The 55,955-nt window shown below is 39.8% G+C and carries 61 protein-coding genes and 1 riboswitch (1 of these 62 only partly in view); of the genes, 47 read left to right on the forward strand and 14 right to left on the reverse strand.

Annotated elements, in window-relative coordinates; all coding sequences use genetic code 11:
- Nucleotides 1–482 (forward strand): Bax inhibitor-1/YccA family protein (locus HMPREF2867_RS03500; RefSeq protein ID WP_070575861.1); only part of this gene is annotated, 482 nt, incomplete at its 5' end.
- Nucleotides 483–518: 36 nt separating this feature from the next.
- Here HMPREF2867_RS03500 and HMPREF2867_RS03505 read toward each other — a convergent pair.
- Nucleotides 519–1,655: a DUF5105 domain-containing protein gene (locus HMPREF2867_RS03505; protein WP_070575863.1), complete on the reverse strand. Its 1,137-nt coding sequence runs from the start codon at nt 1,653–1,655 to the stop codon at nt 519–521.
- A 138-nt stretch (nt 1,656–1,793) separates the two neighbouring features.
- Between HMPREF2867_RS03505 and HMPREF2867_RS03510 the strand changes: the two genes are divergently transcribed.
- On the forward strand, nt 1,794–3,047 hold the full coding sequence (locus tag HMPREF2867_RS03510) for a diaminopimelate decarboxylase (RefSeq protein ID WP_037597403.1): 1,254 nt from the start codon (nt 1,794–1,796) through the stop codon (nt 3,045–3,047).
- A 32-nt stretch (nt 3,048–3,079) separates the two neighbouring features.
- Here the strand turns inward: HMPREF2867_RS03510 and HMPREF2867_RS03515 are convergent, their stop codons facing one another.
- On the reverse strand, nt 3,080–3,622 hold the full coding sequence (locus tag HMPREF2867_RS03515; RefSeq protein ID WP_060972193.1) for a TetR/AcrR family transcriptional regulator: 543 nt from the start codon (nt 3,620–3,622) through the stop codon (nt 3,080–3,082).
- Nucleotides 3,623–3,867: 245 nt separating this feature from the next.
- On the opposite strand from HMPREF2867_RS03515, the gene HMPREF2867_RS03520 reads away from it, so the two are divergent.
- The 10 genes from HMPREF2867_RS03520 to yidD all read left to right on the forward strand — a co-directional run bounded on the left by HMPREF2867_RS03520 (nt 3,868) and on the right by yidD (nt 10,014).
- A complete protein-coding gene (locus HMPREF2867_RS03520) occupies nt 3,868–4,119 on the forward strand; it encodes a YneF family protein (RefSeq protein ID WP_002883695.1) in 252 nt (83 codons plus the stop codon).
- 63 nt (nt 4,120–4,182) lie between these two features.
- On the forward strand, nt 4,183–4,998 hold the full coding sequence (gene racE, locus HMPREF2867_RS03525; protein ID WP_002889898.1) for a glutamate racemase: 816 nt from the start codon (nt 4,183–4,185) through the stop codon (nt 4,996–4,998).
- The gene (locus HMPREF2867_RS03530) at nt 4,991–5,965 is read left to right on the forward strand and encodes a nucleoside-triphosphate diphosphatase (protein WP_070575866.1); all 975 of its coding nucleotides are present in this window, start codon (nt 4,991–4,993) and stop codon (nt 5,963–5,965) included. Before racE ends, HMPREF2867_RS03530 begins: the two co-directional genes overlap by 8 nt.
- Nucleotides 5,947–6,468, forward strand: a complete 522-nt coding sequence (locus HMPREF2867_RS03535) for a metallophosphoesterase (RefSeq protein ID WP_070575869.1) — start codon at nt 5,947–5,949, stop codon at nt 6,466–6,468. The genes HMPREF2867_RS03530 and HMPREF2867_RS03535 overlap by 19 nt, the downstream gene beginning before the upstream one ends.
- Nucleotides 6,465–6,947: a cyclic-di-AMP-binding protein CbpB gene (cbpB, locus tag HMPREF2867_RS03540; protein ID WP_070575872.1), complete on the forward strand. Its 483-nt coding sequence runs from the start codon at nt 6,465–6,467 to the stop codon at nt 6,945–6,947. The genes HMPREF2867_RS03535 and cbpB overlap by 4 nt, the downstream gene beginning before the upstream one ends.
- Nucleotides 6,901–7,662 carry a site-specific tyrosine recombinase XerD gene (gene xerD, locus HMPREF2867_RS03545; protein ID WP_070575874.1) on the forward strand — a complete coding sequence of 254 codons (762 nt, stop codon included), beginning with the start codon at nt 6,901–6,903 and terminating at the stop codon, nt 7,660–7,662. Before cbpB ends, xerD begins: the two co-directional genes overlap by 47 nt.
- Nucleotides 7,662–8,375, forward strand: a complete 714-nt coding sequence (locus HMPREF2867_RS03550) for a segregation/condensation protein A (protein ID WP_064525555.1) — start codon at nt 7,662–7,664, stop codon at nt 8,373–8,375. The genes xerD and HMPREF2867_RS03550 overlap by 1 nt, the downstream gene beginning before the upstream one ends.
- On the forward strand, nt 8,368–8,949 hold the full coding sequence (scpB, locus tag HMPREF2867_RS03555; protein ID WP_060972187.1) for an SMC-Scp complex subunit ScpB: 582 nt from the start codon (nt 8,368–8,370) through the stop codon (nt 8,947–8,949). Before HMPREF2867_RS03550 ends, scpB begins: the two co-directional genes overlap by 8 nt.
- 91 nt (nt 8,950–9,040) lie before the next feature.
- Nucleotides 9,041–9,766 (forward strand): pseudouridine synthase, encoded by a 726-nt coding sequence (locus HMPREF2867_RS03560; protein WP_002883686.1) that lies wholly within the window; start codon nt 9,041–9,043, stop codon nt 9,764–9,766.
- Nucleotides 9,766–10,014 carry a membrane protein insertion efficiency factor YidD gene (gene yidD, locus HMPREF2867_RS10900; RefSeq protein ID WP_002886534.1) on the forward strand — a complete coding sequence of 83 codons (249 nt, stop codon included), beginning with the start codon at nt 9,766–9,768 and terminating at the stop codon, nt 10,012–10,014. Before HMPREF2867_RS03560 ends, yidD begins: the two co-directional genes overlap by 1 nt.
- 22 nt (nt 10,015–10,036) lie before the next feature.
- On the opposite strand, the gene HMPREF2867_RS03565 is transcribed toward yidD, so the two are convergent.
- Nucleotides 10,037–11,476, reverse strand: a complete 1,440-nt coding sequence (locus HMPREF2867_RS03565; protein WP_002889908.1) for a TrkH family potassium uptake protein — start codon at nt 11,474–11,476, stop codon at nt 10,037–10,039.
- 6 nt (nt 11,477–11,482) lie between these two features.
- A complete protein-coding gene (gene trkA, locus HMPREF2867_RS03570) occupies nt 11,483–12,832 on the reverse strand; it encodes a Trk system potassium transporter TrkA (protein ID WP_037598979.1) in 1,350 nt (449 codons plus the stop codon).
- Between the two features lie 277 nt (nt 12,833–13,109).
- Here trkA and HMPREF2867_RS03575 point away from each other — a divergent pair, with 277 nt between their 5' ends.
- From HMPREF2867_RS03575 to HMPREF2867_RS03600, 6 genes are all read left to right on the forward strand, one after another.
- The gene (locus tag HMPREF2867_RS03575; protein WP_002886541.1) at nt 13,110–13,619 is read left to right on the forward strand and encodes a tRNA (cytidine(34)-2'-O)-methyltransferase; all 510 of its coding nucleotides are present in this window, start codon (nt 13,110–13,112) and stop codon (nt 13,617–13,619) included.
- Between the two features lie 106 nt (nt 13,620–13,725).
- A riboswitch (FMN riboswitch) is annotated at nt 13,726–13,848 on the forward strand.
- An 81-nt stretch (nt 13,849–13,929) separates the two neighbouring features.
- Nucleotides 13,930–14,487, forward strand: coding sequence for an ECF transporter S component (locus HMPREF2867_RS03580; protein WP_070575876.1), 558 nt, complete (start codon nt 13,930–13,932; stop codon nt 14,485–14,487).
- Between the two features lie 2 nt (nt 14,488–14,489).
- On the forward strand, nt 14,490–15,140 hold the full coding sequence (locus HMPREF2867_RS03585; protein WP_070575879.1) for a phosphatase PAP2 family protein: 651 nt from the start codon (nt 14,490–14,492) through the stop codon (nt 15,138–15,140).
- 178 nt (nt 15,141–15,318) lie between these two features.
- Nucleotides 15,319–16,218, forward strand: a complete 900-nt coding sequence (locus HMPREF2867_RS03590) for a helix-turn-helix transcriptional regulator (RefSeq protein WP_049545716.1) — start codon at nt 15,319–15,321, stop codon at nt 16,216–16,218.
- Between the two features lie 174 nt (nt 16,219–16,392).
- The gene (locus HMPREF2867_RS03595; protein ID WP_070575881.1) at nt 16,393–18,489 is read left to right on the forward strand and encodes a peptide cleavage/export ABC transporter; all 2,097 of its coding nucleotides are present in this window, start codon (nt 16,393–16,395) and stop codon (nt 18,487–18,489) included.
- Nucleotides 18,490–18,599: 110 nt separating this feature from the next.
- A complete protein-coding gene (locus HMPREF2867_RS03600) occupies nt 18,600–18,932 on the forward strand; it encodes a DUF805 domain-containing protein (RefSeq protein WP_002886546.1) in 333 nt (110 codons plus the stop codon).
- Between the two features lie 51 nt (nt 18,933–18,983).
- Here HMPREF2867_RS03600 and HMPREF2867_RS03605 read toward each other — a convergent pair whose 3' ends face one another.
- The gene (locus tag HMPREF2867_RS03605; RefSeq protein ID WP_256263058.1) at nt 18,984–20,378 is read right to left on the reverse strand and encodes a DUF4153 domain-containing protein; all 1,395 of its coding nucleotides are present in this window, start codon (nt 20,376–20,378) and stop codon (nt 18,984–18,986) included.
- Between the two features lie 404 nt (nt 20,379–20,782).
- On the opposite strand from HMPREF2867_RS03605, the gene HMPREF2867_RS03610 reads away from it, so the two are divergent.
- The 21 genes from HMPREF2867_RS03610 (at nt 20,783) to HMPREF2867_RS03710 (ending at nt 39,649) form a co-directional block, all read left to right on the forward strand.
- The gene (locus HMPREF2867_RS03610; protein ID WP_002886548.1) at nt 20,783–21,298 is read left to right on the forward strand and encodes an AmiS/UreI family transporter; all 516 of its coding nucleotides are present in this window, start codon (nt 20,783–20,785) and stop codon (nt 21,296–21,298) included.
- A gap of 24 nt (nt 21,299–21,322) precedes the next feature.
- Entirely contained in the window at nt 21,323–21,625 is a 303-nt protein-coding gene (locus tag HMPREF2867_RS03615) for an urease subunit gamma (protein WP_002886558.1), read from the forward strand.
- Between the two features lie 11 nt (nt 21,626–21,636).
- Nucleotides 21,637–21,948: an urease subunit beta gene (locus HMPREF2867_RS03620; RefSeq protein WP_002886559.1), complete on the forward strand. Its 312-nt coding sequence runs from the start codon at nt 21,637–21,639 to the stop codon at nt 21,946–21,948.
- Nucleotides 21,949–21,963: 15 nt separating this feature from the next.
- Nucleotides 21,964–23,682, forward strand: a complete 1,719-nt coding sequence (gene ureC, locus HMPREF2867_RS03625) for an urease subunit alpha (RefSeq protein WP_002886560.1) — start codon at nt 21,964–21,966, stop codon at nt 23,680–23,682.
- Between the two features lie 140 nt (nt 23,683–23,822).
- Nucleotides 23,823–24,275, forward strand: a complete 453-nt coding sequence (gene ureE / locus HMPREF2867_RS03630) for an urease accessory protein UreE (RefSeq protein WP_002949549.1) — start codon at nt 23,823–23,825, stop codon at nt 24,273–24,275.
- Nucleotides 24,265–24,978 (forward strand): urease accessory protein UreF, encoded by a 714-nt coding sequence (locus HMPREF2867_RS03635; protein WP_002889927.1) that lies wholly within the window; start codon nt 24,265–24,267, stop codon nt 24,976–24,978. Before ureE ends, HMPREF2867_RS03635 begins: the two co-directional genes overlap by 11 nt.
- A 29-nt stretch (nt 24,979–25,007) precedes the next feature.
- The gene (ureG, locus tag HMPREF2867_RS03640) at nt 25,008–25,622 is read left to right on the forward strand and encodes an urease accessory protein UreG (RefSeq protein ID WP_002889928.1); all 615 of its coding nucleotides are present in this window, start codon (nt 25,008–25,010) and stop codon (nt 25,620–25,622) included.
- Nucleotide 25,623: 1 nt separating this feature from the next.
- Nucleotides 25,624–26,463, forward strand: a complete 840-nt coding sequence (locus tag HMPREF2867_RS03645; protein ID WP_070575889.1) for an urease accessory protein UreD — start codon at nt 25,624–25,626, stop codon at nt 26,461–26,463.
- 3 nt (nt 26,464–26,466) lie between these two features.
- Complete coding sequence (gene cbiM / locus HMPREF2867_RS03650; protein ID WP_013990045.1) at nt 26,467–27,444, forward strand: cobalt transporter CbiM; 978 nt, start codon at nt 26,467–26,469, stop codon at nt 27,442–27,444.
- Nucleotides 27,441–28,220, forward strand: coding sequence for an energy-coupling factor transporter transmembrane component T (locus HMPREF2867_RS03655; protein ID WP_070575892.1), 780 nt, complete (start codon nt 27,441–27,443; stop codon nt 28,218–28,220). The genes cbiM and HMPREF2867_RS03655 overlap by 4 nt, the downstream gene beginning before the upstream one ends.
- Before the next feature lies 1 nt (nt 28,221).
- On the forward strand, nt 28,222–28,938 hold the full coding sequence (locus HMPREF2867_RS03660) for an energy-coupling factor ABC transporter ATP-binding protein (RefSeq protein ID WP_070575895.1): 717 nt from the start codon (nt 28,222–28,224) through the stop codon (nt 28,936–28,938).
- A gap of 165 nt (nt 28,939–29,103) precedes the next feature.
- Nucleotides 29,104–29,952 carry an amino acid ABC transporter substrate-binding protein gene (locus tag HMPREF2867_RS03665; protein ID WP_014633606.1) on the forward strand — a complete coding sequence of 283 codons (849 nt, stop codon included), beginning with the start codon at nt 29,104–29,106 and terminating at the stop codon, nt 29,950–29,952.
- A gap of 159 nt (nt 29,953–30,111) precedes the next feature.
- Nucleotides 30,112–31,014, forward strand: a complete 903-nt coding sequence (locus HMPREF2867_RS03670) for a MetQ/NlpA family ABC transporter substrate-binding protein (protein WP_014633605.1) — start codon at nt 30,112–30,114, stop codon at nt 31,012–31,014.
- Between the two features lie 60 nt (nt 31,015–31,074).
- On the forward strand, nt 31,075–32,448 hold the full coding sequence (locus HMPREF2867_RS03675) for a M20/M25/M40 family metallo-hydrolase (RefSeq protein WP_070575897.1): 1,374 nt from the start codon (nt 31,075–31,077) through the stop codon (nt 32,446–32,448).
- A complete protein-coding gene (locus tag HMPREF2867_RS03680) occupies nt 32,441–33,508 on the forward strand; it encodes a methionine ABC transporter ATP-binding protein (RefSeq protein ID WP_070575899.1) in 1,068 nt (355 codons plus the stop codon). Before HMPREF2867_RS03675 ends, HMPREF2867_RS03680 begins: the two co-directional genes overlap by 8 nt.
- Nucleotides 33,508–34,200: a methionine ABC transporter permease gene (locus HMPREF2867_RS03685; RefSeq protein ID WP_013990052.1), complete on the forward strand. Its 693-nt coding sequence runs from the start codon at nt 33,508–33,510 to the stop codon at nt 34,198–34,200. Before HMPREF2867_RS03680 ends, HMPREF2867_RS03685 begins: the two co-directional genes overlap by 1 nt.
- Before the next feature lie 121 nt (nt 34,201–34,321).
- Entirely contained in the window at nt 34,322–35,530 is a 1,209-nt protein-coding gene (gene sstT / locus HMPREF2867_RS03690) for a serine/threonine transporter SstT (RefSeq protein WP_070575902.1), read from the forward strand.
- 150 nt (nt 35,531–35,680) lie between these two features.
- The gene (locus HMPREF2867_RS03695; RefSeq protein WP_002889951.1) at nt 35,681–36,529 is read left to right on the forward strand and encodes an SAM hydrolase/SAM-dependent halogenase family protein; all 849 of its coding nucleotides are present in this window, start codon (nt 35,681–35,683) and stop codon (nt 36,527–36,529) included.
- Between the two features lie 9 nt (nt 36,530–36,538).
- The gene (locus tag HMPREF2867_RS03700; protein ID WP_002889953.1) at nt 36,539–37,084 is read left to right on the forward strand and encodes an ECF-type riboflavin transporter substrate-binding protein; all 546 of its coding nucleotides are present in this window, start codon (nt 36,539–36,541) and stop codon (nt 37,082–37,084) included.
- A gap of 65 nt (nt 37,085–37,149) precedes the next feature.
- Entirely contained in the window at nt 37,150–38,826 is a 1,677-nt protein-coding gene (locus tag HMPREF2867_RS03705; RefSeq protein WP_070575905.1) for an ABC transporter ATP-binding protein, read from the forward strand.
- Complete coding sequence (locus HMPREF2867_RS03710; RefSeq protein WP_070575908.1) at nt 38,819–39,649, forward strand: energy-coupling factor transporter transmembrane component T family protein; 831 nt, start codon at nt 38,819–38,821, stop codon at nt 39,647–39,649. Before HMPREF2867_RS03705 ends, HMPREF2867_RS03710 begins: the two co-directional genes overlap by 8 nt.
- Nucleotides 39,650–39,738: 89 nt before the next feature.
- On the opposite strand, the gene HMPREF2867_RS03715 is transcribed toward HMPREF2867_RS03710, so the two are convergent.
- The 3 genes from HMPREF2867_RS03715 to rsmG form a co-directional block, all read right to left on the reverse strand.
- The gene (locus tag HMPREF2867_RS03715; RefSeq protein ID WP_070575911.1) at nt 39,739–40,410 is read right to left on the reverse strand and encodes a potassium channel family protein; all 672 of its coding nucleotides are present in this window, start codon (nt 40,408–40,410) and stop codon (nt 39,739–39,741) included.
- Between the two features lie 39 nt (nt 40,411–40,449).
- Nucleotides 40,450–41,814, reverse strand: a complete 1,365-nt coding sequence (locus HMPREF2867_RS03720) for a TrkH family potassium uptake protein (RefSeq protein WP_080611560.1) — start codon at nt 41,812–41,814, stop codon at nt 40,450–40,452.
- A gap of 68 nt (nt 41,815–41,882) precedes the next feature.
- Entirely contained in the window at nt 41,883–42,596 is a 714-nt protein-coding gene (gene rsmG, locus HMPREF2867_RS03725; protein ID WP_048673867.1) for a 16S rRNA (guanine(527)-N(7))-methyltransferase RsmG, read from the reverse strand.
- Nucleotides 42,597–42,894: 298 nt separating this feature from the next.
- On the opposite strand from rsmG, the gene HMPREF2867_RS03730 reads away from it, so the two are divergent.
- The 8 genes from HMPREF2867_RS03730 to HMPREF2867_RS03765 all read left to right on the forward strand — a co-directional run bounded on the left by HMPREF2867_RS03730 (nt 42,895) and on the right by HMPREF2867_RS03765 (nt 50,588).
- Nucleotides 42,895–43,431 (forward strand): DUF177 domain-containing protein, encoded by a 537-nt coding sequence (locus HMPREF2867_RS03730; RefSeq protein ID WP_037600313.1) that lies wholly within the window; start codon nt 42,895–42,897, stop codon nt 43,429–43,431.
- Between the two features lie 154 nt (nt 43,432–43,585).
- A complete protein-coding gene (locus tag HMPREF2867_RS03735; protein ID WP_002883757.1) occupies nt 43,586–44,275 on the forward strand; it encodes a response regulator transcription factor in 690 nt (229 codons plus the stop codon).
- Nucleotides 44,272–45,801 carry a HAMP domain-containing sensor histidine kinase gene (locus HMPREF2867_RS03740; protein ID WP_014633896.1) on the forward strand — a complete coding sequence of 510 codons (1,530 nt, stop codon included), beginning with the start codon at nt 44,272–44,274 and terminating at the stop codon, nt 45,799–45,801. The genes HMPREF2867_RS03735 and HMPREF2867_RS03740 overlap by 4 nt, the downstream gene beginning before the upstream one ends.
- A 121-nt stretch (nt 45,802–45,922) precedes the next feature.
- Nucleotides 45,923–46,402 carry a transcriptional regulator NrdR gene (gene nrdR, locus HMPREF2867_RS03745; protein ID WP_002883820.1) on the forward strand — a complete coding sequence of 160 codons (480 nt, stop codon included), beginning with the start codon at nt 45,923–45,925 and terminating at the stop codon, nt 46,400–46,402.
- Nucleotides 46,399–47,574: a DnaD domain protein gene (locus tag HMPREF2867_RS03750; RefSeq protein ID WP_014633897.1), complete on the forward strand. Its 1,176-nt coding sequence runs from the start codon at nt 46,399–46,401 to the stop codon at nt 47,572–47,574. Before nrdR ends, HMPREF2867_RS03750 begins: the two co-directional genes overlap by 4 nt.
- Before the next feature lie 3 nt (nt 47,575–47,577).
- Nucleotides 47,578–48,480 (forward strand): primosomal protein DnaI, encoded by a 903-nt coding sequence (gene dnaI / locus HMPREF2867_RS03755; RefSeq protein WP_002883792.1) that lies wholly within the window; start codon nt 47,578–47,580, stop codon nt 48,478–48,480.
- 104 nt (nt 48,481–48,584) lie between these two features.
- Nucleotides 48,585–49,895 (forward strand): ribosome biogenesis GTPase Der, encoded by a 1,311-nt coding sequence (der, locus tag HMPREF2867_RS03760; RefSeq protein ID WP_002886596.1) that lies wholly within the window; start codon nt 48,585–48,587, stop codon nt 49,893–49,895.
- A 63-nt stretch (nt 49,896–49,958) separates the two neighbouring features.
- Complete coding sequence (locus HMPREF2867_RS03765) at nt 49,959–50,588, forward strand: ribonuclease P (RefSeq protein ID WP_070575915.1); 630 nt, start codon at nt 49,959–49,961, stop codon at nt 50,586–50,588.
- A gap of 35 nt (nt 50,589–50,623) precedes the next feature.
- Here HMPREF2867_RS03765 and serS read toward each other — a convergent pair whose 3' ends face one another.
- The 6 genes from serS to HMPREF2867_RS03795 form a co-directional block, all read right to left on the reverse strand.
- Nucleotides 50,624–51,901: a serine--tRNA ligase gene (serS, locus tag HMPREF2867_RS03770; protein ID WP_070575918.1), complete on the reverse strand. Its 1,278-nt coding sequence runs from the start codon at nt 51,899–51,901 to the stop codon at nt 50,624–50,626.
- 209 nt (nt 51,902–52,110) lie between these two features.
- Nucleotides 52,111–52,485: a DUF956 family protein gene (locus HMPREF2867_RS03775; protein WP_002889978.1), complete on the reverse strand. Its 375-nt coding sequence runs from the start codon at nt 52,483–52,485 to the stop codon at nt 52,111–52,113.
- Nucleotides 52,486–52,563: 78 nt separating this feature from the next.
- Entirely contained in the window at nt 52,564–53,475 is a 912-nt protein-coding gene (locus HMPREF2867_RS03780; RefSeq protein ID WP_002886601.1) for a PTS system mannose/fructose/sorbose family transporter subunit IID, read from the reverse strand.
- Nucleotides 53,476–53,489: 14 nt separating this feature from the next.
- Nucleotides 53,490–54,305, reverse strand: a complete 816-nt coding sequence (locus HMPREF2867_RS03785; RefSeq protein ID WP_014633901.1) for a PTS mannose/fructose/sorbose transporter subunit IIC — start codon at nt 54,303–54,305, stop codon at nt 53,490–53,492.
- Nucleotides 54,306–54,372: 67 nt separating this feature from the next.
- Nucleotides 54,373–55,365, reverse strand: a complete 993-nt coding sequence (locus tag HMPREF2867_RS03790; protein ID WP_002883770.1) for a PTS sugar transporter subunit IIB — start codon at nt 55,363–55,365, stop codon at nt 54,373–54,375.
- Between the two features lie 265 nt (nt 55,366–55,630).
- A protein-coding gene (locus HMPREF2867_RS03795) for a DUF956 family protein (protein WP_014633902.1) crosses the window boundary here: on the reverse strand, nt 55,631–55,955 show its 3' portion. 62 nt of this gene lie beyond the right edge of the window; the window shows 325 of its 387 coding nt (coding positions 63–387); the start codon falls outside the window, past its right edge; its stop codon occupies nt 55,631–55,633.

Here is a 55,955-nt window from a genome sequence, read left to right on the forward strand (position 1 = left end):
TTTTGGCTAGCGGTGCTGCAAGAAGGAATACACCTGCGGCTCTACCTTTATTTTTGGTTTATTCTGCTCTGAATGGATTTACACTTAGCTTTATCATCGTACAATATACGCAAGCCATTGTTTTCCAAGCTTTCCTTAGCACTGCCATTGTTTTCTTTATCATGGCACTTATCGGAGTGACCATTAAGCGAGATCTATCAGGCATGGCCAAGTTCCTTATGGCAGCCTTGATTGGGATTATTGTGGCTAGCTTGATTAATATTTTCTTTGCAAGTAGCATGATGAGTTTTGTGATTAGTATTGTATCAATTCTTATTTTCTCAGGTTTAATTGCCTACGATAACCAGATGATTAAGAAGGTTTATTATGGTACCAATGGTCAGGTCACAGATGGATGGGCAGTTTCTATGGCACTTAGTCTTTACTTGGATTTCATTAACTTATTCTTGAATATCTTGCGACTCTTTGCTAGACGTAATTAGTAAAAAAATCAGCCAGATGGCTGATTTTTTTAATGTCTAATAGTTCTTTGTGAGTGTTCCTTGCTGACCTGTGTAAGCGTAGAAGAGTGGATAGTAATCCCATTTTCCGACATAGCTATCTTTATCTGGGAAAGCCCACTTGTCGTCTTTTTTGGTAAGCTCGACTGAGTAATTATCAAAGATATTTGTACCTTCAGTCTTTGGTGCTGATGGGTTTACTTCTTTGATTGAATTCGGTAGGTAAGTTTCCATGTAGAATTGTCTTGTCAGTTGGTCGACATTTCCAGCGTTAGCACCATTGCTTTGTAGGTAGTTTTTAAGTTCGTCTGTGAGATTTGGGTGATTAGCACCATAGGCATCGTCTGCAGCTTTCATACTGATAGTTGACATGCTGACATTGAATTCTGCCTTATCTTTAGCGACGATAATGTTGTCAACAGTGTAGCTGCCGCGTTCACGGTTAGCTGTTTGAACCCAACCAAAAACTTTTGGAACTTCATCACCGGTTGGTTTGATGTTATCAGTTGCATCATAGCTGTATTGAAGGCTATCTGAGAAATATTGGTTAAGTTCGCCCTTAGCTTTGTCCAAGTCGTTAGAAACAAATTTGCTGTAGTCTTTGCTTTCGCCACCTAGAAGAACTGCGTTGAAATAAGCATCAACAGCCTTTTTAACATTGGTAGTTGTTTTACCATCGAAGTCTTTTAGGTTAGTAGAAACAGTTTGTCCTTCTGTCTTCTCATCCTTTGATTCAAAATAGAGTTTATAGCTTTCGTCGTTGTTAACTTCGAAAAAGAGCGAGACAGTTTTGTAGTCGTCAGCTTCAAGCTTTCCAAAGTCATCTGTAGCATCCTCTACGTTCTTATTTTTGTTGAAGAGAGTAGGGAGGTCACCCTTGTCGATCTTGCTTGCTGTGACTTTTTTACCATCTTTATCTTTGAGGTAGAATTGTTTAGCAGATGTTTTGAGCTCATTTTCCATATCTTCCGAAGTATTCTCGAGTTTGAATGAGACTTCGACTAGGGTTTGGTCATCCTTGAGCTTGAGGTCGCTTCCTGACATATAGACAATATCGTTAACAGAAAGCTTAGCATCAAGTTTTGGCTTGGCACATGCTGAGAGCGTTAAGATGGCTGCTAGAGCAAGAGCCCCAGAGTAAAGATATTTTTTCATAAATAATCCCCCGTTATTTTATTTAGGTTATAGGTCTATTGTATCATGAAATATGCCTTGAGATTATTAGAAAATTGGGTTTCAAGCCTTTTCTTATGCTATAATAGGATTACTATTGTAAAAAAAATGGAGAATAAAATGACAAAAACACCTTTTATTGCAGCTGATAAACTTGAACAAATCACTGCAGAATTTCCCACACCTTTCCATCTTTACGATGAAAAAGGTATTCGTGAAACAGCACGTGCAGTTAATGCAGCCTTTTCGTGGAATCCGGGTTTTAAAGAATTCTTTGCTGTAAAGGCCACACCTAATCCAGCAATCCTCAAAATTTTGAAAGAAGAAGGGTGTGGTGTCGATTGTGCGACCGATACAGAGCTTGTCATGAGTAAGAAAATTGGTTTTGATAGTAGCGCGATTAGCTTTACATCTAATGATACACGTGCAGAAGAGTTTGTTTACGCGCGTGATATTAATGCGACAATTAACCTTGATGCTTATGAAGATATCTTTTTCTTGGAAGAGGCTGCAGGGCTTCCTGAAACCCTTTCTTTGCGCTTTAACCCAGGAGGTGTCTTCTCTCTTGGTACTGATATCATGGATCATCCTGAAGAATCAAAATTTGGGATGACTAAGGAACAACTCTTCAAAGGTTATGCCTACCTTAAAGAAAAAGGGGTGAAATCATTCGGTTTGCATGCCTTCTTGGCATCAAATACAGTAACGAATGAGTACTATCCAACCTTGGCTGCTCAATTGTTTGAATTGGCGGTAGAAATCAAGAATGAACTTGGAGTTAGTCTTGACTTTATCAATTTATCAGGTGGTGTTGGGGTAGACTATACACCGGCTAATAAGCAAAATGACATTGCTGTTATCGGTGAAGGGGTTCATGCTAAATTTGATGAGATCCTTGTTCCGAATGATCTTGGACATATCAGTATTTACACTGAACTTGGACGTTTCATGACAGCACCTCATGGCCTTGTTGTTACTAAGGTTCTTCATATTAAGGACACTTATCGTCGTTACGTTGGTGTAGATGCTTCTGCGGTTAACTTGCTTCGTCCAGCTATGTATGATGCCTACCACCACATCACGAATATGACTAATCCAGATGGTGACATTCAAGTAGTTGATGTGACAGGTTCTCTTTGTGAAAATAATGATAAGTTTGCTAAGAACCGTGAATTGCCAGAAGCTCGTATTGGAGATACCTTGGTTATCCACGACACAGGTGCACATGGTTTCTCAATGGGTTACAACTATAATGGACGTCTTCGTTCTGCAGAAATTCTCTACCAAGAAGATGGAACGGCTCGTATGATCCGCCGTGCAGAGACGATGAATGATTACTTTGCTACTCTTGATGGTTTTGATTTTGACATTTAACAAAAAATAAGCTAGGCCTTAAAGGACCTAGCTTATTTTACTTTAATGATTACAGCTTCAAGAATGATATCGGCTAACTCCTCAGGGGATTCGACACAGCCTTCTTTGAGCCAGAGTGTTAAAATGGTAACAATAGTGCTAACATAAATTTCCAATGAATATTTGGCAGGAATATGATAGCTTTGTTCCATGAGCTCTGTAACATTTTCGATATCAGAGTTAAGGATGGTCTCGATAATGAATTCACGAATCATCTCATTGATGTTTGGAATGTGTGTCATTAAGGTGAGACAGAGTCTTTGATTTTCCTTAAGATATCCTAGCATTTCAGTAACAACACCCTCTTGGTAGGTCATGTCTTCCTGAAGAATACTTGAAACTTTATCTAAAATCTTTGAGAAGGTTGTTTCAACCAAATCTTCTTTATTTGAATAGTAGTAGTAGAAAGTTGGTCTGCTGAGATTTGCCTTCTTGATGATGTCTGTGATGCTGATTTGTTCGAGTGAACTCTCTTCTAAGAGTTCAATAAATGCGTTGACAATTTTTCGTTCGGAAATAGTTGCTTCCTTGAGCATAAATAAACCCCTTTATATAAACATAATAATAATTCCACAACTTATATAATAACCTATTTTTTTTCTAGAAATCTTACAAGTCCTTTACAGTTGTAAGTGAAAAATACTGAAACTCTCATTTTATCGATATTTTAAACGAAAAAACTTTTTTTCTATACGTTTTTAAGAACCAACGTCTTATTTGTCAGTAGGGTCCATTTTTGCTATAATATAAGGTAAATCAACGTTATAGGAGAATTAAATTTATGAACACCGTCCTTTGGATTATTCTTGTTTTTGTAGCCCTTTTAGGTGGTTTTTATGGAGGCGCATACTTTGCCCGCAAACAAATGGAGAAAGAATTGGCTGAAAATCCTCGTTTGAATGTGGACGCTGTTCGTACCATGATGTCGGCTGCGGGTCAAAAGCCAAATGAAGCAAAAGTGCGTCAAACATATAACCAAATTATCAAACAACAAAAACAAGCACTTGCAGATAGCAAGAAAAAGAAAAAATAATGGTGGGGAGCTGGGACGTGAATCTCAGCTTTTTACATGTAACCTAGGGGATAAGGAGGCAAGATGGATAATCGACCTATAGGATTTTTAGATTCTGGTGTCGGAGGACTGACGGTGGTACGTGAACTTAAACGTCAGTTGCCTCACGAGTCTATTGTTTATATTGGTGACTCTGCTAGGGCGCCGTATGGTCCTAGACCAGCAGAACAAATCAGAGAGTATACCTGGCAGTTGGTTAAATTTCTTCTGACCAAAGATGTAAAAATGATCGTTATTGCTTGTAATACGGCAACAGCAGTAGTTTGGGAGGAAATCAAAGGAGCCTTGGATATCCCAGTGCTAGGTGTGGTTTTGCCTGGTTCTAGTGCTGCCATTAAGTCTAGTCAATCGGGTCATATTGGCGTCATTGGGACTCCTATGACGATTTCCTCTAACATCTATGAACAAAAAATTAAGCATCTGGCACCACAAATGAATGTCTTGAGTTTATCTTGTCCTCGCTTTGCCCCTATTGTTGAATCCAATGAAATTAACTCAAGTGTGGCTAAAAAGATTGTTTATGAGAGCATGGCACCTTTAGTCGGTAAGGTAGATACCTTGGTTTTAGGTTGCACCCATTACCCACTTTTACGTCCTATCATCCAGAATGTTATGGGGCCAAGTGTCAAGCTAATTGATAGCGGAGCTGAAACGGTTCGTGATGTTTCCGTTTTGCTCAATTATTTTGAAATTAATCGTAGCCGTGAAGTCGAAGACAAGACGGAAGAATATTACACCACAGCTAGTGTGCTTGGTTTTAAAGAAATCGCAGAACAATGGCTGGGTGAAGAAGTTGCTGTCCAACATGTCGATTTGGACAAGGAGTTAGAAAATGACTAAATCAATTTTAGAATATAAAGACGAACAAGACTGGTATTTGGCTAGTTTTGGAAGCTACAATCACTTGACTTGTTTTGGTGGTGATGAGGCCTATGAACAATTTGTTGACCTTTTCCAAGCCTTGACTAACGTTTTGGCTGTTAGTGGTTTCCAGCTACATATTGCTAAACATTCTTCAGACCTTCGCTTGGTATCCTTTATTTTGGATTGCTTGAAAGAGGAAACTGGTCGTGACTTAGCTGTTACGCAACATCAAGGGGCCTTGGTAGTTAGTGAAGGAGATAAGCTTGTCTATGTTTATGTGCCTAGAGAAGGTGTCACCTTGAGTGATTTCTTTGGTTCTGATAACAAATCAGATTTTGGTGATGTCCTATTGATTGCGACCCGCAATGAAGGAAAAACTAAGGAATTTCGTAAACTATTTGGAAAACTAGGCATTAAGGTAGAGAATCTTAATGATTATCCAGACCTTCCTGAAGTTGCTGAAACAGGTATGACCTTTGAGGAAAATGCACGCTTGAAGGCGGAAACCATTTCTGAATTAACTGGTAAAATGGTCCTCTCAGATGACTCTGGTTTGCAGGTAGATGTTCTTGGAGGTTTACCAGGCGTTTGGTCTGCACGCTTTGCAGGCCCTGATGCCACAGATGCTGAAAATAATGCTAAATTATTGCATGAGCTCGCTATGGTGCTTGATGATAGCAAACGTACGGCGAACTTCCATACAACCCTAGTTGTTGCAGCACCTGGACGTGATAGTTTGGTTGTTGATGCCGACTGGAAGGGTTATATTGGCCGAGAACCTAAAGGTGACAATGGTTTTGGGTATGATCCTCTCTTTTTAGTTGGTAATACGGGTAAAACAGCAGCAGAGCTTTCTGCAGAAGAGAAAAATGAACAATCTCACCGTGGACAAGCTGTTAAGAAACTTATGGAGGTCTTCCCAGCATGGCAGAACAAACAATAATCGTAATGAGCGACTCCCATGGGGATCGTGATATTGTAGCAGATATAAAAAATCGTTATCAAGGAAAGGTGGATGCCATTTTCCACAACGGAGATTCGGAGTTAGAATCAAGTGATCCTGTTTGGAAAGGTATCCATGTAGTTCGAGGAAACTGTGATTATGATTCAGGTTATCCAGAACGTTTGGTCGTTAAACTTGGAGATGTGATTATTGCACAAACACATGGTCATCTCTATGGCATTAATTTTACCTGGGACAAGTTAGATCTTTGGGCGCAACAAGAGGACGCTGATATTTGTCTTTATGGCCACTTGCATGCGGCAACAGCTTGGCGAAATGGTAAGACAGTGTTTATCAACCCAGGTTCTGTTTCACAGCCACGTGGACCTATCCATGAGAAACTTTATGCTAAGGTGATTATAAACAGTTCAAAAATTCGTGTGGAATATTACACACGTGACCATGAACTTTATTCAGAACTTACACAGGAATTTGAACGATGATTGCTAAAGAATTTGAAGATTTTTTGTTGGCTCGTTTAGATAATTATTTAATTCCATCAGATCAGGTTGCTATTTTTATTGATAGTCATAACGCTGATCATGTGGTTTTGCTTTTGACGAGTAACGGTTATTCGCGCGTTCCCGTTTTGACTAAGGATAAGCATTATCTTGGGACCATATCTTTGACGGATATTAAGCGTTATCAAGATGAACATAACTTGCAAGAGTGGGAGATGGTTAACCGTGATGTCGGGCCGATGACATCAGATGTCGTGGAAACAGTGGAAGATAATGCTAATCTAAACGAGGTAATGCATAAGCTAGTTGATAATCCTTTCCTTCCTGTGGTTGATAGCCAAGGTATTTTCAAAGGAATTATCACACGAAAATCGATTCTAAAGGCGGTTAATAGCCTCTTACATGACTTTACACATGACTATATCATCATTCCAAAAACAACTGACAACTCAGATCACTGATTTTCTGGCTACTAAGGTCATTTCAGAGAGTTCAAAGCAAGCTTATACTTATGATCTTAAGCAGTTTACAACTTTGATTTCAGGACAAATTGATCAAACCACTTTAAAGCTCTATGAAAACCAACTCAAGGAATGGAAGCCATCCGTACAAAAACGTAAGCGCTCTGCGGTCAATCAATTTTTACTATATCTCTATCAAAAGGGTGAATTAGCGAAATTTTTCAAACTATCAGAGATGGTAACGCTACCTTCTCAGGAGGATAAGTTGCAGATACTGGATCTTTCGTCGCTTTACGAGGGACGTGAAGGGGCTGGGAAACTGGCCTGTCTGCTGATTCTAGAGTTGGGGCTCTTGCCTTCAGAGATTTTGGAGTTGGACTGGTCCGATATCGACTTGGATTTTGGTGTTGTAACTGTGGCCAAGGGAACGACTAAGCGTGTTCTTAGACTTGAAGCAGATTTGAAACAGTATTTGTTGGCTATTAAAGATGTGAACAGTCAGGGATTGCTTTTGGGTAAGGTCTATACTCGACAATGGCTGTATAAGCAAATCCAGACTTATGTTAGTGACTGTGGCTTATCGAATGTGACTGCTCAAGTCTTGCGTCAGCAATTTATTCTTATACAAATTGAAAAGGGAACGGGCGCCTTTGAACTTGCTCGTTTACTGGGACTAAAAAGTCCAGTGACCTTGGAGAAATACTATAAAATCTAATGGATATTAAGTTAAAAGATTTTGAGGGGCCACTGGATTTGTTGCTCCATCTGGTTTCTAAGTATGAGGTAGATATTTACGATGTCCCCATTGTTGAGGTTATTGAGCAATACTTGGCTTATTTGGCAACCTTGCAAGCCATGAAGCTTGAAGTTGCTGGGGAATATATGCTTATGGCTAGTCAGCTCATGCTGATTAAGAGTCGTAAGCTTCTGCCGACAGTGGTGGAAGCTGAGCCAGAAGCAGATGATCCAGAACTAGAGCTCTTGAGTCAGTTGGAAGAATATGCACGCTTCAAAGCAGCTAGTCAAGAGTTGGCTAAGCAGCATGAAGTGCGAGCTCAGTATTTTTCAAAACCAAAAGTTGAATTAGTTTATGAAGATGTGACGCTGAATCAGGATAAGACCATTCAAGACATTTTCTTGGCTTTTTCAAAAATCATGACTGAAAAGCAAGAAGAAATTCGGCGAAATCACACGACCATTGCGCGTGACGATTATAAAATTGAAGACATGATGCTGATTATTGAGGAAGCATTTGGCTCAAAAAATGAGCTATATCTGGATGAACTTTTCACAGATGCTAAAGATATGAATCAAGTAATCACCCTCTTTTTGGCAACTCTTGAATTGATTAAGGTACATCGCATATCAGTACAACAGGAAACAATTTTTGGCACAATCACACTAAGAAAGGAATGGACGAATGAGTAGTCACTTAGCACGATTAGAAGCTTTACTTTTTGTGGCTGGTGAAGATGGTCTTAGTCTACGTACTATGGCACAGCTTTTGGAAATGCCAGTGACGGGTTTGACTCAGTCTTTGGAGAAATTGCAAGCTAAGTACGAGGCAGATGAGGATTCAGCTCTGTGTTTATTGGAATCATCAAATACCTATAAGTTAGTGACTAAACCAGATTTTGCAAGTCTCCTTCGTGACTATTCTAAAACGCCTATTAACCAGAGTTTATCACGAGCGAGTCTTGAGGTCCTCTCTATAGTTGCGTATAAACAGCCCATTACTCGCGCTGAAGTCGATGACATTAGAGGTGTTAATTCTAGTGGTGCTATTGCTAAACTTCAGGCCTTTGATCTTATTCAAGAGGCTGGTAAAAAGGATGCTGTCGGTCGTCCTAACCTATATGCGACTACTGATTATTTCCTAGACTATATGGGCATTAACAGTTTAGACGAGCTTGTGGCCATTGATCAACTAGAACTTGAAGAGCAAGAAACGAGTCTCTTTAGGGAAGATACTTCAGAGGAGCTTGAGGACTTGGACAATTAAGAGTAAACCTTGTTGAAACTAATCATTAAAAATAAAGAAACATAGCAGAGATGCTAGGTAGAAAGGATACAGCTTAAGCTGTAGAAAAAGAATGCGAATTAATAAATATATTGCCCACGCTGGTGTGGCCAGCCGTCGTAAGGCTGAGGAACTGATTAAAGAGGGTCGTGTGACCCTAAATGGTAAGACCGTTACGGAATTGGCAACAATTGTCAAAAATGGTGATATTGTAGAGGTAAATGGTAGCCCAATTTATAATGAAGAGAAGGTCTATTATCTTCTTAATAAACCACGAGGGGTTATTTCTTCGGTATCTGATGAGAAAAATCGTAAGACGGTGATTGACCTCATGCCCCACGTTAAGGAACGTATCTATCCTGTTGGTCGTCTTGACTGGGATACGACGGGGCTTCTTATTTTGACTAATGATGGTGACTTTACCGATAAGATGATTCACCCACGTAATGAGATTGACAAGGTTTATTTGGCGCGTGTCAAAGGTATTGCGACCAAGGAGAACCTTCGTCCTTTGACTCGTGGTGTGGTCATTGATGGTAAGAAAACAAAACCAGCACGTTACAATATTATCAAAGTAGACCATGAAAAGAACCGTTCAGTTGTTGAATTGACAATTCATGAAGGACGTAACCACCAGGTTAAGAAAATGTTTGAATCAGTGGGCTTGCTTGTTGATAAGTTGTCACGTACGCGTTTTGGTACCCTTGATTTAACAGGGCTTCGCCCAGGTGAATCACGCCGTCTGAATAAGAAAGAAATCAGTCAGCTTCATAACGCTGCTGTCAATAAGGTTAAATAATGAAAAGATTTCTGATTGCCTTAGTAAGGGCTTATCAGAGATGGATTTCTCCCCTATTTCCACCCTCTTGCCGTTTTCGTCCAACTTGTTCGGTTTATATGATCCAAGCAATAGAAATGCACGGTTTAAAGGGAGTTCTTATGGGAGTTGCCCGTATCTTGAGATGTCACCCTTTATCAGAGACTGGCGATGATCCGGTGCCGGATTATTTTAGTCTAAAACGTAATAAAACTCCTTTGGATAAATGAATCCAAAGGAGTTTTTCTATGCTTAAGTTTTTGACCAAGTTTTTGGCAGGAAGAGGAGTAGTAAAGGATAAATTTCCAAACGTCCTGCAATCATAGCAAATCCCATGATAAGCTTAGACAAAGGACTGAAAATAGCAAAGCTATCACTCGTTCCAAGTAAAGGTCCAATATTGTTAAAGGTTGAAGCAGCAGCGCTTGTCACAATCAAGAGGTCTTGATTATCCAGTGATAAAACAGTGACTAAACTTAGTATAATGAGTACATATACAGCTAAATATTTAAGAACACTGTGTTGAGTTTCTTTATCGAGAACACTTCCATTGATATGAAGTGACAGGATACGATTAGGATAGAGACTAGCCAGGGTCTGATTTCGTGCAATCTTAGCAATAATCATAGCACGGATAATCTTGAAACCACCGGCAGTAGAACCTGCTGATCCCCCGATAAACATCAGGAGGAGTAGGATATACTGAGAAAAGAGTGGCCATTTGGTAATATCCGTTAGACCAAAACCGGTTGTTGTGATGATAGTTGACACTTCGAAAAATGAGTATTTGAAAGAGTCAGCCAAATTGTGGTAAATCCCAAAAATATTGAGGAAAATCAAACCTGTTGAAATAGCCACAATCGCAAAGTAGGTACGTAGTTCTTCATCTTGGAAGAAAAACTTGATTTTGCGAAGGAGGATATAGAAATAAAGGTTGAAGTTAACCCCAAAGAGTAGGGTACCAACAGTAACCACATAGGTAATCAGATCACTGTGGTAGTGGGCGATAGAGTCATTATAGACAGCAAATCCCCCAGTACCTGCGCCCCCCATAGCAGTGATGATACTATCAAAGATTGGCATACCGCAAAGCCAGAGAATAACAGCAAAAATAACAAACATAGTCAGATAGATGATGTAAAGAATCTGAGCTGTATTTTTGAGCTTGGCAACGACTTTACCAAATACTGGACCAGGCACCTCTGCACGCATAACCTCATGGTGACCATTTTTACTGTTGTTCATGATGGCTAGGGCAAAGACCAATACCCCCATCCCTCCAATCAAGTGGGCGAAGCTTCGCCAGAAAAGTAGGGAGTGGGTAAGTACTCCAGTATCTGTGAGAATAGTAGCCCCCGAGGTTGTGAAACCAGAGCTCATCTCGAAAAAGGCATCAATGACACTTGGGATCTGACCAGCAAAGACGAAGGGCAATCCTCCAAAGAAAGACCAGAGCACCCAACAGAGGGCTACAATAAGCATTCCTTCTTTGGTGTAAATATGGTAGTTCTTCGGTTTAAAGAGAGTACCAAGCACCCCGAGAAAGAGGAGAATCCCCATCGTACCCAAGATGCTGGCAAATACTTTAGCATCTTCTTGATAAATAAGAGCGACGATAAGTGGCACAACCAAGAGAGCAGCCTCAATCAGTAGGAGCTTGGCAATAAGAAAACGGACAATAGATCGATTCATGGCAGCTTACCTCTTCAACAAGTCGTAAATGTGAGTTACATTTTGTAAGAGTGTAACGACCACGATTTTATCCCCAATAGCGAGTCTGTCTTCTCCTGTTGGGAAAATAGATTTTCCATTGCGGATAATAGCAGCGATAAGGACACCGTTAGCAAATTCAAGCTCAGAAAGTTTCTTTCCAGCGATTTTGTTATTTTCCTTAATTTGGAATTGCAAGGTTTCGATACGACCATTAGCCACATGGTGAAGGGCATCAAGACTAGAGTCTTTGGCATTAAAACGCCCGCGTACAAAGTGCATTACAGTGTCAACAGCGATACTCTTAGGAGTGACAATTGTTGTTGTCTCACGTGGATCGATAATCTCTAAGAGACTAGTACGGTTAACCTTAGTAATATTCTTGTGAATACCGAGGCTTTCGAGGAACATAGAGGTAATGATATTTTCCTCATCTACTCCGGTTAGGGTAGCTACGGCATCATAACTGGCTGCACTTTCCTCGAGAAGAAGGTCTTTAGCAGTACCGTCACCTAAGATAACAGAAACTTCAGGGAAGACCTGACTAAAGGTTTGCGCACGGTCCATTTTTTGCTCAATCAATTTGACCTTAATACGATTGTTTTTCAAGATATTGAGCAAGTAGTAGGAGATGCGCCCAGCACCAATCAACAAAAGTTTTTTGATGCTTTTTGGCTTGATGTAACTGTGGAAAAGTGCCATATCAACACGTTTACCAGTGACATAAATCTTATCCCCAATTTGCATGGTAGCATTTCCATCTGGAATGATGAGTTCACCCTGACGGTGAATCGTACAAACTAGAATATTGCCGAATTTCCTACGGAATTGTTCCATTGTCATACCAGATAATTGGCTATTTTCAGTAACTTTAAATGCCATAAGAATAACGCGTCCATTAGCAAAAGTTTCAACTGATAGGGCGTTTGGAAATTCAACTGTATTGGCAATATAGCGAGCTGTTAAAAGTTCAGGGTTAACTACTAATGAGAATCCAAGAAAGTTCTTGTCTTTGAAATAAGCATTAGAGTATTCTGGGTTACGTACGCGAACAACAGTTTCTTTGGCACCCATTTGTTTAGCCAGAACTGCTGAAATCATGTTCACTTCATCTTTATCAGTCATCGCGATAAAGACGTCACAGTTGCTAACTTCGGCTTGTTCCAAAATTTTAAAATTAGCTCCATTTCCAGCAAAGCCCATAACATCATAGCGTTTGCTGAGGCGTTTGAGGACCTCTTCCTTTTCTTCAATTAAAATAACATCGTGCTTCTCTTCAACAAGAGAACGACAGAGTGCGGTACCGACTTTACCGGCACCTACGACAATAATACGCATGAGTTACCTCCAAATAATCATTACTATGATACTCTATTTTAGCGGAAAAATCATCCTTTTCAGCTAGCTTTATCAACTATTCCTATTTAAGTGAATAAAGGTGAAATTTTTCTTTAAATTGTCTTGACTTTTAGACCAGAAGTGCTAAAATATATTCAAAGATTCGTTATTTTAAATCTAACCTGTCATGATTTAAGCTAATGAACGTCCACAACCATGTCGTCTGCTGAGCTTGACTCCGGGCGACATGGTATTTTTTATGTCTAGGAGAATTGAGATGTCACGTAATCATATTGTCTTGTTTGAACCTCGTATTCCACAAAACACCGGAAATATTGCACGTACCTGTGCAGCGACTAATAGCCCTCTTCATATCATCCGTCCTATGGGCTTTCCAATTGATGACAAGAAAATGAAACGTGCAGGTTTAGACTACTGGGATAAGCTTGACATCACTTATTATGACAATTTGGCAGATTTCATGTCTAAAAATCGAGAGGGGCGTTTGCATTTAGTCACGAAATTTGCGGATAAGACTTATTCAGAAGAGGCCTATGCCGATGGTGAGGACCACTATTTTATGTTTGGTCGTGAGGATACAGGCCTACCTGAAGATTTTATGCGTGAGCATCCTGAAAAAGCTATTCGTATTCCGATGAATGATGAACATGTGCGTAGTCTAAATGTGTCCAATACTGTTTGTATGATTGTTTACGAAGCGCTTCGTCAGCAACAATTTGAGGGGCTAGAGCTGAGTCACCGTTATCAGCATGATAAGTTAAAATAGATACTTTATTTTGTTTTAAAAGAATAATTATAGTCATTGACTATCAACAGATTAGAAATCCATAATTTGAAAACCTTGTCACCAAGGTTTTTTTATGTTATCCTTAAAAGGTCTTCAGGGCAGGGTGAAACTCCCGACCGGCGGTGATTCTTTGGATAAGTCCGCGAGCGCAAGCTGATGAGGTGTGATTCCTCAACCGACAGTATAGTCTGGATGGAAGAAGACCAGTCTTTTTGCGTAGGCTTTTTTTGGCATGGGCAAATCCATTGGGAACTTCTTTCAAATTGTTAAAATTTGGAGGAATTTTTTTATGACAAACACACGTAAATTGGCTTACATTGCCATTTTATCCGCAGTTTCATTCTTGTTGCTTTATTTTTCATTTCCATTGATTCCAGCAGCAGATTTTTTGAAGGTTGATTTTTCAATCCTTCCTGTTCTTATTGCCTTGGTTATCTTTGATTTTAAGAGTGCCATTGGTGTTCTCTTGCTTCGTTCATTGTTGAAGCTCTTGCTAAACAATGGTGGACCAGGATCAATGATTGGACTTCCTATGAATTTTGTTGCTCTAGGCGTCTTTGTTTGGGGCCTAAGCTATTTTTGGAAGAAAAATCAAACAAGCAAGAATTATATTCTTGGTTCTGTTTTAGGAACTGTTTTGCTTACAGTTGCTATGGTTATTCTTAACTATTTTTATGCAGTACCACTCTATGCTAAATTTGCCAACTTTGATATTGCGCAATTTATAGGTCTCTATAAATACCTTTTCGCTATGGTAGTACCTTTCAATTTACTTGAAGGTTTGATTTTTGCGGTAGCCTTTGCTTTGATTTATGCTCCACTTAAGTCTAATCTAGTAAAATTATAAATATGAAACACACACACACACATTATATTTATGCTTCTTTTGCCTTATTGTTATTTGTTGCTCTCGGTTATATGGTTAAGTTCTACCCTGAAGTCTTGACAGGATTTGATAGCAACATTCAAACTTGGGTTCGAGGAGGCTTACCAGCAGGATTGACACGCTTTTTTAAAACTATTACCATGCTTGGGAATACGCCTGTACAGGCTATTATTGCAATCGTAGCAGTCATCTGGCTTTATCTACGTCAGTATAAATCAGAAGCTATCTTTGTGGGAGCCAGTGGGCTTCTCGCTAGTATCTTGATTGTAAGTTTGAAGTATATTTATCAGCGTCAGCGTCCATCAATTACGCATTTAGTGCATGCTAGTGGTTATTCTTTCCCTAGTGGTCATTCTTTGGGAACTTTTATGATTCTTGGAGCAATTGCCATTGTCCTTGCTCAGCGTTTGGAGAAAAAAGAATCTAAAATAGTAGTTTATGCTATTACTGGGCTTCTGATTTTCCTTGTTGGACTTTCGCGTATTTATGTAGGAGTTCATTATCCAACAGATGTTTTAGCTGGCTTTACCTTAGCCTTTGGGTTGCTTAATGCTATTTATCCAACTTATGATCGCATTCGCTTTGAATGGCGATTCCAAAGTAAACAGAAATAAAAAAACATGTAGTTTTAAACTGCATGTTTTTTTGATACAAAGGAAGGTCTTTCCTATATAAAATGTATAAAAATAGCTTATTTTCACTATTGTTCTGTTAAAAATGCATTAACTGTATTTTAATTGTATTATAATTATGATATAATGTTTTTAAAATTTTGAAATAAAGGAGTGTCTCTTGAACATAAAAGACAGCATTGGACTAAGAATCAAAACTGAGCGTGAACGCCAGCAGATGTCACGTGAAGTGCTATGTTTAGATGGTGCGGAATTGACTGTTCGTCAGTTAATTCGCATTGAAAAAGGGGAGTCGCTCCCGTCTTTGGATAAATTATCTTATATTGCAAAACGTCTAGGAAAAAATATGACCGATTTATTGGATCATGATAATATTACTATCCCTGACGAATACTACGAGATGAAGAATCGTCTGATTAAGTTTCCAACGTATAGAAATCCAGAAAGAATAAAGGCTAAACTTGCCTTAATTGAGGAGGTCTATGAGAAATTCTTTGAACTTCTCCCAGAAGAAGAATTGTTAACTCTAGATATTTTGGAAAATATTTTGAGTTTTACTAGTTGGGAAGAGAGTCCTAAAGTTGAGGAGATATATGAAGACTTGTTTGAACAAGTCAAAAGGAAGAGGAAATTCTCAACTAACGATTTATTAGTTATTGACTACTATTTCTTCCATCTTTATGGAAGAAAACAGTATGATAAAAAACTTTTTGAAAGAATCGTAAAGAGAGTATTAAATCAGGAAATTTGGACAGATGATGTCTATAATATTGTTTTGTTTAATGATTTGATGGCTATCGCTGCTTTGAAGATTTTTCACAATTCCTTCTCAGACTTCTTAACAGTTGTGGATAAAGCCTTGGCTGTTATAGAAAAATCACAATTCTATAGCTATAAACCTAGTGTTTTTGTTCTCAAAGCCAAATATGAACTTCTTCATAAAGGAAACAAGAAAGAGGCTGCAGAAAATTACGATAAGGCCATAATGTTTGCTTCCGTTTTAGAAGACTCGGTACTAGAAGAAAGTATAAAGGCAGGTAAAGCGGCAGATGGTTTATAGAAATGGTGGTGACATAAATGTCACTACTTTTTTAATGGTTAAATGTTTACTATAGAAACATAAATAACAGTTAAAAGGAGTTTTATTTTGAAAAAACTAAAATTATTTACACTATTCTCACTACTTATCACTATCTTGCCTTATTTTGCAGGTTGTCTTTAATAAGGAGTCACCATGTCAAAATATCCATATATTTCACAGGTTGATCAGCGTGATTGTGGTGTCGCTGCCTTGGCCATGATTCTTAAACACTATGGTTCATCTTATAGTTTAGCTTATTTGCGAGAGTTGGCTCAGACTTCTCGTGAAGGTACTTCTGCGCTTGGTTTGGTGGAAGCGGCCAAGCAGTTGGGTCTTGAAACTCAGGCTATTCGTGCGGATTTAGACTTGTTTAAACAAGGAAACCTATCTTATCCTTTTATTGTACATGTGGTTAAAGAAGGTGGGCTGCAACATTATTATACGGTGTTTGGTCAAATCAAGGGGCAGCTTGTTATTGGTGATCCAGATCCTAGCAAGAAGGTCATTAAAATGCCCTTAGAGGAATTTGCCAAAGAGTGGACGGGAGTTGCTCTCTTTTTTGTTCCAGGAGAAGCCTATACTAAATACAAAGAAGATGTACCTGGACTTCTTTCATTTTTACCAATTTTGTTTCGTCGTAAGGGGTTGATTGCAGTTATTGTCTTATTAAGTTTTCTAGTGACCCTTGTTAATATTATTGGTTCTTATTATTTGCAAGCTATTATCGACCGCTTGATTCCTCAGGGGGCCTATAATCTTCTGACCATGATTTCGCTAGGCTTATGTATCTCTTATCTTGCTCAACAAGTTTTTACTTTTTTCAAAGATTATCTTCTACATCGATTGGGTAATTACCTGTCCATTGCTGTCATTCTTCCTTATATCAAGCATGTCCTTTCCTTGCCTATTAGTTTCTTTAGTTCACGTCGTACTGGTGAAATCACGTCACGTTTTGGAGATGCCAACACTATTATAGATGCTCTAGCTTCAACGATTTTATCGATTTTCCTAGATGTGACCATTGTGATGACTCTAGCTGTGGCTCTTATTGTACAAAATCAGTCACTTTTTTTGATGACTCTCACGGTAGTTCCTCTTTATGTTTTAATCATTCTGGCATTCTATAAGCTTTTTGAAAAAGAAAATTATCAATTGATGGAGGCAAATAGTCAGGTCAATACCGCTGTTATTGATGATTTGCGAGGCATTGAAACCTTAAAATCCTTGAGGGTTGAGGAAAGACGTTATCGGGAAATTGAGGTGAAATTCCATGACTATTTGAAGAAGTCCTTGTCTAAGGCCAAGTGGCAATTAACGCAGGATGGGTTAAAGACAGGGGTTCAGTTAGTTTCTAATGTCTTTATCCTCTGGTATGGGGCACAATTGGTTATGGAAGGGCAACTATCTGCAGGTCAGTTGATTACCTATAATATGTTGCTCAATTATTTTACAACTCCTTTAATTAATATCATCAATCTCCAATCTAAAATTCAGCAAGCCAAAGTCGCCAATAATCGTCTTCAAGAAGTTTATGTTGTGGACAAGGAAGAAAAAGGAAAACTTAAAGAGTTATCTTTTAAACAACTTGCTTTTAAAGGAGTCAGTCACCGTTTTAGTTATCAGCAAGAGACTCTTAGTAAGATTGATTTAACGATTCATAAGGGTGAGAAAATCGCCCTCATGGGTAAAAGTGGATCTGGAAAAACGACCTTAGCTAAAATGTTGTCAGGTTATTATACGAAATCTAGTGGTCATGTAACCCTAGATAAAGATGCTATTAGCCATGCGGAGTTGCGTCAAATGGTGACTTACGTTCCCCAGCAGACCTATGTGTTTACGGGAACCATTTTAGAAAATCTGCTATTAGGATTTGAAGGAGAAGTTGACGAGAAAAAGCTTCTTAAAGTTTGCCAACAAGCTGATATCTTAGAGGATATTCAAAAAATGCCACTAGGCTTTCAGACCCAAGTATCTGAAGACGGTGGTCTATCAGGTGGTCAAAAACAACGCTTGGCTATAGCGAGGGCTCTCTTGTCCAAGCAGCCTATCTTGATTTTTGACGAAGCTACCAGTGGTCTCGATAGTGATACTGAAAGTAGGGTCATGGCTAATCTTGCTAAGATTAAACGAACAATGATTTTTATTGCTCACCGCAATAGTGTACGTCAACATGTCAGTCGTGTAGTGACCATGGTGAGTGGCCAGATTGAGTCAGACAGTCCTAATTTCAATCTATTCCAGTTTATTTAAAATAATCTTCCTATTATATATGTAGAAAACTTAAGAAGTCTAAATTTTCACATCTTGCACCTATCTTATTAATATAGTATACTGGTAGCAGACTATTAAGAGGTGTAAACATGTTAGAGGCATATAAAAATTTTTGGTTAGGCTATCTCGATTTTTATGGTCGTACAAAACGATCAGACTATTGGTGGGTTGTCTTGATTAATGGAATTATCGGTAGTTTGATTTTCCTACTGATGGACTTACTTGGGGAAACAAGAGCTGCTGGCTTTACATTGACAGCTTTCATTCTATTTATAGCAGCAACGGCGCTTCCGACCATTTCTATGCAGATTCGTCGTCTACGTGATGCCAATTTCAATGTTGCTTGGATTGTATTAAAAGCGACACCACTCCTGGTAGTGCTTTGGGTGATGTATGCCTTTCCTACAAGAGATTCAAAATAACTCCAATATAAAAAGGGTGAAACTAGTTAATCTAGTTCCACTCTTTTTTTCTTATAAAATAAAGCTACCTAAGAGGCTAACGAGGGTGAAGCTGATAGTTGCATAAAATACAGCGAGACGGGTCGCCTGGATAGGCTTATAAAGTCTAATAAGTGTTAGGACACACCAAATAAAGAGTACTGTGACAAACCAACCTGATAGTAAGCGACGTGGCGTTACACCATAGAGTGCTATATAAACGCCAAAGAGTTTCCAGCCGGCGATAAGGGCAAAGAGGCTAGCAAAAGTAAAGAGTAGGGTACTCAACAAACGAAGCCCCTTGTGGGTGAAGAAGTTTTCTTTAGAAAAAATATAAATTCCAGCTAGGATTCCCAAGTTAAGGGTAGAGACTCGAACTAATTGCCAGAAGCCCTGAACAGCAATATGTGAGGCTTGATGGGCTGGAATGTTGACTTGGTTGAGAGAAAGGAGTTCTCCCATTTGACTAGTGGCAGTTAATATGAATAGGGCATAAGTAAGGCAGAGGCTTCCGAGTACGATATAAGCTGCTACTTTTGGAAACTGACGGGTTGTTTTAAGACGGCCTTCAAATCGTTTTTGACTAAGTGGCTTTTCTTTTGCCAAATAGGTTGCAATGAGTTGAGCAAAAAGTCCTAGAGCCAGAGGGATACTGGTTATTAAACGAGAGAACAATAATCCGTTATCCTTGAAGGTGATAGTGAAATCAAGTAGAGTAGCAAGTGTCTGGAAGAACTGTTGCCAAAGTTGTCCGAAAGCAGGCAAGACCTGACTAAGCTGACTAGCAGCGAATACAGTCAGTACCAAGGCAATAATGATACTAATGAGAATCATCCATTTGTGGTTCTGAACTGCGTGTTTTTCTTCTTCAGAGAGCTCTTGTTTAGGTGCTGTTTTATAGAGTAGTGTCCAGGCTCCGATAAAGAAATATTTCAGTGGGAAGATGCAGCTAGTGTATATGAGGTCTAGCCAAACCATAATTCCCAAACGGTATTGACTACTTTGTCCAGTACGTGCCATTAAGTAAAGGAGGATACTCGCATGAAGGCAAAAAATCTGAGTGCTCCCCCAGTTGTCGTGCAGACCCCAAAGACTAATTTGTAAACCTTGTAGTAGACTAGTGACCATAAATATTACCGATTCAAGTCGCATTCCCTTTGCTTTTCCACCTAATAGACGGCACCCCAGTTCAATCGTGCTTATCAAGACAAGGGTTGCTGGAAAGGCAAAGGAAAAATGGATCAAGTAAGTGACATATAGGAAGCAGGCCACGAGACAGGCGACAATCAGTCCCTTAATTTTCCAAATGTCTTTTGGTGAAAAATATTCCAAGAGTTTCTTGGTTCTGGTTTGAAGACTAGTCTTTTCGTCGGAATATTCCTGGGAGACTAGCTGTAAATTAGTAGTATAGTTATTTGTTTCCATCATAATTCTCCTTTTGGATGTTAGTCCAAAAAAGACTTTATCATAAAAAATGTTCGATTTTGTCACCCAACTGTAAAATTACTAAAAATAGGTCTATGGACTTAGGTCTGGAGAATGAGTTGGAAAAATAGGTGAGTAAAAAATATTGTGCTCACATTGAATGATAGATTGTACGGGCTATATTGTCAGAAACTGTCAAATGCTAAAGATAGTTTTTTAGAGATTAACTGTTTGTTTATCTGGGATTGAGCAAAGGACTTCAATCGAGGATCACTAAAGGTGATGTCATTTTTTGACACTATATGTTAGATTGACTACCATCTAAATGTTGCGAAATTTCTGAAAATTCGTTGACATGTGTTGTCAAAGTAGTATGATATTAACATAAAAAAACTTAGGAGGTTCTTATGTTAGGTGTCATCCTACTCTATGTTGGTATGGTTTTGATGAGTAATGGACTCCATCGTTTAGAGGGTATTCCTGATAAATCAAATGTTGTCATGAATATCTTTACGGGTGGTCTGGGTTTGATTCTCAACATTATTGTCATTGCTTACGGAGCTTGTACAGGGCAAGGCGCTGAATGGTTTTATGGTAGCGCTACTGGTCTTTTATTTGCTTTCACCTATCTTTACTCAGCGATCAATACGATTTTCGATTTTGATCAACGTTTGTATGGGTGGTTTAGTTTATTTGTGGCAATTAATACGCTACCAGCAGGGATTCTTTGCTTAACATCTGGATACGGTGGTAATGCTTGGTATGGTATTATTTGGTTCTTGTGGGGTATCCTATGGCTAACTGCCTTTATTGAAATTAATCTTAAGAAGAATCTAGGAAAATTTGTCCCTTACCTAGCTATTTTTGAAGGAATTGTAACAGCTTGGATTCCAGGGCTTTTGATGCTTTGGGGCAAGTGGTAAGCATTGATTTAAGGAGGAAAAACGATGCAATTGACAATGCGCGAGCAGGAAAAAATGATGATTAGCCTTGCGGCTATGATTGCTCAACGACGTAAAGACAAAGGAATCAAATTGAATCATCCAGAAGCAGTTGCTTTAATCACTGACTATGTGCTTGAAGGTGCAAGAGAAGGTAAAACTGTTGCCCAACTGATGGATGAAGCTCGCAATCTCTTAACACGTGAAGATGTTATGGAAGGTATTGCAGAAATGATTCCAATGATTCAAGTTGAAGCTACTTTTACGGACAGTACAAAACTGGTTACTGTTCATGATCCTATTCAGTAAGGAGAAGTGTAATGATTCCAGGTGAATACCATGTGGCGAGTGAGCCAATTGATTATAACGGTGGTTACGAAGCCATTAGTCTTGAAGTGAAAAATGTGGGTGACCGTGCTGCTCAAGTGGGTTCTCACTACCATTTTTATGAAGCAAACGAAGCTGGTCTTCAATTTGATCGTGAAAAGGCGCGAGGCAAACGTCTAGATATTCCAGCAGGTACAGCCATTCGTTTTGAGCCAGGTGAAACGAAAACAGTACAACTTATTGACTTTGGAGGGAAACGTCGTATTTTTGGTTTCAATAACAAGGTCAATGGTTTCTTAGACTAGAAAGAGGACAAATCGATGAGTTTTAAAATGGATCGTGAAGAGTATGCTCAACACTATGGACCAACTGTAGGGGATAGCGTACGTCTTGGAGATACCAATCTTTTTGCAGCCATTGAAAAAGACTTTACTGTTTATGGACAGGAATCTAAGTTCGGTGGCGGTAAAGTTTTGCGTGATGGTATGGGTGTTAGTGCTACGGAAACACGTGACAATCCATCAGTTGTTGATACCATTATTACAGGTGCAACCATCATTGACTATACAGGTATTATTAAAGCAGATATCGGTATTCGTGATGGTAAGATTGTTGCTATTGGTCGCGGTGGTAACCCAGATACAATGGACAATGTGGACTTTGTTGTGGGTGCTAGTACAGAAGCCATTGCTGCAGAAGGTTTGATTGTGACTGCTGGTGGTATTGACCTCCACGTACATTATATTTCTGCTGACCTTCCTGAATTTGGTTTGGATAATGGAATCACGACCCTCTTTGGTGGTGGTACTGGTCCCGCTGACGGTAGTAATGCAACAACATGTACACCAGGTAAATTCCATATTACTCGTATGTTGCAAGCTGTTGATGATATGCCTGCTAACTTTGGTTTCCTTGCCAAAGGTGTTGGTTCTGAGACTGAAGTGGTTGAAGAGCAAATTAAAGCTGGTGCAGCAGGAATTAAGACACACGAGGACTGGGGTGCGACTTACGCAGGAATTGATAATTCCCTTAAAGTTGCGGATAAATACGATGTTTCTTTTGCGGTCCACACCGACTCTTTGAATGAGGGTGGATTTATGGAAAATACTTTGGAATCTTTCCAAGGTCGTACCGTTCATACCTTCCATACCGAAGGTTCTGGTGGTGGGCACGCTCCAGATATTATGGTCTTTGCAGGTAAGGAAAATATTTTGCCATCATCAACTAACCCAACTAACCCATATACTACAAATGCTATTGGTGAGTTGTTAGATATGGTTATGGTTTGTCACCACTTGGATCCAAAAATCCCAGAAGACGTATCCTTTGCCGAATCACGTGTTCGTAAACAAACTGTGGCTGCAGAAGATGTTCTTCACGATATGGGAGCCCTTAGTATCATGACTTCAGATGCCATGGCAATGGGACGTGTCGGTGAAGTAGCAATGCGTTGTTGGCAACTAGCTGATAAGATGAAGGCTCAGCGTGGTCCACTTGAAGGGGATTCAGAGTTTAACGATAATAACCGTATTAAACGTTACGTGGCTAAATATACAATTAACCCTGCCATCACCAATGGTATTGCAGACTATATCGGTTCTGTAGAAGTTGGTAAATTTGCAGATTTGGTTATCTGGGAACCAGCACAATTTGGTGCAAAACCTAAGTTGGTGCTTAAGGGTGGTATGTTAACTTATGGTGTTATGGGTGACGCTGGTTCAAGTCTTCCAACACCTCAACCACGTATCATGCGTAAATTATATGGTGCTTACGGTCAAGCGGTTCATGAAACAAATCTTACATTTGTCTCTCAATATGCTTATGATCACGGTATCAAAGAAGAAATTGGTTTGAATAAGATTGTTCTTCCTGTTAAGAATACGCGTAACTTGACTAAGCGTGATATGAAGCTTAATGACTACGCTCCAAAAACAATCCGTATCGATCCACAGACCTTTGATGTCTTTATTGATGATGAGTTGGTTACTTGTGAGCCAATCCATACGACATCATTGTCTCAACGTTATTTCTTGTTCTAAGGAAAACGCTATATACATGAGGCTGGAATTTTTCCTCCAACCTCTTTTGTATTTTACAGCCATAACGTTTTTAGTACTTTATTAGGTTGCTATATGAGTCTGATGCTAGACTTTTAAAATGTAATAGAAAAGGAAAAAGTATGATTTTTACAAAAGTAGATGCTCTTGTTAAGGATATCGATGTGGACAAATACCATATTGAAACAGTCATTCTTTCGAGTGACGATCTTAACAAAAAAATTATTCGTGTGAAGAGTGATCATGGGAATGAATTTGGTATTCGTCTTGATAAGGGACAAAAATTGCAAAATGGATCTGCCTTTTTTATCGATGATCACCATGTCCTAGCTATTGGTGTTGAGTCACAGGATTTGATTGTCATCTCACCTAAAGATATGGATGAAATGGGAATCACAGCTCACATTCTTGGGAATACTCATAAACCAATTGAGGTGAAAGATGCCAAGATTTATTTAGAGGTTGACCCAGTAGTAGAGCAAGTCTTGACTCAAAAAGAGATTGCCTACACGATTGAAGAAGTGGTCCTTGATAAACCCCTACGCCATGTGAATTTAACTGCCCATGAACATTAATCCCTTTGCTAATGTGTCTTTGCAAGATTATCTTGAAATTGTGCAAATTGTCGATTCAACCTTTCCAATTGGATCATTTAACCACTCATTTGGGATGGAAAATTATCTGCGTGAAGACACTGTAACAGATGATAAAGGTTACGAAGAGTGGCAAGAAGCCTATTTAGCTAGTCAGTTTAAATATGGTGAAGGTCTTGTAATCAAACTGGTTTATGATGCTATGGTTACAGATAACATAGAGCAGGTTTGGCATTATGATAAGGTCTTGACAGTTTCGACGCAAGCGCGTGAAACAAGACAGGGGACTAAAATGATTGCTAAGCAAATGCTTCGACTCATTCAAAGGCTTCATGCTATTCCGGTATTGGATGACTATCAGTCTAAAATACGTAAGGGTGTGGTCTTCGGCAATCCAGCTATTGTCTTTGCGCTCTATGTGTTTAACAAGGGCTTGGGATGTAATGAAGCCATAGCACTTTATGGCTATAGCGTGATTTCGACGATGGTTCAAAATGCTGTGCGTGCCATTCCCCTTGGACAGTTTGCTGGACAGGAGATTGTTTTACGTAGCTTTTCGCAATTAGAAAAAATGACACAAGAAATTCAAGAATTGGATGCGTCCTACCTTGGGGCCAATACGCCTGGTCTTGAATTAGCTCAGATGAAACATGAAACACAGGTATTCCGCCTATTCATGTCCTAAAATATCAACAAGGTTGAGAGGAAAAAACAATGACAAAACGTACTGTAATTATTGGAGTTGGTGGACCTGTTGGTTCAGGTAAAACCCTTTTGCTTGAGCGTCTTACACGACGTATGTCCGACTTAAATTTAGCAGTTATTACTAACGATATCTATACAAAAGAAGATGCCCTTTTCTTGGCTAAAAATTCAAGCTTAGACGAAGACCGTATCATTGGTGTAGAAACTGGTGGGTGTCCTCATACTGCGATTCGTGAGGATGCCTCTATGAACTTTGAAGCGATTGAAACTCTTCAAGAGCGCTTTAATCATGATTTGGATGTTATTTTCCTTGAAAGTGGTGGAGACAACTTGGCTGCGACCTTCAGCCCTGATTTGGTTGATTTTACCATTTATATTATTGACGTTGCTCAGGGTGAAAAAATCCCACGTAAGGCTGGTCAAGGGATGATTAAGAGTGATTTGTTCTTGATCAATAAGACTGATCTTGCACCTTATGTTGGAGCCAACCTAGACCGTATGCGTGAAGATACCCTTCATTTCCGTAACGAAGATTCTTTCATTTTCACAAATTTGAATAATGATGACAATGTTAAGGAAGTAGAAGAATGGATTCGTAAGAATTTCCTACTAGAGGACTTGTAAGATGACACAAGCATATGATGGCTTTGTCCATCTTGGATTTTCAAACAGAAATGGTCGTACAATTTCCCACAAGAAATACCAAGAAGGCAACTCTCGAGTGTCGGCAGATAATTCAGATGACAATGGCGTTCCTTACTATTTCCTAATTAATATGGGTGGGGGCTTTGTCGAGGGTGAGCAGTATCAAGTGACCATTGATGTTAATAAAGATGCTCATGCCTTGGTGACAACTCAAACACCGACCTATGTTTACAAGTGTGAGAAAGGACAGTTGACACAACAGAATACGTCTATCACACTTGAAGAAAATAGTTATTTGGAGTACATGGCTGATGAAGTTATTCCATATTTAAAATCACGCTATTTCCAAACAAGTCGTATTGATATGGATAAGTCTGCCCACTTGATTTATTCAGATGGTGTAACGGCAGGTTGGTCTCATGAGGATTTACCGTTTCAATACCATTATTTTCGTAATTTGACACAAATTTACCAAGATAATGAACTTGTTTATAGCGATCAGACTCTCTTAGAACCTCAGAAACAAGATATGTTTAAACTTGGTTATTTTGAAGGCTGGCGTAATTACAATAGCTTGGTAATGGTGTCCCCAAATATTGACGAGGCTTTTGTTAAGGCTTTGCAGAAGTACTTAGAAGGGCTAAATCTTGAGTCTGATTTTGCCATTTCATCCTTAGATATCTCAGGTTTGGTGTTACGTATCTTAGGAAAAACTGCTGAGGATAATCGTCGCGTCATTTATTCTTGTGCAGACTATTTTAGACAAGAAATACATGGATTAACCCCTTTGAATTTGAGAAAAAATGATATGAGGAGATAAGAAATGCATATTCCTGAAAATTACTTAAGCCCTATGACTTGTGCGGCAATGGGGGCAGTTATGTTGCCTATTTGGTATAAGGCTGTCAAGGAAGTGAAGGTAAAGGTTGACACTGATAAAAAAACGATTCCTATGTTGGGAATCGGGACTTCCTTGTCCTTCCTTATCATGATGTTTAATCTTCCAGCCCCAGGTGGAACTAGTGCCCATGCTGTTGGGGCAGTGCTAATTGCTATATTGTTAGGACCTTGGGCCTCCTGTTTAGCAGTTAGTGTGGCTCTAGCTATGCAGGCTTTGCTATTTGGTGATGGTGGGATTTTGGCCTTTGGTGCGAATGCCTTTTGTATGGCTGTTGTCATGCCATTTGTGGGTTATGCTGTTTATAAACTCTTGAATAAGTGGACAAAGAACAGGATAATTGCTAGCTTTTTTGGAGGTTATATTGGAATTGTAGTTGCGGCCCTGACTGTTGCGGTTTTACTAGGAATTCAACCGATTCTCTTTAAAGATAGCAGTGGTAATCCGCTTTACAATCCATACCCTTTGAGAGTGACGCTTCCAGTAATGGGCTTGACTCACCTGCTTATCGGCTTGGTAGAAGGATTTTTCACAGCCGGTGTTCAAGAATTCATTGAACGTTTGAATATTGATAATACTCAGGAAATAACGACTAAAAAACTACGTCCTTTATTGCTCTTTATCCTAGCCTTAATTATCCTAACGCCACTTGGTTTATTGGCGACGGGAACAGCTTTTGCAGAATGGGATGTCAAAGAGTTGGTAGAAAAATTGTCTCATTACCATGTGGAAGCCCAAGCGCCAAAAGGAATGTTGAATGGTTTTTCATTCAATGCCCTCTTCCCAGATTATAGTATCGCAGGCATTCCAGAAGTTTTGGGTTATATCCTGAGCGCTGCCTCTGCTGTTTTGATTTTCTTCATCCTCTATCGCTTGATTTTCGGTAGAAAGGTTGAAAAATGATTCTTCCAGATTGGATGTCGGAAGAGCGCCCAGTAGTCACTAAAGTCGGTAGAAATAACTTTCTTATCCGGAATCGTCACCATCTGGAAGCTCTTCTTCAAAAGTTTGAAACGCATCCTTTAAAAGTAGCATCAGTCTTTCATCCAACAGCTAAGGTTTTACTTCTCTTTTTCTTACTGGTTTCAGTGGGAATTAGCCGAAATCTCACAGTTTTGTGGATTGTAGCCTTGTTTTTAGGAGCTGGCGTGACTTTTTTACCGCATTCGGTTTTAGTAAGAACTTTGAAAAAAACTGTAGTGTTGTTGATTTTCCCACTAGTTCTTTATCTACCGCATCTCTTACTTAGCGGAGGTCAATCGCTCTTTCTTTTTAGACTTCCTTTGATTGCCGTAGCCATTGCTTATTATTCAGAGACAAGTACAATAAGTGAGATGCTAGTGGCATTAAAAGGGTTGCATTTTCCTGATCTTGTTCTGCTCCAGTTAGATATCACCATAAAATATATTGATGTCTTTGGAAAACAATTAATGGATTTGCTCAAAGGGATTGAAGCACGAAGCTTTGGCGGCAACCATCGTTTCCGGATTGGAAGTAATATCTGGGGAATTTTATACCTTAAAGCTATACGCTATGGTGAGGAACTGACTCAAGCCATGGAAGCACGTTGCTTTGTTGGTGAGTATGTCAAGTCATCACAGTCATTCACATGGAAGGACTGGCTGGCCTTGATAGGTCTAGTAGCAATGATTTTAGGACAGATTCTGTTAGGAGGATGAGATGTTTCAATTGAAACAAGTGGCCTGTGCCTATGAACAAAAAAAGGTCTTTACTGGTCTTGATTTGGAGATTAGACAAGGACAATATGTGATGTTGATGGGGGAAAATGGGACTGGGAAATCAAGTCTTATCAGTTTATTAACTGGCTTCAAGCAGGAAGAATCTGGTCGCATTCTTTTCTTAGGGAAGGACCTCAAAGAATGGCTGAAGGACAAACGTCAAAAACGAGATTTTTATAGTCGCCTCGGAATCCTCTTTCAGGATGTGGATAGTCAGTTATTTAATAGTACTGTCTATGATGAGATTGCTTTTGGTCCTCGCCAGCTAGGTCTAACCGAAGAAGAAGTCTCACAGCGCGTTCAAGACACGCTATCCCTGCTTAAAATTGACGATTTAAGAGATCGCGTTCCCTATCAACTGTCTGGTGGAGAAAAGAAGAAAGTGGCTTTTGCCAGTATCATGGTAACTAATCCAGATGTGTATATTCTTGATGAACCCTTCAATAATCTTTCTAAAGAATATGAAGAATTTTTTAGGGAACTTCTACATGACCTTCATTCAGCTGGAAAAACTATTATCATGTCTGCTCACCACTTCAAGCACCTTCATCATGAAAAGGCTGATGTTCTTCTTTTCGAAGATGGCAAAGCTGATTTCTTTCCTGCCCAGGAAGTGCTCAGTAACCAGCAAGTAGTTGAGCGTTTGTCACATTATTAATAAGGATAAGTAGGAAATCGTTCTAGGTTTCCTACTTTTTTCTTTGTCAAACAATTGATATTTTTAGGTGATAGTATTTTCTTATCACCTTGATTATGTTTAAGTATTAGTTAAGCTTAGTGAATTCTGTTACAATAATAACAATCAATCTCAAAGGAGAGTATTATGAAACTTAAAAAAATTCTTGGAATTACGGGTGTAGCCATTGCTTCAGTAGCTTTGCTTGCTGCATGTTCATCTAAATCATCAAAAGAAGCATCTAAATCTTCAGGTGCTAAAGAAACAATTAACTTTGCCACTGTTGGGACAACAGCACCGTTCTCATATGAAGAAAACGGTGAATTGACTGGTTACGATGTGGAAGTGGCTAAAGCAGTCTTCAAGGACTCTGACAAATATGAAGTGAAATTCCAAAAAACAGAATGGTCTTCAGTCTTCACAGGTCTTGACTCAGCTAAATACCAAATGGCTGGGAACAATATCTCTTATTCAGAAGAACGTGACCAAAAATACCTCTTCTCATATCCAATTGGGACCACACCAGCTGTTTTGACTGTTCCAAAAGATAGTAATATTAAGAAATATGATGATATTGCTGGACACTCAACGCAGGTTGTTCAAGGAACATCGACAGCGACACAATTAACTGAATTTAACGATAAACATTCAGACAAGCCAGTTGAACTTAACTACACAAATGAAAATATTACACAAATGTTGACAAGTTTGAATGAAGGCAAGTACGACTTCAAGATCTTTGATGCACCAACTGTTAATGCAATCATCAAAAACAATAAATTGAGCAACTTGAAGACTATTGAGCTTAAATCTGATCAACAACCATACATCTACTTCTTGTTCGCAGATAACCAAAAAGACCTTCAAAAATTTGTAAACAAACGTTTGGAAGAACTCCAAAAAGATGGTACTTTGGCTAAATTGGCTGAAAAATTCCTTGGAAATAAAGATTATATTCCAACTAAAGACGCTTTGAAAGTTCCAAGCAAAAAATAAGAAAGGAGCTGGGAATGATTCTCAGCTTTTTTATATAATTAAAATCTAGGACAGGTTATAGCTAATAGCTATAGAGATATACAATTATAAACAATTTGATACAATTCTTATCCTATGGGATAATAATTTTATACTTAAAACAATTAAAGGGAGTTCGTTATGAAACTAAAAAAAATTCTCGGAATTACAGGATTGGCAGTCGCTTCAACAGTCGCTTTGGCTGCTTGTGGTGCTGGTGGTAATAAATCAGCTAAAGATGATAAAACTTTGACAGTTGGTATCATGACTTTGGATGATACAACTGAGCCATTGTGGGATAAAGTCAAAGAATTGGCTAAAGACAAGGGTGTTACTATCGAGTTGAAAGAGTTTACAGACTACAACCAACCAAATGAAGCCCTTAAAAACGGTGAAATCGATGTTAATGCTTTCCAACACATTTATTTCTTGAACAACTGGAACAAAGAAAATAAAGGTGATGTTGTTGCGGCAGCTGACACACTTCTTAGCCCAATCCACCTTTTCTCAGGTACTGAAAACGGAAAAGCTAAGTATAAAGATGTTAAAGAGCTTCCAGAAGGAGCTACAATCTCAGTACCTAACGATGGTACAAACGAAAGCCGTGCTTTGACACTTCTTCAAACAGCTGGTTTGATTAAGTTGGATGTTAAAGATGGTGAATTGGCAACTATCAAGAACATTTCTGAGAATCCAAAGAAATTGGATATCAAAGAAATCTCAGCTGAACAAGCTGCCCAAACTCTCTCATCAGTAGATGCAGCGGTTGTTAATAACTCATACGCACAACAACAAAACGTTAACTATGATACAACTCTCTTCCAAGAAGAACCAAGTCAAGATTTGAAAGATTGGGTTAACATCATTGCAGCTAATAAAGATTGGGAAAAATCAAATAAAGCTGATGCTATCAAGACTTTGATTAAAGCCTACCAAAACGATGAAGTAGCACAAATCATCTATGATGCATCTAACAAGGTTGACCTTCCAGCATGGAAAGGTGCCCCAACACAAGATCAATTGAAAGCTAATTCAAAGAAATAAGCTAAGGACAGAGGGCGTGTGAGAGCACGCCATTTTGTCGTGTATGAAGGAGACGATTTGATGGCATTTTCAAGTGAAGAAGAGCAGTTACGAAAATTTCGTAACGATGAAATTGCTCAGCACTATTTTGAAGTTTTGCGGACTTTGATTTCTAAAAAATCTATTTTTGCTCAAAATATTGGTCTCTATGATGTGGCTGCTTACCTTGGTGAGATTTTCTCTGGTGTTGGCGCAGAGGTGACAATTGACGAGACCTATACGGCACCTTTTGTCTTGGCGAAATTCAAGAGTCCAAATCCAGATGCGAAAACAATTATTTTCTATCAACACTATGACACTGTTCCTGCGGACAATGATCAGCCATGGACCGATGAACCTTTCCGTCTGACTGTTCGAAAGGGATATATGTATGGTCGTGGTGTTGATGATGATAAGGGGCATATTACAGCTCGTCTGACAGCCCTTCGGAAATATATTCGAGAAGTTGGTGATCTTCCTGTAAATATTACGTTTATGATGGAAGGTGCTGAAGAATCAGCATCAACAGACCTTGAAAAATATTTAGAAAAATACCGAGATGACCTTCTTCCAGCAGACCTATTGGTTTGGGAGCAAGGGAACCGAAATAGTAAAGGTCAATTGGAAATCACAGGTGGCAACAAGGGGATTATTACCTTTGACTTGTCTGTCGAGAGTGCTGATGTTGATATCCACTCTAAATTTGGTGCAGTGATTGAATCGGCGTCATGGTACTTGCTTAATGCTATCTCAAGCATGAGAGATGATCAGGGACATATCCTTATTGACGGCATCTATGAAAAGATTGTCCAACCAAACGAACGAGAGATGAATCTTATCGAAACTTATGCCATTGAAAATGCAGACAGTCTTCGTAGGATTTACGGCTTAAAACTACCCATTTTAGAAAGTGACCGCCGAGCGTTCTTGAAAACTTACTATTTTGAGCCTGCTCTTTCTATTGAGGGAATTTCAACAGGTTATCAGGGGCAAGGGGTTAAGACCATCTTACCAGCTCAAGCCAGAGCTAAGATGGAGATGCGTTTGGTCCCTGGCTTGACACCTGAGTACGTTTTGGAGTGTATTAAGGCTCACCTCAAAAAAGAAGGATTTGACCGTATCAAGGTAACCTTCACTCTTGGTGAAGAAAGTTATCGAAGTGATATGTCTGATCCAGCTATTGTTAATGTTATTGAGTTAGCAAAAGGCTTTTATGAAGAAGGTGTTGCTGTGCTTCCAACGGCAGCAGGTACGGGGCCTATGCATATGATTCATCAGGCTTTGGGTGTTCCTATGGCAGCCTTTGGTATAGGAAATGCCAACAGTCGTGACCATGGTGGGGATGAAAATGTCAGCTTAGCAGATTATTACACCCACATTGAACTAATTAAGGAGTTAATTGCAAGTTATGAGTAATGTCATTATTGATTTGAAAAATATTGATATCACCTTTACGCAGAAACGCCGCACTATTCAAGCGGTTAAGGATGTGTCTATCCAGATTGAAAAAGGTGATATTTATGGAATTGTTGGTTATTCAGGGGCTGGTAAATCTACCCTTGTGCGCGCAATCAATCTTTTGCAAGTGCCTACAGCTGGTAAAATCACTATCGGTAAAGATGTGACTTTTGCAGATGGTAAGGTCCAATTGTCGACAAAAGAATTGCGTCAGAAACGTCAAACGATTGGGATGATTTTCCAACACTTTAACCTTATGGCTCAAAAGACGGCTTATGAAAATGTAGCCTTTGCTCTTCGCCATTCTAAACTAAGCAATGAAGAGAAAGACAAAAAAATTCGTGGTCTTTTGGAATTGGTTGATTTGGCTGATCGTGCGGAAAACTATCCTGCACAATTGTCAGGTGGTCAAAAACAACGTGTAGCGATTGCGCGTGCCTTGGCTAATGATCCTGAAATCTTGATTTCAGATGAGTCTACATCAGCCCTTGACCCTAAAACAACTAAGCAAATTCTTTCGCTTTTGCAGGATTTGAATAAAAAACTTGGTTTGACAGTGGTTATGATTACCCATGAAATGCAAATTGTTAAAGACATTTGTAACCGTGTGGCTGTTATGCAAAATGGTCAACTTTTGGAAGAGGGCAGTGTTCTTGATATCTTCTCAAATCCTCAAGAAGATTTGACACAAGAATTTATTGAAACTGCTGCAGGGATTGAAGATGCCTTGGCTAAGATTAATGCACAACCTTTGGTGAAAAACTTACCAAGCTCAGCCCTTCTCGTTCAACTTAAATATGCTGGTTCTTCAACAGATGAGCCACTCTTGACCGAACTTTTCAAAGAGTACGGAGTTTCAAGTAACATCCTTTATGGTAACGTTGAGATTCTAGGTGATACTCCTGTTGGTGAATTGGTCGTTGTCTTGGATGGTGAAGCGAATCAGGTTCTTGCTGCTCAAAAAGCGATTGAAAATGCAGGTGTCAGCTTGCAAGTACTTAAGAAAGGAGCCCAATAATGGCAGATTGGATTCAACAAAACTTTCCAGATATTTATCGTATCGGTATGCAGGGGGTTAATTCTTGGCCAGACGCCATCTATGCGACTCTCTACATGACGGTTATTTCCTTCATCATTGGGGGACTTCTTGGTCTTGTTATGGGGCTCTTCTTGGTATTGACAGGTCCTCGTGGAGTTATTGAAAATAAATTTGTTTTCCAAATCTTGGATAAAATCACTTCAATCTTTCGTGCCATTCCTTTCATCATCCTCTTGGCGATTTTGAAAGGCTTCACTTACTTTATCGTGGGGACTAACCTTGGTATGACAGCTGCCTTGGTTCCATTGTCAGCTGCAACCTTCCCATTCTTTGCACGTCAAGTACAGGTGGTACTTGCAGATCTTGACCGTGGCGTTATTGAAGCAGCACAAGCAAGTGGCGCAACACTTTGGGATACGATTAAGGTTTACCTTAGTGAAGGGCTCCCAGAATTGGTTCGTGTATCAACCGTAACTCTGATTTCCCTAGTCGGTGAGACTGCAATGGCCGGTGCTATAGGTGCAGGTGGTCTAGGTTACATCGCCATCTACTATGGATATAACCGTTCAAGTACATCAGTTACCATTTTGGCAACTTTCTTGATTTTGATTTTGATTTTCCTTATCCAATTCTTGGGTGATTTCTTGACTCGTAAATTGAGTCATAAATAGGATTTGAGAGCCTGTTTGCTACAGGCTTTTCTCATGCCTTGACGATTTCAGATATTTATCATAGTATGGAAGCTATCGAATGCTTTATGGTTGGCTAACCATAAAAAGGAGTTAATGAGTTATGAAACGTTTTATTTCAACTTGGAATAGGACCAGTCTAATTAAGCGCATTGCCATTGGTGTGGTAGTGGGTGCTGTGCTTGGTTTGCTTGTTCCTAAGTTTACGGTTATTGGTCTCTTAGGAGACATGTTTGTTGGTGGCTTGAAGGCAATTGCCCCACTTTTGGTCTTTGCCTTGGTTGCCAATGCCCTTTCCCAAACGCGAGAAGGTCAACAAAGCAACATGAAGACAGTTATTGTTCTTTATCTCTTTGGGACCTTTGCGGCAGCTTTGACGGCTGTTATCTCTCACTATATTTTTCCAATTTCTCTGAAGTTGGGAGCAGCGGCAGCGACTAAAGCAACGGCACCTCAAGGTGTGGGAGAAGTCTTTAAAGATTTGTTGCTTAAGATGGTGGATAACCCTGTCAATGCCTTGGCTCAAGCTAACTACATTGGTGTTTTAGTATGGGCGGTTGTCTTTGGTTTCGCCATGCGAACAGCTAGCACTCACACGAAAGATTTGCTACATACCTTGGCAGAAGTGACTTCACAAATCGTTCGTTGGATTATTAACTTGGCGCCATTTGGTATCCTTGGTCTTGTCTTTAATACTATTTCTGAGAATGGTGTTGGTGTTTTGGCGGATTATGGTGTCCTAATCCTTGTTTTAGTGGGAACAATGGCCTTTGTTGCCTTGGTTGTTAATCCTATTATTGCCTTTGTGATGATGGGCAAAAATCCTTTCCCACTGGTTTTCCGTTGTTTGAAAGACTCTGGGATTACAGCCTTCTTTACTCGCTCGTCAGCAGCTAATATTCCTGTTAACCTTCAGCTTTGTAAAGATCTTGGTTTAAATCCTGATACCTATTCAGTTTCTATTCCTTTGGGATCAACTATTAATATGGCTGGGGCAGCCGTGACAATCAATGTCTTAACTCTTGCTGCAGTAACGACTTTGGGAATTCAGGTCGATTTTGCGACAGCACTCATTCTTAGTGTGGTTTCAGCTATTTCTGCCTGTGGTGCCTCAGGTATTGCTGGAGGATCCCTTCTATTAGTGCCAGTAGCATGTAGCCTCTTTGGTATCTCAAATGATTTGGCTATGCAAGTTGTTGGTGTTGGCTTTATCGTAGGTGTCATCCAAGACTCTTGTGAAACAGCCCTTAACTCTTCAACAGACGTACTTTTTACAGCAGTAGCAGAAAAGAGTCGTTGGAAGAAAGTATAGATAATTGTATAAGGTCGGCCTATTTGGCTGGCTTTTTGATTTTGGAGAAAACATAGTCAAAGACTATAGCTAGCTCAAGAATCTATCATCTTTAAAAAGCCCATAAAATATGGTAAAATAAACCGTTCAAAGAGAAAAGGTGAAACATTTATGACTAATAATTTATTGGTGCTTCAATCAGACTTTGGTTTGGTTGACGGTGCTGTTTCGGCCATGATTGGTGTGGCTCTTCAAGAAGAACCAAGTTTGGGAGTTCATCACCTTACACATGATATTACACCCTACAACACTTTTGAAGCTTCCTATCGTCTGTTTCAGACTGTCGAGTACTGGCCAAAGGGAACAACCTTTGTTTCGGTAGTTGATCCGGGTGTAGGCTCATCACGTAAAAGTGTGGTTGCCTTAACAAAGACGGGGCAATATATCGTCACACCAGATAACGGAACACTTTCTTATATCAAGAAGGATGTCGGTATCGTTGCTGTCCGTGAAATTTCAGAAGTTGAGAATCGTCGTAGTAATACGGAGCTGTCTTATACCTTCCATGGTCGTGATGTTTATGCCTATACAGGTGCCAAATTAGCTTCTGGTCATATCAGTTTTGAAGAAGTAGGTCCTGAGTTACCTGTGGACAAAATTCTAGAGCTTCCAGTGGTTGAAACCATCATAGAGGATAATTTGGTTCGTGGTGCAATTGATATTTTGGACGTCCGTTTCGGCTCTCTTTGGACCTCTATCACACGTGATGACTTTTATGCCTTGGAACCAAACTTTGGTGATCGATTCGAGGTGACCATCTTTAACAATGATATGTTGGTCTACCAAAATCAAGTTACCTATGGGAAATCTTTTGCGGATGTTCGTATCGGTCAGCCAATTATTTATATCAATTCCCTCTATCGTGTTGGCTTAGCCATAAACCAGGGGTCTTTTGCCAAGGCCTATAATGTTGGTGTGGGGTCTAACTGGCACATTGAAATTAAACGTTTAGGAGATTAAAGTAAGATTATGAAAAATAATTCAATTCGTACAGTAGTTGCGACAGGTATTGGTGCAGCACTCTTTATTATCATTGGTATGTTTGTTAATATTCCTATTTTTGGGAATACCAGCATCCAACTTCAGTATGCTGTTCAAGCCCTATTCTCAGTGATTTTTGGGCCTATTACAGGTTTCTTTATGGGCTTTATTGGGCATGCGCTTAAAGATGGTATTCAATACGGAAATATCTCATGGGCTTGGGTGTTTGCAAGTGCCATTACAGGTCTTGTAATTGGTCTATTCAACAAAAAATATGATGTGACAACTGGCAAGTTTTCTTTGATGAGTATGATTTGGTTTAACCTAGCACAAGCATTGGCCCTCCTTATTGCCTATGGTATCGTTACCCCTATTGGTGATAGACTCCAATTCGCACAAGCCTGGTCATATCTTTATGCACAAAGTTTTGTAGCTGGCGTAGCTAACTTTATTACAATTGCAATCGGAGGAACCCTCCTTCTTGCAATCTATGCTGGCTCACGTACACAATCTGGTAGTCTTACCAAAGACTAGCATGAATCATAGGAGAGTGGGACTGTCAGTTTGCTTTGATACCTCCTCTCTTTTTTAGTAGAAACATGGATAAATACATTAGTTTTAATCAGTTTACATTTCAATATGATGCACAAGCAGAAGCGACTCTTAAAGATATCAGCTTTGATATTGTCAAAGGCGAGAAAGTGCTCATTTTAGGCCCTTCTGGTAGCGGAAAGTCTACCCTGGCTCAGTGTCTCAATGGTATCATACCTAATATCCATAAAGGCCAGGCACAAGGCCAGGTAAGGATAGCTGGACAGAATATTTTCAAGCAATCTATCTATGATAAGTCACAGTTAGTATCTACGGTATTGCAGGATCCAGATGGTCAGTTTATTGGCTTAACAGTAGCCGAGGATTTGGCTTTTGCCTTGGAAAATGATTGTGCTAAACAAAGTGAGATGAAGGATAAGGTAGCTCTCTGGGCTGAACGTCTAGACTTGACTTCTCTTTTGAATCACCGCCCTCAAGACTTATCAGGTGGCCAAAAACAACGAGTTAGTTTGGCTGGAGTCTTGATTGATGAGAGTCCTATTCTTTTATTTGATGAGCCTCTAGCAAATTTAGATCCTAAATCAGGACAGGAAACCATTGACCTCATTGATAAAATCCACAAAGAGGTGGGAGCTACAACAATTATTATTGAGCATCGTCTAGAAGATGTTCTTTATCGTCCTGTTGACCGGATTTTACTGGTCAATGATGGTACCCTCCTCTTTAACGGTAACCCAGATGAGCTTTTATCAAGTACTCTCTTACTGGAAAATGGGATTCGCGAACCTCTATATGTGACGGTTTTACGTCAGTTGGGATTCGACACAAGAGATGCACAAAATCTTAGTCAATTGGATGCTTTAGACTTATCTGACCTTGTTCTACCAGATAGAGTTTTGAAAGATAAAAGAGACAGTTCAAGTGATTCTATTTTGAAGGTTGAGGGGCTTAGCGTTTCCTATGGGGATAATCCAGCGATTATAGAGGATATGTCTTTTAGCTTGAAAAAAGGTGAGCGACTAGCGATTATCGGTAAAAATGGGGCTGGAAAGTCGACGCTTGCCAAAGCTCTATGCGGTTTTGTCCCTAGTCAAGGGAAATTAACTTACAAGGGTCAGGATATCAGTCAGGATAGCATCGCCGAGCGTTCAGAGCGTATAGGCTTTGTTTTGCAAAACCCTAATCAGATGATTAGCCAAACTATGATTTTTGATGAAGTGGCTCTTGGTTTGCGCTTGCGAGGGATTGAAGAAACTGAGGTTGAAGAGCGTGTTCATGAGGTCTTGAAGACTTGTGGCCTCTATAGTTTTCGTAAATGGCCTATTTCTGCGCTTTCCTTTGGTCAGAAAAAGCGTGTGACCATTGCGTCTATCTTGGTCTTGAAACCTGAAATCATTATTTTGGATGAGCCAACGGCTGGTCAAGATTACAAGACTTACACAGATATCATGAATTTCTTGGACAGTCTTCAGAAGCAAGGCCATACCATTGTGATGATTACCCATGACATGCAGCTCATGTTGGAATATAGTGATCGTTGTCTCGTTGTGGTTGAGGGGAAAATCATTGCAGACGACAATCCTGTTACAATTCTTAATCAGAAGGATTTACTTGAGTCAGCTAATCTCAAGCAGACATCTCTTTATACTTTGGGTCAGAAATTGTCAAGTGATCCAGTAGAAGTAACCCAGTATTATATCGAAAAAGGAGGCCCTAATGTCTAATCGTTTAATTGGTTATCAGTCAGGTCAAGGTTTCCTCTATGATTTGTCTGGGGCAAGTAAGATGCTTTTCTTTATCTTGGTTTCAGTTGCTTGTATGGCAACCTATGACCCACGTTTTATTCTAGCAGTAGGCTTACTTTCTATTTATCTCTTTTATTTGGTCAAGATTCGTTGGCGAGATATTTCTTTCGTTGTTAAGATTATTGGATCGATTGCTCTCTTTAATTTACTTATGGTCTACCTTTTCGCACCTGGTTATGGTGAAGAAATTTACGGGGCTAAGACAGTTATTATTGAAGGTTGGGGGCGTTTCTATCTAACCAGTCAGGAGCTTTTTTACCTTGCAAATCTATTGCTCAAGTATTTTTCAACGGTCCCTCTTGCCATTCTATTTCTCATGACTACTCATCCGAGTCAGTTTGCGGCTAGCCTGAATCAAATTGGGGTTCCTTATAAATTTGCCTATTCCGTGAGTTTAACCTTGCGTTATATTCCAGATGTTCAAGAAGAATTCTTTACGATTCGTAAGGCTCAGGAGGCTCGTGGTTTGGATTTGTCGCAAAAGGCGGGATTGGTCAAACGCATTCGTGGGAATCTCCAAATTGTTCTCCCTCTGATTTTTTCTTCCCTCGAACGTATTGATACCATATCGACAGCTATGGAATTACGACGATTTGGTCGCTACAAAAAACGTACATGGTATGTGCATAAATCTTTGATAAAACAAGATTACCTTGTCATCGTGTCAGCTATTCTTTTATTGGGAATTAGTATAGGATTAATCTTCCTCAATCATGGTCGTTTTTACAATCCATGGGGATAATATTCTTTCCTTTTAGCAAAAGTATGCAAATAAGCACAACTAAAAACGTTCCCGTCTTGTCCAGATGAACGAGATTGGAACGTTTTTTGTTATTTCAAATAGCCTAAATAATCAAATTTTTCTAGTGTCCGATTGTCGGCGACAACTAGGATGATTCCTTCGTCAGGTAGTTTCTTACTTGGGTCAAAGTGAGTGTTTAACTTGCCATTTTGCTCATCTCTAAAACCAATAACGTTGACGTTATAATTTTGTCTTAGATTTAATGTATGCAAAGACTTTCCAGCCCATTCTTTTGGAATTTTAAGTTCAATTAAAGCCACGTCGTCCTCTAAATGAAAAACATTTGAAATGTTATAACGAAGGATGTTTGAAGCCAAGTCTTTTGCTGTGCTACGCTCAGGAGTGATGACCCAGTTGGCCCCCATTCCGTAAAGGACTTCCTCATAATTGTTATTCGTAGCTTTAGCAATAATATTTGTAATGCCAAGTTTTTTACATTGCAGGAGCGCCAGTGCAGAAGATTCTAGGTGTTCTCCAGTTGCGATAATGACCGTATCGCAAGTATCAATACCAGCAGAACGTAGAAAGTCAATGTCAGTAATGTCACCAACAGCGGCCTTAGTCACCTGGTCAGCAAGGGAATTAATTGTTGTAGAGTTATTATCTAAGGCAATAACGTCTTGTCCAAAAGAGGAGAGTTCGGTTGCAATGGTTTGTCCAAAGATTCCCAAACCGAGGACCCCAATAATTTGTGTTTTCATATAAAATCCTTTCAGAATATTGTCAATGAATAAAATTGTTTAGCCAACTGAAATATCAGTTGGGGCATAAGAGACATGCTTTTCTTTTTTGGTCATCAAGCTCAAGAGAACAGTGATAGGTCCAACACGGCCAATGAACATCAGAGACATGATAACGAGTCGTCCTAGAGTATTTAGATTAGGGGTCAAATCCATTGAAACACCAACGGTAGCAATGGCTGACACACTCTCAAAAAGTAGGCCTAGGGGCGATAGCGTAGGATTAGTCTCCAGCAAAATAACATAGCCGACAAAGAGCATTGTTAGGAAAAAGAGTATAACTGTGAATGCTTGTAAAACAGTCTTATTAGATATAATACGATTTCGAAAAACAACGCTCGAGTTACCAGATAGCTCTGACTTAAAAAGCAGGAACATGATAGTGGCAGTTGTCACCTTGATACCACCCGCAGTTCCTCCAGGACCACCCCCAATAATCATTTGAATCATAAAAAGAAGATTTGTGGAGAAATCGGCATTGGTATAGGAAATAGTTGCAAAGCCAGCGGTACGCATGGTTACAGTCTGAAAGAAACTTACCAGAAGTTGTTGCCAGACATTGAGAGTACCGATTGTCTTAGAGTTATCCATTTCCAGTAACCAAGCAAGTAGTGTTCCTCCTAAGAGGAGACAGCCTGTACTTATAAGAACAAGACGGCTTTGATTGCTGAAAGGTCTACAAGCTAATTTCCAATTCCTTGGACGATCTTTAATATAACGTCGCAATAGTTGAATCAAATCAATCCAAACTGCAAATCCCAAACTTCCAGACATAATGAGAAAAGCTACAGCAAGGTTAATGGTTGGATTGGTTGCATAATCCTGTAAACTGTTAGATCCTAAGTTGTCAAATCCAGCATTACAAAAGGCAGAGACAGCTAGAAAGAGACTATTAAAAATGCCATGACCAAGTCCAAAACGAGGAATGAAATCAGTCATAATCACAAGTGCTGCCAAAACTTCAATAGAAAAAGTAATTTTATAGACCTTAAAAAGATAAGCTTTCAAATCTTTTTGGTTATCCCTGCTAAGTGCGGATTGAAGGAGATCTTGATCACTCAGTCCTAATTTATTTTTCAGGGTATAGGTGCTAAAGGCTATAAGAGAGACGAGCCCAAGTCCTCCCGTCTGCATGAGAAGCATAGAGAAAATTTGACCGAGACCATTGTATGCCTTACTGACCGGGACAACAGAAAGTCCAGTTACACAGACCATTGACACAGTATTGAAGAGATGATCCAGGTAGCTTGTTTCTGGACTATTAGCATAGTGGCTTATGGGAAGGCTAAGTAAAATACTTCCCACTATAATGACAAAGACAAAGCTGAGCACCAGCTTTTGCGTGACAGAAAGACGATTAATCAATGAAAACCTCCAAGTTATCATAAGAGTAAATAATAATCCAAGGAGTAAGACACCTCCTTGGATAAACGTTATAGCGGCTTCTTGTTAGGAATTCCAGCACGACGTGGGTATTTATTTGGGGTTTCTTTTTTCTTATCGACAATAGTGACATTACGTCCATCCCCATTTGGCAGTCTGTAGTTCTCGTTGAGAATAGGCTTGGCAAAAAGCGAGTTCAAGGCATTTTTAGCATCGGCTAACTCTTCATCAGCTGCTGCAGCTTTAAGTGCAATAAGTTGTCCACCAACCTTCAAGAAAGGAATAGTCAATTCTGAGAGAACCTGCATGCGTGCGACGGCACGGGCAGTAACAATATCAAACTGAGCACGGAAGGCCTTGTCTTGTCCAAAATCCTCTGCACGTCCATGATAGAAGTGAACACCGCTGAGCTCAAGTTCATCAGCCAAGAGATTGAGGAAATTGATGCGTTTATTAAGAGAGTCGATGATAGTCACATCAAGCTCAGGGCAAAGGATTTTCATAGGGAGACTTGGAAATCCAGCTCCAGCTCCGATATCCAGAAGTCGAATACTTTGATTTTTAATATGCCCTTGAAGCACAGGAGCTAGGGAATCGTAGAAATGTTTGAGGTAGACCTCGTCTCTTTCTGTGATTGCAGTAAGGTTGATCTTTTCGTTCCATTCTACCAAAAGCTCAAAGTAGCGTTGGAATTGGTCTTTTTGTTTTTGGCTGAGATCGAACCCCAGTTCTTTCAGAGCCTTGTAAAAATCTTCAGGTGTCATTATATATTCCTTTTATCTAGTTTCAATGCTCTTATTTTACCATAATTAAGAGCTTTCATCTAACTCTATAGGACAGATGGAAACTGGGTCTGATTAAGTTTCTTATTAGCTTTGAAAAAAGTTCTAAGTTTAAGAAATATGTAATATTAAAGGTGTTATTTTTTCTTAAAAATTTGATATAATACTAATTAAGTCTAAAATCATAATCATGCTCTCTAATGAAAAGTAAATGTAGGGGATTATGGTCTTGTGGATTGAAAATAGATCCCTATGGGGAAATTTAATTTGAGGATTAAGAATGATTTATCTTTCAGAAGTTAGAAAGTCTCCAGAGGGGCTCGCCTTTACCGAAGCACCTTCTTTGTTGGAGTCTATTAAAGAACGCTATGATCAAGTTTTAAATCTTGAACAGATTCAAGCAAGTGGTCAGGTAGCCTATGATAATGGCTTGTACCTTTTGGACTATCAACTTAGCTATGATATTACCTTGCCATCTAGCCGTTCACTTGAACCTGTGACACTTAGCTTTAACTATCCGGTTTCAGAAACCTTTATACAAGAGGCAGATGCAGCTCTTCAAAAGGAATTAGTCGAAGAAAATCTAGTTCTTATCTTGGATGGGGATACCATTAATCTTGATGAGAGTATTCTAGATAATATTCTTCTTAATATTCCTTTGAGAGTATTAACACCTGAGGAAGAATCAGGACAAATTTCGCTCTCAGGTAATGACTGGGAAGTCTTGTCAGAAGAGGATTTTGCCGCACTTCAACAGGAGAAAAAAGAGGCAAGTAATCCCTTTGCCCAATTGAACGGTCTATTTGACGAAAATTAATTCAAAAAACAAACTAAAAATGTTTGACAATTTTAAAAATCTGTATTATTATATCATTAGAAGTTAATTTTCGGATTTATTTATAGGGTAAATCTACAGACTTTTTAAGGGAAATAGAAGTCAAAAAATTTTAAGAAAGTGGTAAATACTTATTATGAGCAAACGCATTTTGATTGTTGAAGATGAGAAAAACCTTGCTCGTTTTGTCTCTCTTGAACTTCAACACGAAGGATACGACGTTGTGACAGCAGACAACGGACGCGAAGGACTTGAAATGGCACTCGAGAAAGATTTCGATCTTATTCTCTTGGACCTTATGTTGCCTGAGATGGACGGTTTTGAAGTAACACGTCGTCTCCAACAAGAAAAAGATACTTATATTATGATGATGACAGCTCGCGATTCAATCATGGACATTGTTGCTGGTTTGGACCGCGGTGCTGATGACTATATTGTAAAACCATTTGCGATTGAAGAATTGTTGGCACGTATCCGTGCAACCTTCCGTCGCCAAGATATCGAAGCTGCTAAGAATGCACCAGCCAAAGCATCAACTTATCGTGATTTGAAATTGGATGTTCAAAACCGTACAGTTGTTCGTGGTGATGAAGCAATTCCATTGACAAAACGTGAGTTTGATTTGTTGAACACACTTTTGAGCAATATGAACCAAGTGATGACCCGTGAGGAACTCTTGCTTCAAGTTTGGAAATATGATGACGCCATCGAAACAAACGTGGTAGATGTTTATATTCGTTACTTGCGTGGAAAAATCGACGTTCCAGGTAAGGAATCATATATTCAAACAGTACGAGGAATGGGTTACGTTATCCGTGAAAAATGAGTAAATTACAAGATAAATTATTTGGTAAAGTAACCATTAGAAAAAAGTTGACCATGACAACTGCTGTGGTCTTCTTTCTTGTATTGTCGATGTTCACTCTGGTTGTTATTTTCTCAGCCAATACACTACTTTTACAACGTGAACGTCAAAATGTAAACACTACAATCTCAAAAGTTGTTACTTATATAGAAAAGGACTGGGACTCCGACGAAGAGTTGAGTCCAGAACCGCTTTTAGCTGCCCTTTATTCGCCTAAAAATATCTATGCATCGATCATTAATGGTGTGCTTTCCGAAAAGCACTCTTTGGATGGTCAGGTTGCGATTTCTAATAAATTATATTCTAACCAATCTGTTTTTGTTTATGACAAAAAGGGAACGTTTATCTTTACTTCTGAGGAGAACACAGACTCGCCTCCAGGTATGTCCGAGGTAAACAAATTGAAGTCAGTTTCCTATAAAGGGAAGCGTGGTTTCTTGCTGCAAGTTCCAATCTACGGTAAAGATAAAAAGACCATCGTTGGTTATGCCCAAATCTTCCATGATTTGGAATTCTATTATGCTCTGAAAGAGCGTTTAATTTTCTTATTGATTTTCCTAGAAGTGGGGATGACGGTCCTAGTTATCGCAGCGACTGTAGTTGTCTTGACATCTATTCTTCGTCCGATGAGACAGTTGCACGAAACGATGGGAGTTATCACCGATTCGCCAAGTGATTTGGAACTTCGTTCTAAGATTGAAAGTCACGATGAAATTGGTGATTTGGCGGTTAACTTTAACCGTATGATGGATAAAATCCAAGAAAATAATCAGATGCAGATGCGTTTCTTGAGTGACGTCAGTCATGAATTGCGTACACCGATTGCGGTTATCAAGGGGCATATGGACCTCTTGCAACGTTGGGGTAAAAATGACCCTGAGATTCTTGAGGAAAGTCTTGAGGCTGCCAGTCACGAGGCCAACCGTATGACGATTATGATTAATGACATGTTGGATTCTATCCGTGTCAAAGGGTCATTTGAAAATCACAGAAACGATACTTGTGATTTGAATTCTTCAATCCGTACGGTTATTGGTAACTTCCGTGTCTTGCATGAAGATTACCAATTCTATCTCAATGATTTCGAGAGTTCAGAGCGCCCTGCACAGATTTACAGCCAACACTTTGAACAGGCGATTACGATTTTGATTGATAATGCGGTCAAGTATTCTCCTGTTAACAAGGAAATCCAGGTTACAATTAAGGCTCTGGAAGATGAAATGTTGGTGCAAGTGCAAGATAATGGTGAAGGGATCTCTAAAGAAGATATTGAGCATATCTTTGAGCGCTTCTACCGTTCAGATAAGGCACGTAATCGTACAACAACGCAATCTGGTGTTGGTATTGGTTTGTCAATTCTTTACCAAATTGTGGAAGCTTATCGCTGCCGTATCGATGTTAGTTCTGAACTTGGTGTTGGAACACGTTTCGACCTTTACATTCCATTTGCAGATGGAGAAACGACGACACCTCAACTTGAGCTTTAAATCAATTTATAAGAGACTTAGAGTGATTCTTGGTCATGAGCACGCCTCGTTTAGGGCGTGCTTTTTATGTGTTTTTATGGTAAAATAGAGTACCGAATTTCAAAGATTGGTGGTGAAGTGCATGCGTTGTCCAAAATGTCAACACAATAAATCTAGTGTTATCGATAGTCGTCAGGCAGAGGATGGGAATACCATTCGTCGGCGTCGTGAGTGTGATTCTTGTCATGCTCGTTTTACAACATTTGAGCGTGTGGAAGAAGTTCCACTTTTGGTTGTCAAAAAAGACGGTACTCGTGAACAATTCTCTCGCGATAAGATTTTCAATGGTATCTTGATGAGTGCTCAGAAGCGTCCGGTTTCTAGTGAGGATATCGAAAATGCCATCACCCGTATTGAGCAAAACATTCGCCGTAACCATGATGGAGAGGTTGATAGTGATGTCATTGGGAATTTAGTGATGAAAGAACTCGCTGACCTTGATGAGATTACTTATGTACGTTTTGCCAGTGTCTACCGTTCTTTCAAAGATGTTGATGAGATTGAAGAGTTGCTTCAAGAAATCACCAAGACTGTACGTGCGAAAAAAGAGTCTAAAAAATGAGACCTATTGAAGAATTTGTCTATGTTGGCAATCAGGTTATCGTTCCCGATCAGGCAAGTTTGATGCGTTGCTATTATCCCATTATTGGAGGTGAGGGATACGCTCTTTACCAGTATTTCGTGGCTTTTTATGACAATGGTAATCACCGCCATAAGTTTGCGGCTATTCTGAATCACCTTAACTTTGGAATGCAACCCCTTCAGGAAGCACTGGCGGTTCTGACAGCAGTAGATCTCTTGGCCTTTTACCAGTCACCTCAAGGGTTTTATGTTATAGAGCTTAAGTCTCCCTTATCAATTGAGCAGTTTCTAAAACATGCCGTTTATAGTTCACTTCTCGAGCAAAAGATTAGTGAACCAGCAGTAGACGCTTTGAAACCGGCAGGTCTACAAGGCTTGCAAGATTTATCTAAACGTTTTTCGGATGTCTTTACCGATGAGCGTTTGGCTCAAAAGTCTGTGTCTGAAATCAAGCCCAAAAATTCATTTGATTTAAGCAGTTTCAGGAATCGTATGCAGGCTGACGGACTTGTATTTACAGATGAAAAGACAGATGTGCCAGAAATCTATAAATTGTCTGAAACTCATGGCATGAATTGGTATGACACCTATCTATTAGCGAAAAAGACAGCCGTGAACCACCAGATTATTGTCAAGCGTATGCAGGTGCAATTAGAGCAGGCCCAAGCTCAAACATTGGGTGGTGATTCTGCTTTGACGGAGACGGAGAAAAAGATTCTTAAAGCGGTTAGGTCCGAAAAGCCTATAGATTACTTGCAAAGTGCTAAAGGCCCAAGCGGGACTGTGACTAATTCTGAGAAGCAGATTCTCACGGATTTGGCACAAAGAGGCTTTATGGATGAGGTCATTAACCTCATGGTTGCCTATAGTTTGGGACGGACACGTTCAACGAATGTGAACCGAGAGTATATCTCTAAACTTGCCAACGATTTTGCCTTTAAGAAGATTATCACTGCAGAACAAGGGCTTTTAGCCTTGCGTAGTGGTTACGATAAGAAATCACAGCAAGCAAAAGCTGAATCTAAGAAGAAAACAAATGTGCCAAGCTGGAGTAATCCTGATTACGATAATCAGACCAGTCAGGCTGATCAGGCCAAGTTGGACGAGATTAGACGTCGGGCTTTGGCCAAACTAGAAAAAGGAAAGGAGTAGCCTATGGAAAGAGTTGGACAAACCCTAAATCGAACGGGACATCATGGGTCTGGCAATGCAACAGATTTAACTAAGCAAATCTTGGCGGATCCGAGAGTGGCTAGCTTTATTCAAGAGCATAGTCTAAGCCAGGATGAAATTAAGCGTAGTCTACCTAAGTTTAATCAATTCCTAGTGGAATGCCGTAAGGTCAAAGAAGGTGATGCCTCTTATATTGCTAAAGGGTATGAGCCGATTCTGACCATGAATGAGGGCTACGCTGACGTAACCTATAAGGAAACGCGTCAACTTAAAGAGCAACAAGAACAGCAGGCTATTGCTAAACGGATTAATTTGGTGAGTCTGCCTCAGTCATATCGTAAGATTACCTTTGCGGACATTGCTCTAGATGATGTGGCTCGTGTTGATACTTTTGAGAGTCTTGTGGATTTTGTGGCGAATTACCCTAGTCCAGACCAGAAAGGCCTTTATATCTACGGAGACATGGGGGTTGGAAAATCCTTCATGTTGGCTGCTATGGCTCATGAACTTTCAGAGACCAAGAAGGTTGCTACGACCATTATTCATTACCCATCATTTACTATTGATGTAAAAAATGGAATCAAGGATGGTTCAGTCAAGGAACAAATTGATGCTGTCAAACAGGCGGAAGTTTTGGTTCTAGATGATATCGGTGCAGAACAATTCTCTTCTTGGATTAGAGATGATGTTTTGCAAGTTATCCTCCAGCATCGTATGATTGAGGAGCTGCCTACCTTCTTTACGTCTAACTATAGTTTTGCGGATCTAGAAGCGAAGCTATCCAATGGACGTCAAGGAGATGAGACTTGGCAGGCCAAACGTGTGATGGAGCGTATTCGTTTTCTTGCCAAAGAGGTTCACTTGAAGGGTGTTAATCGCCGTTAAGTTGAATCTATTAATAATAAAGAATAAGAGAGTTTGCTTTCCTTGGTGGAAGTAAGACTGCTAAATGAAGAAAGGAATCCCTATTTAATCAGGGACTTAAACATATGACATTACCTACAGTTGCTATCGTGGGTCGCCCAAACGTTGGGAAATCGACCCTATTTAACCGAATTGCGGGTGAACGTATCTCTATCGTCGAAGACGTTGAAGGGGTAACACGTGACCGTATTTATACCTCTGCTGAATGGCTTAACCGTCAGTTTAGCTTAATTGATACAGGTGGTATTGATGATGTTGATGCACCATTTATGGAACAAATTAAGCACCAAGCTGACATTGCCATGACTGAAGCTGACGTTATTGTCTTTGTCGTTTCAGGTAAGGAAGGCGTGACAGATGCGGACGAGTACGTTGCTCGTATTCTCTATAAGACCAACAAGCCTGTTATCTTGGCGGTAAATAAAGTGGATAACCCTGAGATGCGTGCAGATATCTATGATTTTTATTCTCTTGGACTTGGTGATCCTTATCCAGTTTCATCTGTTCACGGTATCGGTACAGGGGATGTTCTCGATGCTATCGTTGAAAACCTCCCAACAGAAGTTGAAGAAGAAAATCCAGATATCATTCGTTTTAGTTTGATTGGACGTCCAAACGTCGGAAAATCAAGCTTGATTAACGCCATTTTGGGTGAGGACCGAGTGATTGCCAGCCCGATTGCTGGTACTACTCGAGATGCCATTGATACAAACTTTGTGGACAGTGAAGGTCAAGAGTATACCATGATTGACACCGCTGGTATGCGTAAATCTGGTAAGGTTTATGAAAACACAGAAAAATACTCTGTCATGCGTTCAATGCGTGCCATTGACCGTTCTGATATCGTCCTTATGGTTATCAATGCCGAAGAAGGTATCCGTGAGTATGATAAGCGTATTGCTGGTTTTGCCCATGAAGCTGGTAAAGGGATTATCATCGTAGTTAACAAATGGGATACGATTAAGAAAGACAATCATACCGTTGCTAACTGGGAAGCAGATATCCGTGATCAGTTCCAATTTTTGAGCTATGCACCAATTATCTTTGTATCGGCTGAGACGAAACAACGTCTTAACAAGTTGCCAGAGATGATTAAACGCATCAGTGAGAGTCAGAACCGTCGTATTTCATCAGCTGTTTTGAATGATGTTATCATGGATGCCATTGCCATCAACCCAACACCAACTGACAAAGGAAAACGCCTTAAGATTTTCTACGGCACACAAGTTTCGGTTAAACCACCAACATTTGTTATCTTTGTCAATGAAGAAGAGCTTATGCACTTCTCATACATGCGTTTCTTGGAAAATCAAATTCGTCAAGCCTTTGGTTTTGAGGGAACACCAATTCATTTGATTGCTCGTAAACGTAAATAAAAAAGAGACCAACCAGAATAGAATCTTTATGGGTTGGTCTTTTATCATTGTAAGGAGAAAACGATGTTAGAAAATGTTCAAGCTTATTTGTCAAAACAGGGAGTTAAGTATATCAAACCTGAAAAAGCCGGTCCACATAAGGAAGAGATGGAAGACCTCAAGGCACTTGGTCAAGCAGCTCGTAAGGAGATGCAGGCTTTAGCAAAACTTCTAGAGGAGCGTTTGGCACCCTTTAAGATGGATCGTGTCAGTAATTGGGCTAATCAAGCACAAATATGCCGGCCACACTTTTGGTGCTATTACAGGGCCCCTGAGGATAGTTTAGACGATGTTGCCATGGCGATTCGACTTTATGGTCAGCCTGAAAAATGGGGGATTTCAGTAGAAGTTAGCTTTGTCGAACGTAAAAAATCAGATACCACTCTAGCTAAGCAACATAAGGTCCTAGACTTACCGATTGCACCCTCTCTATACTATTTTGCTCAGGAAAATGGTGTTAGTCATCGTGTGGAAGGAACGGAAGAGAATCGTCAGATGCTTAAAGAAGCAATTAGAGATGGTCGAGTTCGTAAGGTGTTGGTCAAGTATGATGTCCCTGTGACTGCTAGTGAAACAATGGAAGAGTTGGTAGAAGAACTCGCTGATGGGTTCTATAAGTTGAAACCATACTATGAGGAAGCTAATCAAAACTAAAAAAATCTCCAGTTTTTTCTGGAGATTTCTCTTATTTATTTTGGTGAAATCACTTCAGCACCACCCATGTAAGGGCGAAGAACTTCAGGGATAGTTACTGAACCATCTTCGTTTTGGTAGTTTTCAAGGATAGCGGCTACTGTACGTCCAACAGCAAGTCCTGAACCGTTAAGAGTGTGAAGAAGTTTTACCTTACCATCGGCTTCGTCACGGTAACGGATTTGTGCACGACGGGCTTGGAAATCTTCTGTGTTTGAACATGAAGAAATTTCGCGGTAAGTATTTTGTGCTGGAATCCAAACTTCCAAGTCGTAAGTTTTCGCAGCTGAGAATCCCATATCGCCAGTACACAAAGTGATGACACGGTATGGCAAGTTAAGTTTTTGAAGAATGTTTTCAGCGTTAACTACCATTTTTTCCAATTCATCATAAGAGTCTTCAGGTTTTGAGAATTTGACCATTTCAACCTTGTGGAATTGGTGAAGACGAATCAAACCACGTGTATCACGACCAGCTGAACCAGCTTCTGAACGGAATGAAGGGCTCATAGCAGTGAAGTAGATTGGCAATTCTTTACCATCAAGGATTTCACCACGGTAGTAGTTTGTCAAAGGAACTTCGGCTGTTGGGATAAGGACATAGTCAGTACCGTCAAGCTCGAAAGTATCTTCCTTGAATTTTGGATATTGACCAGTACCGAACATTGAGTCGTGGTTAACCATGTAAGGTGTGATCATCTCAGTGTAACCTTCTTTAGCGTGCTCATCCAACATGAAGTTGTAGATTGCACGTTCCAATTTTGCTCCAAGTCCTTTGTAGAAGAGGAAGCGAGAACCAGTGACTTTAGCACCACGTTCCCAATCTAGGATACCAAGGTCTTCCCCAAGATCCCAGTGTGCTTTAACTTCAAAATCAAAGTCACGAGGTGTTCCCCAACGACGAACTTCTACGTTTTCGTCTTCGTCAGCACCTACTGGAACAGAGTCATTTGGTGTGTTTGGAAGTGTTACAACGATGGCATTAAGCTTTTCATCGATAGCAGCAAGTTCTGCATCGATTTCCTTAATTTCTGCAGAGACTTTTTGCATTGCTGCGATTTGTTTGGAAGCATCTTCTTTGTTACGCTTAGCTTGAGCGATACCATCTGAAGCAATGTTACGTTGAGCTTTGAGTTCTTCAGATTTGATAAGAAGTTCACGACGTTTAACATCAAGCTCTTTAAGTTCATTTAAAGTTTCAGCAGCGACACCACGTGTAGCCAATTTTTCGGCAAGGGCATCGAAGTCGTTACGAATACGTTTTACATCTAACATAAGTTCCTCCAAAAAGTAAAACACTCCAGTGAAAGTGTTGGAGTGACATAGGCCACGGTTCCATCCAACTTCACAGGAGTGCACTTGTTTATGTTTTTAATTATTAGAAACGGTAGAATTTCGTAGGTTAACCCTACCTGCTCGCAGCAACCGCAGGCTTTCTGTAAGGGTCTAGCTAGTACTTATCCGTCTGTTATATTATACAAAAATTATGATTTTTTGGCAAATAAACCTTTGAGTCGAGCGCCAATAGTTTGAATGAGAGTTGGTAGCTTGACGACTTTTTCATTGCCAAGGTGTTCCCTAGCAATCTTTAGAATCTTCCCAGAATCTTTAGAAGCAAAGAGGAATTTGCTCTTGTCTGTCAACACTTCAAAGTGGCGGCTAATTCTCTTTCCTGAGACATTCGCACCGATTTGAGTGATGCTAGTCCATGGGATTTGAATGTATTGCTCGACATTGACATCTGGGTAGAATTCAAGAGCCATATCTCCGATTAGAAATTTACCGACTTTCCCTCCGATAGCCATGTAGGAAACGCCTGTTGTATGCAGTTCAACTGTTTTGTTTAGTGATTGTGCCATATCTATCTCGCTTTTTGATTGTAGTACCTTTATTATAGCATAAGAAAAGAGTTCAGCTTTGCTAAACTCTTACTCTTTTTACATGATTCCGAAGAAGCTTGCAATGATACCAACTACAAAGAGTCCGATGATGATTGTGATTGGTGAAACTTTCTTCTTAAGCAACCACATACATGCAAAAGTAAGGAGAAGTCCCATCAAACCTGGAATCAAAGAATCCAATTGTTTTTGTAGGGTATCAACTTGAATCTTGTCAAAGCTAAGTTTATCATTGACTTGACCAAGGATAGTCTTGAGTTGGTCACCAGTAACATTTCCTTTTGGCCACTCGATATAGGCACCCTTAGACATAACTTTACCTGGAAGATTTACGATGAAGTTGATTGAAACCCAACGTTCAACGAGGACAGCCAAGATGAACATACCAAGGATTGATGCCCCTTTAGTAATATCTTTCAAGATACCACCAGACATGTCTTTAGTAATTTCTGAACCTGCTTTGTAACCAAGTTCTTGAGTGTACCACAAGAAGGCCATACGGATAAGGTTCCAACCGATGAAGAAGATAAGTGGACCAGCAATGTTACCAGCTTGTGCCAATGATGCACCAAGGGCACCAAGGATTGGACGAACTGTGAACCAGAAGACAGGGTCACCGATACCGGCAAGTGGTCCCATCATACCGATTTTAACCCCTTGGATAGCGGCATCTTCGATTTCAGTACCATTGGCTTTTTCTTCCTCAAGAGCCAATGTAACCCCCATGATAGGAGCAGCTACGTAAGGGTGAGTGTTGAAGAATTCCAAGTGACGTTTAAGAGCTGCGGCTTGGTCTTCTTTGTTAGTATAAAGTTTTTTGATAGCAGGAATGAGTGAGTAAGCCCAACCCAAGTTTTGCATACGTTCATAGTTCCATGAACCTTGCAAGAATTGTGAGCGCCACCAAACCTTTTTACGATCTGCTTGAGATAATTGAATTTTTTCAGCCATGAGAGCACCCCTTCCTAGTAGTCTTCCAAGATATCGCCGATTGGGTCGCCTGAACCAGATGAAGTTCCGCCACCATTCCCGCCACCTTGTTTAGAAAGGTTGAGGTAAACGAAGGCGATAGCGACACCGATTGCACCAAGAGCGATAAGAGTCAATTGACTAATAGCTGCAAGCGCAAAACCAATGGCAAAGAATGGCCAAACTTCACGAGTTGCCATCATGTTGATAACCATGGCGTAACCAACGGCTACGACCATACCACCACCGACAACCATACCATGGTTGAGCCAGCCAGGCATCAAGTTAAGGGCATGTTGAACAGATTGAGCTGGGATAGCAAGAAGAAGGGCTGCTGGAACCGCAATACGCAAACCTTGAAGAAGGAGAGCGAGGTAGTGTGCACGTTCAACACCAGCGATGTTTCCGTTTTCTGCAGCCTTATCAGCAGTGTGAACAAGGGCAACAGAAGCTGTACGAACAAGCATAGTTAAGAAGAGACCGGCAACTGCAAGTGGTATAGCTGTTGCAGTCGCAACACCGATACCTTCTTGAGTGAAGTTGCCACCTTTAACCAAAATGATGGCAGCAGCAACAGAGGCAAGGGCAGCGTCAGGAGCGACAGCGGCACCGATATTAGCCCAAGCAAGGGCAATCATTTGAAGAGAACCACCAAGCATGATACCTGCAGTGAGGTTACCTGTAGCAGCACCGATGAGGGTACATGCAACAAGTGGTTGGTGGAATTGGAATTGGTCAAGGATACCTTCAAGACCAGCAAGGAAGGCAACAACTACGACCAAAATTGCAGAAATAATTGACATATCTGACATGGTAATAATTCCTTTTCTATTGAGTTGTGATTAGCTGAGAGTATCAACTAATTTATCCGAATGAAGGTTATTGAACGTTAGCTTTTTTGATAAGGTCGAACAAATCTTTCTTAGAATCGTTTGGTACCTTACGGACGTCGAATTCAACGCCAAGGTCACGCAATTTTTCGAAGCAAGCAACATCGTCTTTGTCCATAGACAAAACGTTGTTAACCATTGTTTTACCAGTTGAGTGAGCCATAGAACCAACGTTAAGTTCTTTGATTGGCACGCCACCTTCGATAGCACGAAGTGCGTCTTGAACAGTTTCGAACAAGATAAGCGCGTGTGTGTTACCAAAGCGAGGGTCCTTAGAAGCATCAATCAATTTTTGAATTGGAACAACGTTTGCTTTAACCCCATTTGGTGCTGCTTGTTTGATCAATTCTTTACGAAGCTCATCTTTAGCAACGTCATCTGAAGCAACAATGATACGGTCTGCTTTAGAAGCAGGTGTCCAGTTAGTTGCTACCTGACCATGCAAGAGACGTGTGTCCAAACGTGCCAAGTTAATCTTGAGTTTACCATCTCCGATAACTGTCCCTTCTGGGATAGCTCCTTGAGGTGCAGCAGCTTCTACAGGAGCTGCTGTTGTTTCCTCAGCTGGATTAAGCTCCTCTGGAAGTGCCTTGATACCACCCTTAGCTTCCTTGATGATATTAGCAGCAACTTGCTCTGCAGTAGCGTTAGCATCCATCATACGTTCAGTGTATGCTTGGATTAGCATTGGCAAGTTAAGTCCTGTGATGATAGCAATCTTGCGATCTGGATTTTCTCCAGCAATTCGGCTAGCTTGGTTAAATGGTGAACCAGACCAAAGGTCAGCCAAAACAAGAATTTCATCATCAGCATCGAATTGTGCAATGGCGTCGTTGAAGTGAGCGTACAAATCATCAGGACCTTCACTTGGCATGAAAGTTACGACTTGAACTTTCTCTTGGTCTCCAAAAATCATAGAGCCTGATTGGTGGATCCCTTCAGCGAACTTACCATGGCTGGCAATAATAATACCGATACCCATTCGTGTTCTCCTCCTTATAAATTATTTTTTCCTAGGCTTAAAAAGACTATCTCCGATTTTTTTCAAGACGCTAAAAAAAGCGTCTCTCAATCTTTTTAAACATAAGAAATCAAGAACAATTATATTGTAAAACGCTTTCACGTAAATGTCAATAGCTAGTGAGATAAAATTTCAAAAGAAGTCAATTTCTTTCAAAAATGAGCAAAGTATTATAAAAAGATTGCCCAACCATTAGATTGGACAATCTTTTTATAATATTCGGAGATTATTTCTTCTTGACAATGAGTCGGAAAAGATTCTTAAAGCCTTGTTTGAGAACAACGATGAAGCTAGGTGCTTTTCTTAAACTTTCTCGAGGAATTCTTTTTTGAATTTCTTTCAAAGTTATTCGGCTTTTTCGACTGGCAAAACGGAAACGTCCATTTTGCTTAGTACGGATTTCAAAGCGTGGGATGAATTTACCACCGAAGTAGACATCGGCAATCACATAAGTGATTTCATCCCAAGGAATTTGAACGTAGTCTTGCAACTTCGTATCATTGTAAAATTCGAAGGCCTTATCTCCGACCATGATATTTCCGTAAATAGGC

The sequence above is a fragment of the Streptococcus sp. HMSC064H09 genome, assembly GCF_001812625.1.
GTDB lineage: Bacteria > Bacillota > Bacilli > Lactobacillales > Streptococcaceae > Streptococcus.

Bases quoted from the DNA above. Each gene is read 5' to 3' on its own strand.
- HMPREF2867_RS03505 (WP_070575863.1), bottom strand. From the start codon at position 1,655: ATGAAAAAATATCTTTACTCTGGGGCTCTTGCTCTAGCAGCCATCTTA.
- HMPREF2867_RS03510 (WP_037597403.1), top strand. From the start codon at position 1,794: ATGACAAAAACACCTTTTATTGCAGCTGATAAACTTGAACAAATCACT.
- HMPREF2867_RS03515 (WP_060972193.1), bottom strand. From the start codon at position 3,622: ATGCTCAAGGAAGCAACTATTTCCGAACGAAAAATTGTCAACGCATTT.
- HMPREF2867_RS03520 (WP_002883695.1), top strand. From the start codon at position 3,868: ATGAACACCGTCCTTTGGATTATTCTTGTTTTTGTAGCCCTTTTAGGT.
- racE (WP_002889898.1), top strand. From the start codon at position 4,183: ATGGATAATCGACCTATAGGATTTTTAGATTCTGGTGTCGGAGGACTG.
- HMPREF2867_RS03530 (WP_070575866.1), top strand. From the start codon at position 4,991: ATGACTAAATCAATTTTAGAATATAAAGACGAACAAGACTGGTATTTG.
- HMPREF2867_RS03535 (WP_070575869.1), top strand. From the start codon at position 5,947: ATGGCAGAACAAACAATAATCGTAATGAGCGACTCCCATGGGGATCGT.
- cbpB (WP_070575872.1), top strand. From the start codon at position 6,465: ATGATTGCTAAAGAATTTGAAGATTTTTTGTTGGCTCGTTTAGATAAT.
- xerD (WP_070575874.1), top strand. From the start codon at position 6,901: ATGACTATATCATCATTCCAAAAACAACTGACAACTCAGATCACTGAT.
- HMPREF2867_RS03550 (WP_064525555.1), top strand. From the start codon at position 7,662: ATGGATATTAAGTTAAAAGATTTTGAGGGGCCACTGGATTTGTTGCTC.
- scpB (WP_060972187.1), top strand. From the start codon at position 8,368: ATGAGTAGTCACTTAGCACGATTAGAAGCTTTACTTTTTGTGGCTGGT.
- HMPREF2867_RS03560 (WP_002883686.1), top strand. From the start codon at position 9,041: ATGCGAATTAATAAATATATTGCCCACGCTGGTGTGGCCAGCCGTCGT.
- yidD (WP_002886534.1), top strand. From the start codon at position 9,766: ATGAAAAGATTTCTGATTGCCTTAGTAAGGGCTTATCAGAGATGGATT.
- HMPREF2867_RS03565 (WP_002889908.1), bottom strand. From the start codon at position 11,476: ATGAATCGATCTATTGTCCGTTTTCTTATTGCCAAGCTCCTACTGATT.
- trkA (WP_037598979.1), bottom strand. From the start codon at position 12,832: ATGCGTATTATTGTCGTAGGTGCCGGTAAAGTCGGTACCGCACTCTGT.
- HMPREF2867_RS03575 (WP_002886541.1), top strand. From the start codon at position 13,110: ATGTCACGTAATCATATTGTCTTGTTTGAACCTCGTATTCCACAAAAC.
- HMPREF2867_RS03580 (WP_070575876.1), top strand. From the start codon at position 13,930: ATGACAAACACACGTAAATTGGCTTACATTGCCATTTTATCCGCAGTT.
- HMPREF2867_RS03585 (WP_070575879.1), top strand. From the start codon at position 14,490: ATGAAACACACACACACACATTATATTTATGCTTCTTTTGCCTTATTG.
- HMPREF2867_RS03595 (WP_070575881.1), top strand. From the start codon at position 16,393: ATGTCAAAATATCCATATATTTCACAGGTTGATCAGCGTGATTGTGGT.
- HMPREF2867_RS03600 (WP_002886546.1), top strand. From the start codon at position 18,600: ATGTTAGAGGCATATAAAAATTTTTGGTTAGGCTATCTCGATTTTTAT.
- HMPREF2867_RS03605 (WP_256263058.1), bottom strand. From the start codon at position 20,378: ATGATGGAAACAAATAACTATACTACTAATTTACAGCTAGTCTCCCAG.
- HMPREF2867_RS03610 (WP_002886548.1), top strand. From the start codon at position 20,783: ATGTTAGGTGTCATCCTACTCTATGTTGGTATGGTTTTGATGAGTAAT.
- HMPREF2867_RS03615 (WP_002886558.1), top strand. From the start codon at position 21,323: ATGCAATTGACAATGCGCGAGCAGGAAAAAATGATGATTAGCCTTGCG.
- HMPREF2867_RS03620 (WP_002886559.1), top strand. From the start codon at position 21,637: ATGATTCCAGGTGAATACCATGTGGCGAGTGAGCCAATTGATTATAAC.
- ureC (WP_002886560.1), top strand. From the start codon at position 21,964: ATGAGTTTTAAAATGGATCGTGAAGAGTATGCTCAACACTATGGACCA.
- ureE (WP_002949549.1), top strand. From the start codon at position 23,823: ATGATTTTTACAAAAGTAGATGCTCTTGTTAAGGATATCGATGTGGAC.
- HMPREF2867_RS03635 (WP_002889927.1), top strand. From the start codon at position 24,265: ATGAACATTAATCCCTTTGCTAATGTGTCTTTGCAAGATTATCTTGAA.
- ureG (WP_002889928.1), top strand. From the start codon at position 25,008: ATGACAAAACGTACTGTAATTATTGGAGTTGGTGGACCTGTTGGTTCA.
- HMPREF2867_RS03645 (WP_070575889.1), top strand. From the start codon at position 25,624: ATGACACAAGCATATGATGGCTTTGTCCATCTTGGATTTTCAAACAGA.
- cbiM (WP_013990045.1), top strand. From the start codon at position 26,467: ATGCATATTCCTGAAAATTACTTAAGCCCTATGACTTGTGCGGCAATG.
- HMPREF2867_RS03655 (WP_070575892.1), top strand. From the start codon at position 27,441: ATGATTCTTCCAGATTGGATGTCGGAAGAGCGCCCAGTAGTCACTAAA.
- HMPREF2867_RS03660 (WP_070575895.1), top strand. From the start codon at position 28,222: ATGTTTCAATTGAAACAAGTGGCCTGTGCCTATGAACAAAAAAAGGTC.
- HMPREF2867_RS03665 (WP_014633606.1), top strand. From the start codon at position 29,104: ATGAAACTTAAAAAAATTCTTGGAATTACGGGTGTAGCCATTGCTTCA.
- HMPREF2867_RS03670 (WP_014633605.1), top strand. From the start codon at position 30,112: ATGAAACTAAAAAAAATTCTCGGAATTACAGGATTGGCAGTCGCTTCA.
- HMPREF2867_RS03675 (WP_070575897.1), top strand. From the start codon at position 31,075: ATGGCATTTTCAAGTGAAGAAGAGCAGTTACGAAAATTTCGTAACGAT.
- HMPREF2867_RS03680 (WP_070575899.1), top strand. From the start codon at position 32,441: ATGAGTAATGTCATTATTGATTTGAAAAATATTGATATCACCTTTACG.
- HMPREF2867_RS03685 (WP_013990052.1), top strand. From the start codon at position 33,508: ATGGCAGATTGGATTCAACAAAACTTTCCAGATATTTATCGTATCGGT.
- sstT (WP_070575902.1), top strand. From the start codon at position 34,322: ATGAAACGTTTTATTTCAACTTGGAATAGGACCAGTCTAATTAAGCGC.
- HMPREF2867_RS03695 (WP_002889951.1), top strand. From the start codon at position 35,681: ATGACTAATAATTTATTGGTGCTTCAATCAGACTTTGGTTTGGTTGAC.
- HMPREF2867_RS03700 (WP_002889953.1), top strand. From the start codon at position 36,539: ATGAAAAATAATTCAATTCGTACAGTAGTTGCGACAGGTATTGGTGCA.
- HMPREF2867_RS03705 (WP_070575905.1), top strand. From the start codon at position 37,150: ATGGATAAATACATTAGTTTTAATCAGTTTACATTTCAATATGATGCA.
- HMPREF2867_RS03710 (WP_070575908.1), top strand. From the start codon at position 38,819: ATGTCTAATCGTTTAATTGGTTATCAGTCAGGTCAAGGTTTCCTCTAT.
- HMPREF2867_RS03715 (WP_070575911.1), bottom strand. From the start codon at position 40,410: ATGAAAACACAAATTATTGGGGTCCTCGGTTTGGGAATCTTTGGACAA.
- rsmG (WP_048673867.1), bottom strand. From the start codon at position 42,596: ATGACACCTGAAGATTTTTACAAGGCTCTGAAAGAACTGGGGTTCGAT.
- HMPREF2867_RS03730 (WP_037600313.1), top strand. From the start codon at position 42,895: ATGATTTATCTTTCAGAAGTTAGAAAGTCTCCAGAGGGGCTCGCCTTT.
- HMPREF2867_RS03735 (WP_002883757.1), top strand. From the start codon at position 43,586: ATGAGCAAACGCATTTTGATTGTTGAAGATGAGAAAAACCTTGCTCGT.
- HMPREF2867_RS03740 (WP_014633896.1), top strand. From the start codon at position 44,272: ATGAGTAAATTACAAGATAAATTATTTGGTAAAGTAACCATTAGAAAA.
- nrdR (WP_002883820.1), top strand. From the start codon at position 45,923: ATGCGTTGTCCAAAATGTCAACACAATAAATCTAGTGTTATCGATAGT.
- HMPREF2867_RS03750 (WP_014633897.1), top strand. From the start codon at position 46,399: ATGAGACCTATTGAAGAATTTGTCTATGTTGGCAATCAGGTTATCGTT.
- dnaI (WP_002883792.1), top strand. From the start codon at position 47,578: ATGGAAAGAGTTGGACAAACCCTAAATCGAACGGGACATCATGGGTCT.
- der (WP_002886596.1), top strand. From the start codon at position 48,585: ATGACATTACCTACAGTTGCTATCGTGGGTCGCCCAAACGTTGGGAAA.
- HMPREF2867_RS03765 (WP_070575915.1), top strand. From the start codon at position 49,959: ATGTTAGAAAATGTTCAAGCTTATTTGTCAAAACAGGGAGTTAAGTAT.
- serS (WP_070575918.1), bottom strand. From the start codon at position 51,901: ATGTTAGATGTAAAACGTATTCGTAACGACTTCGATGCCCTTGCCGAA.
- HMPREF2867_RS03775 (WP_002889978.1), bottom strand. From the start codon at position 52,485: ATGGCACAATCACTAAACAAAACAGTTGAACTGCATACAACAGGCGTT.
- HMPREF2867_RS03780 (WP_002886601.1), bottom strand. From the start codon at position 53,475: ATGGCTGAAAAAATTCAATTATCTCAAGCAGATCGTAAAAAGGTTTGG.
- HMPREF2867_RS03785 (WP_014633901.1), bottom strand. From the start codon at position 54,305: ATGTCAGATATGTCAATTATTTCTGCAATTTTGGTCGTAGTTGTTGCC.
- HMPREF2867_RS03790 (WP_002883770.1), bottom strand. From the start codon at position 55,365: ATGGGTATCGGTATTATTATTGCCAGCCATGGTAAGTTCGCTGAAGGG.